This window comes from Candidatus Uabimicrobium amorphum, from assembly GCF_009002475.1.
Classification (GTDB): domain Bacteria; phylum Planctomycetota; class Uabimicrobiia; order Uabimicrobiales; family Uabimicrobiaceae; genus Uabimicrobium; species Uabimicrobium amorphum.
This window is the reverse complement of the sequence record NZ_AP019860.1, coordinates 6,894,968-6,952,638: the sequence shown is the minus strand read 5'-3', so window position 1 is coordinate 6,952,638 and position 57,671 is coordinate 6,894,968. Positions and strand designations below refer to the sequence as shown.

Genomic DNA, 57,671 nt, shown 5'->3' with positions numbered 1-57,671 from the left:
ATCTTCTTTTTGCTCAAAGATGAAGATAAAAATATTCGCGAATACACCGTTACAGCGTTGAAAAACAGAAAAGAAAAAGTTGACCTTATAGCATCGCATTTTACTCATTTACTAGAGGGTGAGGATAGTTGGTTGAAAAATTTTGCGGTAAAGGTGTTGGGAGAAATGGGAGAAAAAGCTCATTCTACTATTCCGCATCTCACTCTTCTTCTTAATGACGAAAACAAAAATGTTCGACAATCTGCGGTATATGCATTGGACAAGATGGGAAAAAAAACTTCCTACATATTACCACATCTCGTTTCTCTACTTAAAGATAAAGACAAAAGTGTAAGCGAATATGCGGTTTATGCATTAAGTATGAAAGAACAAACTCACTGTGTAATTCCACACATCACTCACCTACTTAAAGATAAAGAGGTGAGAAAATATGCTATTTATACATTGGGCAGTATAAAAGCACAAACTCAGTCTATATTGCCACATCTTCTTGCTCTTTTTAAAGATGACGATAGGTTGGTGAGAAATTCTGCAATAAACGCATTGGGTAGAAGAGGAGAAGAAGCAGTGTCTCATCTCATTCCTCTTCTGAATGATGACAATAAGCTAGTGAGGAGTTCTGCAGCAGATGCCTTGAAAATAATAGGAAAAAAAGCTTTCCCTGCAGCACCGCATCTAATTCCACTACTGATGGACACCGATAAAAATGTAAAAAATTCTGCAATAAATACCTTGGCAGAAATAGGAGAAAAAGCGACACCCCATCTCGTGTCTCATTTAAAACACCAAGATGCTCAAATGAGATACTATACCTCTTATGTGCTAGTTAAGATGGGGGAAAGAAAACATTGCAAAGTACAGCATCTCATAGCCCTTCTTCAAGATGAAGACATGTCAATAAGAATTCATGCGGTAAAAGCGTTAGGAGAAAAAAAAGCTCATTCTGCTGTGCCATACCTTATTCCTCTATTAAAACATGAAAACGCCGAATTGATACGTTCTGTAACAGAAGTACTTAGCGAGATCGGAGAAAAAGCGGTATCGCATCTAATCCCCTTATTGAAGAATAAAAACAAAAATATAATAAAACATACCGTTTATGCATTAGTGAAAATAGGAGAAAAAGCTGTACCACAACTTATACCTTTACTCAATGATAAAGATGTAAAAAAATACGTAGCTTATACATTGCGTGAAATAGGAGACAAAGCTCATTCTGCTGTGCCACACCTTATCCCTTTACTCAATGACAAAGACACGTATGCTAGATATTATGCTATTCATACAATAGCAAAGGTAGGAGAGAAAGCTCACTCTGCTGTACCATACCTTATCCCTTTACTCAATGATAAAGACAAAAAGATACAAAAATTAGCTGTTTATACTTTGGGAGAAATAGGAGAGAAAGCTCATTCTGCTGTGCCACACCTCATTCCTCTTCTTGAAGACAAAAACAAGGAGATAAGAGGACTCACCATTCAGACTTTGGGAGAAATAGGAGAGAAAGCTCATTCCGCTGTACCGCACCTTGTTCCTCTTTTGAGAGATTGGCAAGTAAAAATATATGTGGTAGCGGCTTTAAGAAAAATGCGAGAAAAAGCTTATCTTGCTATTCCTCATCTCATTCCTCTTCTCAAAGACACAGATGAATTTTTAAAAACATCTGCGGCAAGAGCATTAGCTGAGATCGTAGGAAAAACGTATACGCCGTATCTCCTTCCTCTATTGAGACATAAAAGTCCCGGGGTGCAACAATATGCAAAGTATCCCCTGTTTAATATGGGAGAAAAAGTCATGCCATATCTTATTTCTTTATTGAAAGATCAACATATGCAAGTAAAGGTATTTGCGATCGATGCATTGGGGCAAATAGGAGATAAAGCTCATTCTGCTGTGCCGCACCTTGTTCCTCTACTAAAACATGAAAATTCAGAGGTAAGACATTCTGCAACACTTGCATTGATTGAGATTATGGAGGAAGATGTTATGCCACACTTAATTTCTCTACTTGAAGAGAACGATAGGGTTGTAAGGAATTCTGCAATAACGGCATTGACTGAAATGAGAAAAGAAGATGTGTCGCACCTTGTTCCTCTATTAAAACATCAAAATCCCCAGGTGAAATATTACGCATCTTATATATTGGTTAAAAAGAGAGAAGGAGCTCACTGCAAAGTACATCATCTTACTCCTCTACTTCAAGATGAAGATTCTTCAATAAGAGCTGACGCTGTTTATGCTTTGGGAGAAACAGGAGAAACAGAGGTCTTGTCACAGCTTATTCATCTACTCAAAGATGACGATGGGCATGTAAGGGAGAGCACAATAAATGCATTGACGAAAATGGGAGAAAAACTAGTCCCGCATCTTATTGCTCTTATACAAGATAAAGACATGAGAAGATTTGCGGTAGAATCGTTGGGCCGTTTAGGGCAAGAAGCTTACTCTGCTGTGCCACATCTCATTTCTCTGCTTAATGACAAAAACGAAAGTGTGAGAAGTTCAACAAAAAATGCATTAGAAAAAATAGGAGACAAAGCGATACCATATATTGTTCCTCTATTAGAAAATGGAGAGGAAAATGTACAAAAAACTGCAGCAGACATATTGGAACGTATAGGGGAAAATCACCCGAAGTCTCTAGAAACTTGTATACTAACAATTCGAAATTTTTTAAAACAAAAAAGAAAAAAACACCTTGTAAATGAATATGAATGGAACGCCTACGCCATTGATAGCATCGCATTTAAATTAGGACTACAAGTGTTAAATGCATATATCTGGTCTGCTTATCTCTCCGAAAACAAAAATTTATTTACCCAGAAAGACATAGAGCTTTTATCAAAATCTCAAGAAGAACATATTCTCGATACTGTAGCGGCAATTTACGCTTGGCAAGGAAACCACAAAAAAGCCAACAAATATGCTTTGAAAATAGGTGGTGAAACGCTAAAAAGAGTAAAGCTACTTCTTGAGGGAGAACCTCCTAAACAAGTAGAGAAATTGGCCAAAGATTCAATATTGGACGAAATACAGGCGATACAAATAGAAAACTTAGAAAACAGCGCTGGTAATGGGTGGGATGATGACTGGGGTTGGTGACTTCCGTTTTTGAGAAATAACTCTAGTATTTTGTCATCCGAAAGAATTCAATACGTTTGGAATAATCTAATTTTGTTTTCTTTTCTTTTCCATTACTAGTTATATTCCCGCAAAAGACAAAAAAAACGCTTTTTCACATAAAAATTCGTAGCACAAAAACACTAAACACAATTCATCTCTTTTTCATGCGAAAAATCAAAAACATTTGCATCAAATGCCATCATGCGTTTATAATCATTTTAATTTTTATAGACTTTATATGACGAAATGTTCTGGATCATGTATTCACATGTCTCCATTCTAAATTTTTAAATGGCTATGTAAGGAATAACTATGTCGAAAAGACAAAAGTTAACGGTGTTTTGTTTATGCTTTTTATCTTTAACAATCAATGTTTTCGCAAAAGATTATTATGCTTTTGGTAAAAAAGTAAAGCTGACACCTTCAAAAAAAGGATGCATTGTAAAATTCGAAAAGATTTTCAAACTGGAGCCTATTTTAGAGTCTTCAGAGTCTGACGTTGCTATATCTCGGATTGACGATCGAACTATCTACGTTCGTAACCTTGATGACTCATCACAATTTATTGAAGATGTCAAAGACGATCAGTCGATAACATCAGTATACCCAATTTATACATTAGACGATGGTTTTGAGTTGGGGATGACGAATGAGATTCTGGTAAAATTCAAAAAAAACGTCTCTGAAAATGAGTTAAATGCGCTAAAAGAACGTCTAGAGCTAACTGCGATACAAAAGACATCTTTTTACGAAATTTTAACAACTCCGAAGAAAAACCATGTATTGGACATTGTAAACTCTTTGGAGGAAAGTGGCTTAGTCGATTATGCGCATGCGAATTTTTTAGTCGCAGTGCAACAACAAAACTTTATACCTAATGACGAGTACTTTGCACGACAATTTTCATTACACAACACTGGGCAAGTCATCAATGAGCATGCGGGAACTGCCGACGCGGATATAGACGCGCCTGAGGCTTGGGGATTAACAACAGGTAGTGAAGAAATCACGGTTGCGGTTATAGATGAAGGAGTGTCTCTAAACCACCCCGATTTACCGCGTCGACGTCTTGTGGTGATAGATGGCTGCAATTTTGCAGATGGTAATCCAAACGACCCTAGCCCAAAAAGAGACGGCAATCATGGAAATGCTTGTGCTGGTTTAGTCGCAGCAGAACAAAATAATGGCATTGGAATTTCAGGTGTCGCTCCCAATTGCAAAATTATGCCGATACGAATACCATTTGGCCGTAATATTCCATTGTCAAAATATGTGAATGCGATTGATTTTGCTTGGCAAAATGGTGCAGATGTCATCTCCAACAGTTGGGCTTTTCGCACAACCATCGAAATTCCCAGTATATCACGAGCCATTAATAGAGCAATAAACCGCGGTAGACAAGGAAAAGGTTGTGTTGTATTATTTTCCGCAGGAAACACCGCAAATCATGCGTCGAACAATCGAGGTCGCGTTTTAACTCCAGCAAATGTTCCAGGTGTGATCACAGTAGGTGCTTCAGATAGAAATGACTTCCAGGCAAACTACAGTCCCACAAGTAGATTGATTGATGTTGTGGCACCATCTCATCGAGCTTACGCAACGCAAATACGCAACGAAAGTTTTGAAGTTTGGTCCATAGATATACCAGGCGCCAGAGGAAAAAATCCAGGAAAAACCTCTCCACACCGAAATGAAATACGTCCTAACTCAGGATCGAACCCGCTTAGTTACACAGCAAGATTTGGCGGTACATCAGCATCTTGCCCTATCGTAGCAGGTGTTGCAGCATTAATCCTGTCTGTTGACGCGCAGCTTACCCAACGCCAAGTTTTCCAAATGATCACAAGTACCGCAGATAAAGTTAAGCCAAACGAAAACCGATATATCAATGGCCGAAGCAGCAAAGTTGGTTTTGGTAGAGTGAATGCCTTCGCGGCAGTTCAAAAAGCAATGAGAATAGACACAAATGTAGATGCAGTTCCTCAGGAAGCAGAAATCTCTGAAACAACGGTTGAAGTACAAGAGCCTTACATTTTTAGCGGTGAAAGACTTCTTAGTATATTAAACGTACTTTCTAGAGATGGGCGTTTTGGATATAGCATTGCGAGTGATTATAAGTTAAATCAAAAAATTTACGGAAAATATTACACCTCTCCTCTTGAAACAGCGGAATACCTTCTTTCCCAAGAAAAAGTTTCTTACCGATTAGAAAATGTAAAAGGTAGACCATACCTATTTATCTCCGCAGAACCTTCCACCATTGATGCTGTCGCAGCGAGTGATTCTCAGACGAGAGAAAATGTTGCAGTAGATGTCTATTATGGCACAAATCGCAATCGTCTAAATGGTGGCTATGGAAACCAGCTAAGTAGTTTGGATATGGGAGTATGTCGCGTAAGCATCCCCAAGGCTCATAAACTTGGTGTTATAGAAAGACCTAGTATTTTTAGATTCGAATTCCGAGAAAATATTGACAAACATTTTATTCTGAAAAGTGTACAACCGCTAAATGATGCAAGCTTTATTAACGGTATAAGAAGTCGTACGCGTGAGGCTTTAATTTACATTCATGGTTTTAATGTATCCTTCCAGGAAGGAGTTTTTACTACCGCGCAGGTCGGATGGGATTTAGGGTTTGATGGTACACTCATCATGTTTTCGTGGCCTTCGAATGGGAGAGTTCTAAATTATGATAGTGATGCCAAAGATGCGAAAGAAAGTATTGACGAATTCGTAACATTTTTGTCAAAAATCAAAAAAGAAGGTAATTTCACCGCAATAAATATCATCGCTCATAGTATGGGAAACAGAGTCATGACCAATGGCTTTGTGTCGCTACTAGAAAACGATCAAATATCTCAACCCATCACAAATAACATAATTCTAGCCGCACCTGATATGAACGTTGATACATTTAAAAATGAGGTACTCCCCAAATTTCAAGGAGCTTCCAAAAGAGTAACATTGTACGCTTCTTCCAACGATAAAGCTTTGCGAATTTCGCGATCTCCTATTTACAACAATACTTCGCGATTGGGTCTTGGCGGAGCAAGTATATTTGTGGCTAGAGGCATTGACACAATAGATGCGAGTAATGTAAGTACAACATTTTCCGGTCACAGCTATTTTTCCAATAGCAAAAATGTCATTATTGACATGAGAATGATATTGCGAGATAAATCACCACAACAAAGACGTGTTTTGCATCAAAATTATTTAAGGAAATCTAAACAAGGTGTAATATATTGGGCCTTTAAAAATTAAAAGAAGGCAAGTCCCATTAAATTTTGAAGTATTTGCAAAACTCATTTTGTGATAAACCGCATTGATAGACTTAAAGTTTTAAGTCTATCAATGCAAAATTTTGCGTTATTGTATTTTAGTTAGAGTCAACACATAGCTTTTGCAATTCGTATAAAAGGAATATCTTTACTTTTGGTTTAAAACACACAAAATTAAATAAGACATGTTCTCATCCTATTTTGAATAATAGTTTCTACATCCATTATTGTAGTAAAAAAGCATAGGAGTAATCGATGAATAGACTCATGATAGTTGTACTTTTGATAAGTATAGGCATAGCAGAAGCTCCAGAGTCGTTTCAATTCAAAAAGGGAATACATCTCAAACCTTCTTTTGGGAAAATTATTGTTTGTCCAACCCCGAAATTAACGCAAAAACCTTCTCTGGCGATAGACCTTAATGTACCCGGTATAGTGGAAGTTTTAAAGAAAGATGAATTAACCTATATTTTGGGTGTAGATGATAAACACCAATCTTACGAAAACATCAATAAAATGATAGATACGCTTTACCAAGAAAAGTTAATTGTGGGCATTACATTTCTCTATACAAATAACAACAATGAAGAATATTATTTTCTGCCTATTGTCGTTATAAAGGGAATAGATAAAAAACAAATATGTAAAATAAAAAATAATAAATACCCTGGTCTTCGCTACTGGCAAGGGTTACATTCAGACCCGAGTAGTCTTCACTGTTTTATGGATGAAAGGTATTTTCCCATAAGAAAAAAAAACAAAAAACAATTTTTTCAAAACAAGTTACAAGCCGAATATATTGGTTCTTATAGTTTACTTTCGGTTACAGAGTCCAGTATGGAGCAAGTCGCATCAGCAATTTCGATTCCTAAATTCCCTAAAGGAATGGATTTTATAAAAAAACTGGTAACTCCTGAGAAAAAAGAAAAGAGAAACCCATGAAAAAATTTAAGCGTTTGATTATCGCGATTTGTGTTGGAATCACCATACTTTTTGCAAGATGTTTTATGCCAAAAGCCAATGGAATTACAGTCATATGGGAAAATGGTATAAAAAATACGAAAAAATATTCCGAGGGAAAAGATATCCTAAATAAACATAACTTTTTCATTTCGACATCTTCCTCTCGAGATGACAGTGATATATTTATTTTTAAAGGAAAAGACTATTACCAAAGCTACAGTGATGCTCTTATAAAATTAAAAGAAAAAAATTTGATTTTGTGGGCAATTCCCAAAGAATTATCGAATATTACGCCTAAAAAAAATAAGATTATTGCCTCATATCACAAGACCTCTCGTATTGATAAAGCATGGGAAGAATACGAAGTCACAGGAAAAGGAATTAATATTGCGATTATGAGCGACGGTGTAGATGTTGGTCATCCCGATCTTGCAAGTCATATCTTCACAAACACCGAAGAAAAATTTGATAACAAAGATAGTGATAAAAACGGAGTGGCGGATGATGTGTTTGGATACAATTTTATTGACGACAACCCACATACAACTCCCAAAAAAGTAGGAAATAGCCCGTTAATAAAAAAATTAGGCTTATACGATAATCAAGGAACGATGTCCGCAGGTATCATTAGTGCTATTGCGTCCAATAGTAAAATTGTGCCTATCAAAATCTTTTCTGGCAAAAAAGGACAATCATTTTCAGAAAACATAGTTATCAAGGCTGTGAACTATGCTTCGAAACTTAAAAATGTCAAAATTATTGTCATGCCATGGGGTATGTCTTCGGAAAATGTCCGATTAAAAGACCTTATCCAAACCATCCAGAAAAAATACAACACCATTTTTATTTGTCCAGCAGGAAATACCAAAAATAAAGTTTTGTTTCCTGCCAATATGAAAGAAACAATTGCTGTTGGAATGGTAGAATCCAACATTAAACCTGGTGATCAACACGTTGACATTTACGCTCCAGGAAAAAATATACCAACTACCAATCCCAGATATTCTTCGTCCAACAATGATGAGGAATCGCTTCTTTACACTAATTATTCAGGCTCGTGTGCCGCTAGTTGTATTGTAGGCGGTATTGTGGCTTTGATGTGTGAGAAAAACCCCCATCTGGATGTTCACATGGTTCAAGAAATATTGAAATCAACTTCTTCAAATGGCATTGTTGATGCAAAAGCGGCGATTGCAAAGGTTGTAAAGGACTTACGAAAGTCAAATAAATAAAGGGACAGCGATGAATATTTTTAAATTTTTATGCATGATTTTTTTGCCGCTATGTATTTGCGCACAGGAAAAATTTAAAGTAAATGGAATCGAAACCGATTTAGTCATTGATGATGATTATGTTTATATTGAATCCCAAGATGAGAGTTTTAGAGGCTTTCACCAAAAGCAAATATTAGAAAGCAGCGACATTGACCAACAATTTGTTAATGCTGCTAGTGGGGAGTTTAGCACTTACATACTAAAAGACGATCAAAATCGTTACTACATACCAACCAATAAAATATATATATCGTTTACAGAAGAAGCTTTTACAGCTAATGGAAACATCGATCCGCAAATTTTGGCAAAACTAGATGAACAATGCTTTTTAAAAGTAGATAGTGAAACGGTACAGAGATATAAGTCTATTCTAGGAAAAACAATCTACATTTTTGTTATTCGTAGTGAGCAGGTCAACGAGCAACAGCGACAAAATATTCACGAGGTATTGTTAAACAAAAAAAGTGATTTTAAAATTGAGTGGAGTTTTCCCTATTTTCTCTATACAGTTGAATCTAGTTCTACCAGTGCAAGTGCAAATACTACAGAACGTTTTCAAAACACTAGTATGATAACACATCTAGCGGTATGCTTAAAAACAAGTCATCATTACACACTACCCCACATTCTGCAAAGTCATCTTAAAAATATACCTACAAGTATTAAAAAGCGAGATGTGTACGAATTTAGCGCGGCAAAAACATTTAAAGAATTTTTTCATATATATAAAGAGATAAAAAGTGACATAGAATGGCTGTATCCATCATTTTTGATAGGAAATACACGTACACAGTTGGCGGGGGGGCACCCTGAGTATATAACAAAACAAAAAATTGATGATGCTTGGCCAAATTATAGCGGCAAAAACGTAAACATAGCTGTTATAGATGATGGCGTTGATATAGGACATCCGTACTTACTAAATAGGTTGTATTTAAACAGCAAGGAACAAAAGAATCAACAAAACATCCTATTAAGCATGGACAATGTAACAAATGATCAAAATTTATTACCAGATGATATTTGTGGTTATGACTTTTTTTCGGGGTATATAAATACAACTGCATCTCCTCAAAAAACCTTTATGCCTTTTGAAAGTTTACCATTTCCTAAACGAGTAGGAACATCAAAGTTTTTAGCGGGTCTTAGTCGTTATGATGACCATGGCACTTGTGTGGCCGGAATAGCTTCTATAGTTGCATATGGCGCAAAAATTCTGCCTATTAAAATTTTTCATGGCTCGACAGGCAAAGACTTTACCAGCAACGTCAAAGTAGTGAATGAATTGAGAATAACAGAAGCATTTCGTTACGTAGGAAGCTTCAAAGATATTAACATTATCAATGTGAGTTGGGGTATACCTGTAAACCTAATAACAGAAGATGGTCCTTTGGCAAAGGAAATAAAAAGCTTAGCACAAAAAAATATTATTGTATGTGCTGCCGCGGGCAACCACAAAACACCGAATCTTGTAGAATTCCCTGCTTCAATGAATGAGACGATCGCTGTGGGAGCTATTGATTACCAGGGAAATAAGTTGTATAAATATACAGATGAAAGCAAGATAGACGTGTACAGTTATGGTAAAGATGTTTTGACTACAGATGTTAGAGGAGAATGGGGTTATAATAAATTCAATACTCATTTATTCAGTGGAACATCGGCAGCAACTCCCATTACATCAGGGATTGTAGCGCTTTTACAAAACAAAAAGAAAGAGGTAACACCTACAGAAATGTTGACTTTAAGCACAATTAGGCAAATACTTAAAGATAGTGTCGTTAATGGTTTGATAGATGTTAATATCGCGCTAAGCAAAGTTGAGTAGCCATGTTCACTTACAAAAATCTAATTTTGTTTTTACTTGTTTCTTGTATTCTAGCTGCAAATGAAAATCTTATTGAATACAAAATTTCATGTTCACAAAAGATTTCATTCAAAAGAAGTTCCGAATACTATATTCTTCCTTCTGGAAAACAAGAAAATTATATGTTTAACGAATATTCTTTTTTGTTAAATAGCTCTATTCCCTATTCCAATGTATACAAAATCAAAAAAAATATGGAAGTTTCGCTAGAAGACATAACGCAAGAAATATTCCCGAATTTTCAAAAGATATACCCTATAGTCATCGATGATTTAGGATATCGCTATATTGTACAAGATAAGCTATTTGTTTCTTTCTTAAAAGGAAACGAACAAAAAGTAGTTCAGCAGTTGAAAAAGTACAATGTATCTCCACATTCGGAGTATAAAAGTTTTGAAAAAATCAACGTGTATATTTTCAAAGTTCAAGAAAAGAATATTGAAGATATATATTTAACCAAAAAAATAAACTCAATACGACAATCAGTACAAGAAATTATTTGGACTTATCCAGTATTATCACTAGAGTTAAACGGTATTCATTCATTACCAAATAATAAAAATGATTCCGGTTGGCATTTAGATAAAATCAAGGCTCCGAATTCGTGGAACAACGGTTTTACAGGAAAAAATGTAAACATAAGCATTTTTTCGGATGGGATAGATCTGGTAGATAACACGGCGCTAAAAAACAATATATATATAAACCAATCAGAGAGCTTTTTAGACGCTGGTCATGACGATGACAATAATGGCTTCATTGATGATGTGATTGGTTGGGACTTTGTAAGAAACGAAAATATTCCATTTCCCAAAAAATTCAGTCATCGTTTTTTTGATAAAAACAATCCTACTTTAAATGATATTTCTGGAACCTGTATTGCGGGAATTATTGCCGCATCTCCTTTTGAAAATCGTCCTACAGGTATCGCATATAATAGTAAAATTTTTTCCATTAAGGTGATAGAAAGTGGGCGATTTACTTCAGAAGTAGAACTAGCAAAAGCAATTAATTATGTTGCAAATTTTGAAGATATACACATACAACTTCATGGTTGGGGGTTAGGAGTGGAGTTACCTGTTACAAAAAAGGTGATAGAAAAAGCTTCCCAAAAACAAATAATCATCTCCCCTGTAGGAGATAGTGGCTCTTCTTCCCAAGTTTGCTTCCCTGCCACAATGGCTCAGGTAATAGCTGTTGCTGCTGTTGATCCACAAGGTCATGTTCGTTATTCCAACTATAACAAATGGAAAAATCAAGTCGATATAGCTGCGCCAGGCGAAGGCATAGCAACAACTGATGTTCATGGGCCTTACGGATATGGAGTATATCAGACACCACAATTTATAGATACAAATTATACAAATAACTATCGAGGAACAAATGCGGCCACTGCAATTGTAACGGCATGTATTGCCCTAATGTTAGAGAAAGACCCCTCACTCTCTGCAGAAGATATAAAAACGATCTTAAAATGCACAGCAAAGAAAACATTGAATCATTCCTCCTCAAAACTGGGTCCTGGTATTTTAAATATCGAAGCGGCCTTACAAAAAATAAAAAAGTAACCTTGGTCTAAAACCTCGTGGTCAAATGTTACCATCGCATATCATCTCTCAAAATAACGTTTTTTGCCACTCCCACAGAAAATCGTGTTGCTTGGGATTTAAATGTCTGAGAAAAACCACTACAATCGAACATCAAAATCGCTTAAAGACAAATTTAATGCTTAAAATATTCATTTTGCTTAAATACGTTTTTTTGTTATTATTTTCAATCACATAAAAACTGTTATCAAACACAAACTATCTAGTTGCAAAACAATTATATCAATAACCACCTGTGCATAAACAAAGGTTAATTCTTCCAAAAAGTTTGCTTTTGCACATAAAAATGGATACCAAGGAGCTTTAAAATTGAAAATAACGATACTAACAATGCTATCCTTACTCCTATTTGGATGCATGAATAAAGGGAGCATTGTCGTAGACAAACCAGAGGTTTTTACCCGAGAACGTTTAATCAACTCACGTAACCAAGAAAAAAAGTGGCTTTTAGAGCAATTGAATAATACAGACAACGCTAGCAGAATTCAAGGATACCGAGATGTTAGACAATTTGTCGCATTTCTTAATGATTTTTCCGCTACGTTTAATCCGTTAGGTAAGGTAACTGAGTTGAAGCAAGACCTTGAGGTCGCAGATTTAAAACGTCTAGGGGACAACATTGAAAAGCAGGACGAAATAGCGAATTTGCAATATGATTTACGTATAGAGAAACTACGTAAAGAATTGGAAGACCTAAAAAATGGAAAAGAAGGAGCAACTTCGGAGTTACCTTCTGCTTTAACAGCCCCGAGTGTTGGTGATCAAGTCGGTACAACTCCCACTTCTAAATCTCTGATACCGCAACAGCGTGAGGCACTTCCATCGCCTACGCCGCAAGCAACGCAAGCAAAATTGACCCTAATCGAGGAACTACGAGATAAACTAGCGTACCGCAATGCTGTACGTGCTGCAATTTACGAACAGGAACTTGACGACACTCATGATTTAAACGGACTAACACTTTATACCCTCAAATTCGACATATCGGTAAAACCGGAGAACCATCATGGTAAAATGGGAAAAGTGAAAATTAATTTTGTCAATAAAACGACACAAGATACTGACTTTTCAAAAACATACCCTGATGTGTACGAAGCTTGGGTAAGAGATTTAAGAAAAAAAATACAGAGTGAAATATTTAGCGTACAAAAAAGATTAGATTTGGGGGCGAAACTACCTGAAAGAGAAGCCTTTGAAATAAAAAAACTTTTAAAGGATTATATAAAAAAAATAACAACTCCGAATCTAGAATTAAACAATATCGCCGAAAAACTAAAGAAAAAAGCGGAAAATGCTGTTTTTAGAGACACAATTAATGAATTGCTGAACGATATAAAAAAGAATGTAGGTACAGCTGAATTACCTGAAAAATTAAAGGACCTAATCGAAAAATTAGAAAGTTTGAAAAAGAAAAACAATATCAGTTACGGTGAGGTGAAGGCAATATTTGCAGAATACAAAGCTATCAAACAAGAGATAGAACAAGGGAGTAGTGATAGTTCTCCGAACCAATTTATTGATATCGTTTCTAACTCTGTAGATTTCATTGAGTTCAAGGATAGTGCTATACAACAACAGGGACAGGTTTCCGATTCCTTAAAAAAAGCTGAAGAAGCCAAGAACTACATCCCAAATTTAAAAGACCGTATGAAAAAACAAAATCTTTCTTTTGATACGTTTGATTTTTTGAGTACTTTAAGTCGTGGAGAAAGTCTCGCAAACATAAAATTAGAGAAACAAAACCTCGCCAGACCCGTTACTTTAGCAATTATACAAAAGTATAGAGACTACTTAAATGAGTATGTTGATATATACGAAGAAACTTTTGAAAAAGCGTTTGCGTCCATTTCGATTGCTGACGAAAATAAAATAGCCACCATGATATATGAATTAATGGATAAAAAACTGCCTTCGCAAATTAAAAATAAGCTGGTGAATATTCGATTTGAGTTACCTAACCCTTATAACGTTGAAGCAAAAAGTGTAACAGAGTGGCATGTAAAGGATACGCAAAAGAAAAAATTCTTGTTCAAAATAGTCGCTCGGTTTGAGAAGGACAATACAACCAATAAAACAATACTTATTTTAGACCTCTTTCGAACAGAAAATTCTGAAACCTATGTTGATATCAGAGAAGAAAATGAGAATAGCTCCAGAAAAGAGGCGTTTTATGAGGCATTAAAAAATTTAGAAACAACACATAGGCCTTACATCTACACCGTAGAACCGAAAGAGTACGCACAAAACATTTCGGACGTCTCCGCAAGAGAAACATACTCCAACTTTATTACTTCGCTGGGGGCATTAATCCCAAATAGCGGCTTACAATTACAAAATAACAACCAATACATTCGTCGAACTCAAGAATTACTTAATGCGATCAATAGACAACCTCTAGTTGTTGGCTTCATCAACAATCAACAGGAGTTTGGCTGGATTTTAGGTCCTAAATTTAAAATCGGCTACAATTGGTGGGACAGACCATATGTTGACTATGAACATACACCTAAACAGTATTCCTTTACCGCATCGTTGATAGTTCCCGCGTGGTGGAAAAAATTAGAACTGCAAGGTAAATACAGTTGGTCCAATGGAGCAAATTGGCGTAATAGTGGTTCTCTCTTTAAACAGGACAATGATACCACAAATGTAGAAAACATTGTTGCAATAGATTTACCTGGTGATCTAACAGCAATTACAACCGCATTAATTGCGAAAAAGACATTTTCTGCACAAAGACCACGTATTCACTTAGAAGATGATATCTCCTTAAGAATAAATACCAAAGACGATAATGCAGAAAGAACTTTTATCATTCATGGACAAGACTTATGGCGTAATCCGCAAGTTTTTGTAGGAAATCAAAAAGCAAAAGATGTGACTTTACTTCCCAACATGGAAGCTCTTTTAGTCACCTTTGATAACTTACGTATGCCTGCGTTAGAAAACCCTAAAGAGAAAACAACCAAAGTAGACTTAACTGTGATCACCAGTGCAGGTTATGACATTGTGAAGGAAGCTATTAAGATCATAAATGTAATAGCACCTGCTAGCCAACCAACATCAACGAAACCTACAGCGAAATTGGTATTAGAAAAGCCTTACGTTAACAAAGGAAAACGACTCACAATACTATCACCTTATTCTTTAGACATAACAAAAAAAATGGGTTATATGACGGTCTATTTTACGGGTAAAGAAAGTAAAAAGACCTACACGACAGCAAGATACCCTCTTGTGGATGAAAAAATAGTCAAAAAAGAAAATGATAAAGAAGTAACGTACCGTAAACTAAGTTTCGCGATAGATAAGGGCATGCCGCAAGACGGCAACGATCATATAACGGAAATTATGGAAGGAGAATTACGAGTAAAACTATCGAATTATTCACCTGAAGAATCTGCCCCCAACAAATTTGACTTTGTTTATTTCCAAAATCCTGATCACTCTAAGATCTCTTTACATGAGGAATCTCTATTTAAAAGCAATCCAGATAGCACAAAACTACTGATAAAGTTGCGTGTTAGCAAAAATCAAAGAAAACATTTTCGTATCGCCTATCCAGGTTTTGAAGACTCTCTAACAGAGAGTCTAAAAGTAACTTTTAGAGGTAAAGATATTCACAATAAAGTTGTCGAAGATACCACCATCACTTTTTCAACTTCACAATTTCGCAAAGAATATATCAACGAAGATTTGTATATAACAATTCACACAACTACATTTTTTGTGAACGAAAAAAATAAGGAATCTCTCGATAAAATTAGTAAATTTGTAAAAAATTTGCGTAGTAGTAACGTAAAAGAACTTGAACTTTCCGTTCACTTTGGCAAAGATGGAAAAATTGCCGTTACAAAAACCCTTAAAAAAGAATTGTTTTAGTGGTAAATGACAAACGGTGCCACTTCAATCCCCCTCTGATATGCAATTCTTAACAAAACGATAACAGATGGACAAGGAAAACAACTTTTGGAAATATTTAAAATTTTAGATTTTGTTTAAAAAGTATTGTAAAATAGTAATAAATAATACAAAATCTGATATTTTCAAGACCACTATTTTTCTTTGTCCAAAATAATTTTGCCAAGACAGTAGTTTTGATAAATATCAAAAAAATCTATGAGGGAAAGTATTTTAAGATATGAAAAATAAAATTTACAGGGAGTATAAATATGAATATCTCATTTTCTATATCTGGTACATAAACAAAAAAAGCTGACAAATTTGTCAGCTTATCTTTTAACTACTTCAAATACATTTCTATATTATCATATGATTTTTCTGCCTGCAAAAATGCAGTCGTTCCTCCCAAAGTTAGAATATTTTTTACTTGTGCAGGTGTCATGTCTGACTTTTTCCTTAACAACCAAGAAACTACTGCCGTTATAATCGGTGTTGCGGAAGAACTTTGACTCATATAGGAAAAAAAGTTTTGGTCTTTAACTGCGACTTCAGGTGGTGCTGATCCTACATTTGTTTGAGGATCGGTTGTTATTATAAAAGTCCCTGGTGCACGAATTGTTATAGCATGTTCGATATTCTCCCACCAATATTTCTCTCCTACATTGGGAACTATGGTAGAATCTCGACGAATTATTTGCTTATTGACGTCCGTAGCTCCGACAATAATAATAGGGCACTTTTCTGCTAGTTTTTGAATGTCATTAGTTCTATTTGGTGCTTTTTCTGTTCGGTTACCTGCTGCACCAACAACGATTATACCTTCATCAAGGGCCTCTTTTATTATGGTTTCCTCAGAGGCGGTTAAAGATGGAATTGAAAAACTCATATTAATTATTTTAACACGCTTATCTATGGCTTTTTGAAAGCACCTTATAAGCCCTCTGGGATCTTGAACCTCTGAACGTTTTCCCTTTGTTTCGCTTTTACTTTGGCATTTTAGAGAAAATATTTTCACATAATCAGTTAATCCATATATTCCAAACCGAGAACGATCCGCACAAATAATACCTGCAACTTGGGTCCCATGAATTTCATTGGGAGCAGGATAACATTGTCGATCATTTTCAGGTTCATTGCTAAAAAAATTGTATCGATAGGCTACCTTAGGACGGCATTTCTTCAAATCAAAATGATCCCAGTCGATAGCCTTATCGATTATTGCAATTCGTAATGGTTCGTAGAACTGTAGTAATTTATCTTTAATAATAATATTATAATACTCATGGTTTTTGTCATCGTTAATACACCACCTAGTGTCAAACTCTTGCCCCACTGTTGTCGTGACGGAAAGAGAAGGTCTATTAGGAAACTTTTCCTTCAAAGCTTTATTTATTATTTCTAAAAGCCTTGGTTCGATAAGGTAGGTTCTTTCACCTCTTTCGTTTGTATTTTGATAACTTTGACTTAACAAGTATTTAACTTCAAAACTCTCAGGAATAGAAAACAATATTTTCGGAAAAAATGACTGAGTTTTTTGCATTAATTTATCAAGTCCAAAAAGATCTTCTCCAAGATACCACTGTAAACTGCTGTACGAATCAGAAACCTTAAGTTTTTCGTCTATTTTTGATTCTGGCATAGTAACAGAGTTATTAAAAACATTTACACCAGCCTCCTCAGCAAAAGTAATCAACGAACTTTCTGGTTCACAATGAGGAGGAAGAGTCAATGGTTTTAATGACTCTTTTAATTCTGGATAATTAGAAAAAGCTTCTTCTACATTTGTTGATTTATGCTGAATACAGTAAACTTTTTTCTGCTGAAACAAGGGATATTGGTATACTTCGTCTTCTGCTATTTGAAAATTATACTTGGCAATTGCGTCGATAATTTGTTGCTTTGTTGTTTTGTCATTCGCTTGTACTATGAAACGACCACTAAAGTAGAGATGATCCTTTTCGTTAATTTCAGAGTAGGGTAATTCCTCCGTATAGTCTGTACCAAGAATTGTTTCGCTAGCAAGAACGAGAGATTCATTCTCTGTTTCAATCGGATTTACAATAAGCAATTTGTTTTGATAACTTTTTAAAATTTGCTGAGAGCGTCCTTTTGTTTCTTTGTCAATATTTTCAATATCCGTTTTAGAAAGAGATTTTAGACGAGTAAATTTTAAATTTAAGGAATTACCCCATTTTAATTTTAAAATCTTGTCACCAACAACTAAAAGTTGTTGTTTGCTGGTTTCATCAAATTCTTTTTCTATAATCGCTTTGTTAAACCATATAATATCCGAACGGTTTTTGGCATTCTGTCGTTGTTCCAGTATTTCTTCAGGAATTCTTGAAAATCGTTCTTTTTTGTAAACATCTTTTCTGGTTATTATAGAATTCAAGTCGTCGATAAACCGCAAAAGTAAATTTTTCACCTGCTTATCTAAAAATTCAGGCGTTTCTTTTTTGTTGGAATTCAAATCCAGTAGAATTTTTTTCTTTTTGTTTTGATCAAAATTTGCAAATAAAATTAATTTATTAATTACCTCTTCATTATTAACCAAGCGTTTTGTTTTGTAGGATAAATGCTTAAAAATATACTCATTTAATTTGTTATTACGCGCCTTTACATTAACAATTAACTGCGGTAATTTTTCAAAATTTATTAATTCAAATTTAGTATCCGAAGATAAGATAATAAAATTTTTTTTGGGCACTCGATGAATAAATATATAACCGATTATCAAAATAACCGCTACAGTAATTAGAAAAGACCCACTTAGTAACATAAATATCTGATGATTAGATAATTTATCCTTGTTAGATATCTCTTGCAATTTATGTTTCTGACTCATAGTTCTCTCCTAATAGTACCTGGCTCAACAATGAAACTTTCATTTTCTTGTATTTTTTTTACTGTTTTTAGTAAAGGTTCTTGGTTTAAAGAGTACAATTCCCAAACATTAGGTGTAATATTTTGTAACATTTTTAATTTATAGCGCTCAGCAAATTGTTGAACAGATTTGTCATCTAAGCTTTTGGACGATACGATGATTGTACCAGTAAGCAAAATTTGAATAGACGAGTTAATTCTGTAGGTAGGGAAAATAGTTATAGTACCTTCTTCTTGGATAACAAAGTTTTTGATTTCGACAAGTTGTCTCTCTGTACGCGTGGTAACAAAAATAGTTTTAAATTTCATTTTCAAGTCTTTTGAAAATTTTATTTTTTCAACCTTTCCTCCAATAAGCTTAATTTTATTTTTGAGTTGTTTTATAGAAATATTTTCTTTTAGTAGAACTGTTATTGATTTTTTATCTCTCTTTAAAAATATTTCACTGTTTTCTTTTTTTAAAATCTCATATTTGGGTAACGCTTTCCAATTCAATAAGCGCGCGTCTATTTTCATATTTATAAAACTTGAAGTAATCCAAGTAGCTAGCCAAAAACTAACAAGCAATGGTGTTACAGCCAACCATAAAGCCAATGTTTCCGAAAATATCAAAACTTGATCGTTGTTATCATTTTTCAGAGGCGACATGTAGTTGTAAATTAACGCAGTCATTCTCTCTAGATATTTGTAAATAAAATTCTTATTTTGATTGGCTATTTCTGGGGTTTCAGCTTGAACACTTGTATTTTTGATCTGCGAAGTCGAACATAACGATTGTTGTATCGCATCTATTGTGTTTTCTAAAGCAACGGACTTCTCGTTCACAATGTAAGGAGAGATATAACCAAAATATTCTTCTTGATATATCACATTCTCTTCGTAATTCTCGTTTGTAGCAACGCAAACCAAATATTTATCGAGAGGTTTAGCTTGTTCAAATAAAGTTAAAAAATATTGACGCTGCAAAGCGTAATCTATAAGTATCCGGTAGGTATGGTTATTAAACAATGACGAAGAAAGGACCATCAGGCAAGATTTACAACCACTTTTATAAATATTTTTGAGTTCTTGTATAGAGTAATTCTCAATACTATCGCAAAAAATTCGCAAGTTACTTAGTTGTTTTTGCAACTGATTTTGTATATCAGCTGCAAATTTAGCGGAAGTAGGATCATTAAAATCTACCAGTACACACACATCGTATAAATACCAATCAAGTGCACTGCTGTTTATTTCCTTTGGTAGAAACGATGCCGGAACTAAGTTATACAAATTCGTCCGTTCTTTTTTGGTAAGCTTGGAGATAATACTTGTTTTTGTGTTAGAATATTTAGATGCATAATGTTTGGCGTAAAGATTTGCTTTTTGAACGCGCTGACTTAAACTTTTATCCCAAAGAAACGTCACCTTAATTAAAATAGCAAATACAGTAAAAGATATAGACACTTGCTGCGATATTCTAATCAAAATATCTTGAGATAACTGAAAAAAAGGTATATTTACATGGGGATTTGTCCCCACAAATAAGACAAATCCCCATGTAAAATATCCAAAAATAGCGATAAAGAAACAATATATATGTATGTTATATTTATGTGGTCGAAACATTTGATTGTCCTTTAAAAATAGAATATGTTCCGTATACAGAAATTAAAAAAAAGAAACATCCAAAGTAAGTCCACATAAAGCCAATGGTATTTAAAAGAGTCTTTAACTCAATGAAATATAATAACACAGCACCCATTATACCGAAAACAGCAGCTGTATATGCACTTGCTAGGGAACTTAATAAAGCTCTTTTCTTTTTATTTTTCGAAACAATCAAATTATTTCCTTCAGATATTAAAATTCCATAAAATGCTGCATAGGTAGAACGAAACATAAAAGCAGCGAAGAAGAATAGAGCGGCTTTAAACTCTCCATTTGCGTCAAATAAAGAAAATCCATAATACCTACAAATCGGAGCAATAAAAGTTAGGGGTAACATATACCAAGAGCTCAATATTAGCAATAGTTTGCGTTTTGAGATATATCTACCCATGGCAGATAACAGTAGACCATTGATACCACCAAGAATTGAAATAAGTATAAAAATGAAGATGTAAAACTTGTTAAATATAAAAAAACCAGGCTCTTGTAATTGCAATATAAATGGCCAACAAGTAAAACTCCACATGTATAAAAAACCGACTCCACCAATATGTGCAAGAACAAACCACTTGTAAGGTTTCGTAGTAGAATATTTCACTCCCTCTTTGATAAACGAAACCATTGAATCATTTATTTTGTAACTAATATGTTCATGGTACTCTTCTTGTACTTTTCTAGTAACCCGATAAACGGCTATACAACAAAAACTGATGATGATAAGTATACACGATAACGCGCCAGGGATTATTTGAGAAACATTGATTGATAAACCCCACATTTCAAAGATAGACCAACAGATTAGGGCAGAAAATGGGGCTACAATAAGACCAACTATATTTGAAATTTTGAATGTCTTTTCTTGAAAATCTCTAAGATCAAAACTTTGAAGATAGTAGTTACATCGATCAACAAACCATGCATCTCGAGCTCCTGAAACCAAAGCAGGGTAAAGTGACCATACTATTAAGCCAACCGTCCATAATAAATGATTATTTAGTAATATAGAAAGTCCAATTATTATCCAACCACATATACATGAAATAAATCCCGCAACTATAGAATACTTTCTTTTGAATTTATCAGCATACCAACCAGTGATAACTTCCCAAAAAGCATTCGAAAACATTACCAATGTTATGGAAAAGATAAAATTTCTGATGTTGTATTGAGTTTGCAGTGTGTCACTATTTAAAATCAAACTAACAATAGAAATTAAAAACCAAAAAAAACCTACTTCCAAATATTCAACAATTCTTATAAAAAAGTATAGGTTTCTTGTTTCTTTTAAAGGTTGAAAATTATCAGTGTTATTTTGCATTTTTTATCCTAAAAATACACAATTGAATAACTGAAATGTAAGATATATGTTAGACGGAGGATATGTATTAGTGTTGGCGATATATAAGTTATGTAATAGGCCAAATTTTAATTTGGCCTATTAACTTTATTCTTTTATTGATTTTTCTAAGCTACTTAAATTTTCATTCATCTTTTATTGATTTTTCTAGGCTACTTAAATCTTCATTCATCTTGATCAACAATGATTTCATTTCTGAAATTTTAGAATAGGTCTTCAAATTCTTTTCTAATGAGTTGTATTTAAGGTTTATCTGCTTCAGCTCAGCCTTTATAGTATTAATATCGTCTTTTAGACTCTCCAGATTTTTATAATTTTGGTATAAAGCACCTACACTTCGTTTTATTTCTTCGAGTTTTTGCTTTACTCGGTCAGTTTCCGACGCAAAACTCAATGGTTTATACTTGTCCTTGTCTTTTTGTTGTATCACTAAATTAGGATTTGCTTTAGCAATAGCTCTAATAGCGGCAATCGTACTGATACTCTGATTAATATTGTCTAATGCCATTTTAGCATCAACAAGAGTATATCTTTTGCCGGTATTCCGAACATTATCGTTTTCATCATCACCGTCAAAAATAGGCTTACAGTTGCGTAAAGCACTTTCAATAATATCGATACTCGGGTACTCACCTGTTTTATTTTTATAGTGCTGTTGCATTAATAATATGACGCCTGAAATAACTGGAGCAGCCTGACTTGTTCCTTGACTTGCAGATTGATCTCTATCATTCAGATGACCTGAAGAGGTAATTACTGCTCCAGGAGCAAAAATATCTGTTTGGAAAGTGCGACTTAATTCAGAAGGCAATCTTTGAGAAAATGCTGTTATTGAACCTTTTGCTATAGGAAAGAATGCTGCTCGCCCCCTTGAATAAACAAAACCTGAAATACTATCATGAGGATTGGGGTCATGAATGTGAGTCATATCAGAATCAAAAACAGCCCCAACACTTATACATTCTTTAAAAATTGCGGGGTATCCCATACCTTCGTTGCCAACGTATTCGTTTCCTGCAGCAATCACAACAGCAACTTTCATATCACGTAGCCTTTTAATTCGGTTGCGTATCATGTCGTTGGAAAAAGTACTATCATTTGTGTAGTTATCACTATCCGATATGGAAATATTAACTACACGGATTTGCTTTCCTTCGTTAACCCTATTAATAACCCAATCAAGAGCTCTACTTATAGATGAAAAAGAACCGCGTCCATTATTTTTTAAAACTTTAAGAGGGACAACCTTTGCTGCAGGGGCAATACCTACAGTTCTTCGATTACCCGCTATAATTCCTGCGACATGAGTTCCATGACCATCGCCGTCACTAACATCAGTGGGATTGCCACCATTATCAGAGGTAAAATTTTTACCTTCTTCAACACGACCAGCAAAATCTACGTGAGTAGTTCTTAAACCCGTATCCAAAACAGCAACGAGAAGATCTTCTCCACGAACATTGTATTTTAAACGTGCTTCATTTATACTAATCAATGTACCTGCTTCAACAGTAGAAGTACCTAACGAGTCTCCTAAAGAAAAAGGTTTTATTACTTGAATTTCCTTATCATTAATTGTTTCTTGAGCAAATACAATATTCAAAATAGAAAGTATTCCAACGAGTAAAAATATTTTTGTTTTCACGGTATCTCCTCTACATTACGAGCCTGTTTTAACAATAGTATTTACAATTGTTTCCTTCTGTTCTCCAAGAAACTCCGCTGCTTGTTCTAGACGCTTCTTGGCATTCGACGGGTCCCTTTCCGTAACTCGAACATTGATCCAGAACGTACCAAGTCCAGGGTCTCCTGTCATCTGGTTACTTGATCTTTGAATTGCATGAAACCAACCAAACTTGTTGCTACCATCGCCGGTTTTTTCTACAGGAAATGTAAGTTTATGTTTTTCCTTGGTAGAAAAAGTTCTTTTATCCATATGTGGTTTTTGGTTCTTATCTACCCAGATAGCATCAATGTCAACATCTATGTCAATTTCGATTTCATCCTCGTAGTTTAGCAATAGTGGATGCCACCAAAATATCGGAATTGCTGACCATAAACGAAGTCCTGAAACTTTCGCTTTAGTACTATTGAGCTCTGTTTTCAGAGGTGCAACCAAGAATACACTTCTATCTTTTGAAGGAGCTAGACCAAAAACTTTTCGATAAGAAACTTCATTAGCGGTTGTTTTTCTTACAATTTCAAAGGCATAATAATTTGGAAAGTATTTAATTTTTCTTGTAGCTGTTTCTTCTTCTTTTCTCCAAAATTCATCAACTGCTAATCTCTTTTCATACTGAGCTACATGAAGAGAAGCTTCTTCTTCTAACTTTTTTTTACCATAGTCTACAGCCAATCCGACTAACGCGGCAGCGGCAGCGGCACCTAATGCTTCAACAGCAGCTGCACCTGCTTCTTTTTCGTACTCATGGAAAGTCTTTACAAGTTCCTTCCACGATGACTCTCCAAATACAGTTTTGTATTCAGATTCATATGCGGTATTTCGGTTATCTCCATCGAACACTTTTATCATATTAATTTCAACCTGTTCACCATCGATATCATAAGTTCCTTCATAAGCAGGAAAAGTAACATTATGAAGAAAACTGCCTGTTTGACACCCAATAGTTAGGCAGAATGTCAGCATTGCAAAATAAACAACTGGATTCTTTTTCATGCGTAAACTCCAAAAAAAAAGCCTTAAATCATAAATTGTTTTTAAATCGAATTCTTTCCTTTAAAACATTAAATGTATAATATATTTATTTAGTTATATCAATGAAAAAATTTATAAAAATTTAAAAAGGACTCTTTATTAATAGATCTCCAGGTTTAAAAAATCTGGAATGTCAGCCCTCCTGTGTAAGTAACGATTGACTTTGTTTTTGACAAACTACAATAAATCGCAAAAGTGCAAATAAACAAAAATTCAACTTATAATCATTACAATTCTAGAAGGTTCAATGTTAAGAAGGATTGGCAAGAAAGCGATATACGCAAGTTAATTTCAACTATCGTTTCGTTAGCATTTTTTTGGGAAGTCGGTTGGAATGAAAGATATAATAGTTGCGAAAAATAGAACCAAAAAAGGAAGAAAATTGAGATATAATACAATGCTAAAAATAAGGAGTATAAAATGTGTATTTTCGGTAAGTAAAGTAGGTGAACTTCTATTTTTTAACTTCATTATCAGTTTGACGGGGAAGTTGCAAACAACTTACTGAGTGGATAGGCTAATTTTTTTGGAGTATGATATCATTTTAGTTGTCAACTTCTAATTTTTAGAAAAGTGTTTCAAGCAATTGGATTTCATCTAATTAGAAATTGACAACGTTTGCAATAATAGTTTGTTTATTAACAACGAGTAGTCTTGTCTCGAAGAAAACATAAGGATTTGAAGTTTGGTACCTCAACTAGTCTGTGTATTATGCATTTTTCGACACATCCTTTAAGAAGAATAGCTCATGCAGCTATTCTTCCATTTTCTTTTCAAATTGTAGTAACATCTTCTTCAATTCTTGCACCGAATCTGTAAATTTTTTGGCATCTTTCACATCTAATTTCTGAACTTTTTGCAATGCCCCATCTCCTATTACTGCTTCTTGTTTAGCAGATGCGCCGATATTCTCTTGTAACGAAATGGTTTGCTCCCACATCTTGCTGTCCAACGGAGATGGCTGTTTTGTTGCAGGAACGTCACAACCCTGCTCTTGCCCAGGAATAACATCACTATACTTCGTAATTTCAGACTCAGGAACGAAGTGGAAGGTATAGTTTGCTATTTGTATTTTTTCATGTCCAGAGAGTTTGATGTGTTGTTCGTAGTCTACATTAATTCCGTTCACCTCTATTTTGTTGACTTCACTAAGATTTTTGATCGTGACTTCATCGTTGTTGATCTCGATGAGTGCTTGCGTGCGGGATATTGTTATATCGGGAATGACCACTTGGTTACTGAACGTGCGTCCTATAAAGTTTTTTTGTTGCATTAGAGGAAAAACACATTTTTTTTCATCTATGGTCATTAGTAGATATGGATATTCGTTTACATCTGTTTGATTTCCGGTGTATTGTATCAAGTCGTTGTATATTTGTGATACCTCTTGGTATCTTTCGCGTGGATCGTTTTTTAGGCATCGCAAACATATATTTTTTAATGCCTCATCGATATGATCAATGGGAAGAAAAGTGACTTCATTGTGCAAAACGTGCTGGATGATTTCGGTATTTGCTTTTCCAGGGTGGGCTGGTCTTCCAGTTAGTATCTCAAAGAATACTGCGCCTAGGGCATAAATGTCGTGCATTTTTGGCGTGACTTTTCCTTCGAATTTTTCGGGGGGCATGTAGGCGTATGTTCCCGACATTTCGTCTGATGTTGAATTTGGGTTTTCAATGGCCAATCCAAAGTCCACTATTTTTGGGCAATTGTTGTTGAGAGAAACTAGTATATTTTTTGGCTTGATGTCTTGGTGGTATATTCCATTTTTGTGTAGGTAAGATATCGCATCTATTATAGACAGCATGTGTGAACAGATGATTTTTTGTAGATGCTTTGCGTCTTTTTGAGCTCTTTGTTCTTCGACATATTCACATATATCAGGACCGTTGACAAACTCCATGACAATGTATGGATTTTGGTGATCTCTGCCTACGTCATAGACTTGAACAATGTTTGGATGGTTGCATTGCGCCAGAGTTCGCGCTTCTTGTTCAAAAGATTCGATCAAATGTGTCAAATGTTTATCGAAGCGAATGGTTTTTAACGCAATTTCTCGATTGAGATTAGGGTCAAATCCTTTATAGACGGTTCCAAATCCACCACTACCGATTTCTTGAATGGCATGATAGCGTCCGATGATATAAATTTCTGATGTTTTTTGTGGTGTCGAAATTTCGTTGACGTTTGTTTCCATTGTTTGCGCAAAAGCATCGGGAACACTTTGTAATTGTTGTGGGGCTGGTACACTTTGCAATTGTTCTGGAGCTGGTGTATTGCAGTCTAGGGTTTTGTCGAAATCAATGGTGTTTTCTGTAGCGCCTTGGTCTATTCTGATTTCAATTCTTTGGTCCAGAGGTACATCTGCCTTGTCGTGAAATGTTATGTGTTCTTGTATTGTCTGATCAAAACAAACGTCAGGAGTAGCTGTATTTTCGGTTTTCTCCACTCCGGAAAAATTTGATTTAGAAACCGTTTCAGTACGACGAGACATCTTTCTGGTGTCAACTTCGGAATGGTTGATCTTATTTGCCTGCGTGTTATTTTGTGCATATGTCGATTGCCAGCTGTCGTTTGCTGATTTTGATTTGTCTTGTGGTTTTTCTTCTATCATTTTTGTCATCCTGAAAGTATCGGGATATGGAGATGGATTATTTTTTGCCATTGAAGAAAACTTGGTACGTGAATTTCGAGGCAACAATAATATTTTATAATGCTATGATCGCGGAGTCCATATAAATTTAGTTATAAGAATGGATGTGAAACATTCTGTATGGCAAAATAATAACCGAAGTAATTGGTGGAGCGGTTGTACGGCGTTGTTTTCGGAAAACATATTTGAGTTATTTCTAGCTTTCCATTCTTAGCGAAGCGACGGAAATTTACGAAAATCTTGAGACGTTTTGCACGCGCCATCAATCGTCGCCAAAAAGATATAGAGCCAAAATTTTTGCGTTATCAACGCAAACTTGTTGCGGAGGCGCAATTGTTTGCGAGATATTTTACCGAGTTTCAAAAGCATTATAGGGCTTACTGGGAAAAGCGCAATATTACGCAGTTTTGCATATTTAGTCCGTAAGGTAAAGGCGCATTGTGCTCAATCCATTCGTTTCCAAACATTGTTCCAGATCTCGACGGTTTCAGCGGTGATGGACTTTGGTAATTCTACGGTGCGATGTTCGGGAGTTGCGTCTAAAGGTGTAATGTACACGGGAAATCCAAGTGCAACTAGGTCTTTAACACGTGCATTCGATACTTTCGCATCTGAGGGGATTTCTCCTGCAAAAGCTGTCACACCGTGAAGTCCGATAACTTCAAGAGCTTCTTGGCTACTTTCTTGTAAGACCTCTAATTTTTCTTGATGAATACCCCAACGCCAAATAGTTTCGTTTATGGGAGCTTTTTCATACTGCATTTAATTGTCTCCTTTTGTTTCCGATCGTTGAAAATCGAGTGATAAAAAATTGTACTCGAATATAGAAAAACAACGAAATCGTTACGTAGATGTAGATAGTAATAAAACGTTTTATAAAACTTCGCGTGGTAATTGCTATTTAATTGAGTTTAAAGTATCGCTCAAGTATAGATAATTGCTAGTATGCGATTCCCTCTCCAGCGGCTAATCGAGTTTAAGTCTTGGAATATAGTCCTTCGCGTTTGATAATATCTTGAACAGCTGAAGGTACCATATCATCGATAGATTGTCCTTCTGCTACTGCTTGGCGTATCTGAGTCGAGGACAAGTCTCCGCAAACGATATCGTCTTTATAAATAATGCGCTCGTTAAACTGTTGTAGTTTACTATGGCGTGCAATCATCTCCGCAAAAGACAACTCAAATCCCTTGCGAGGTACGGCGATTACCACCATATTGGCAAGTTGAAAGCATTGGCGGTGAACGCGATGCAGTGCGTCTAGTCCTCGAAACAGTGCAAGTTGCGAATGGGGATTTTCTTGGTGTAGTTCTCTCATGGTAATGGGCGTACGCATGGCAACAGAGTCGTTTACCTCTACGTCAGAAACTTCCATTTGCGACATATCTGCAATGGCGGCTTGTACCATTTCGAAACGTATCTTTGCCGGAGTTGCCGAGAGTGATTTTTTGCGATAGTTGTCACCGTTGGGAATAAAAATAATGCGGTCAAATTTCCACTTATCGCGTGCTGTTAGGGCAAGTTTGATATGATCGTTGTGAATGGGATTGAAAGAACCACCAAACACAAATATTCTTGATTGCCATTTACTCATTATTTTTCCATTCACTAAAATACGCGTTTACGTCCTAATCAAATCGCTACGATCACTTCTCTTGTAAATTTCCAATGCTGCAATTTTTCCATAAAACAAAAGCTACACTATAATCTTAGTGACAATTTGTCTATTTTGCCATTTTTTTTGTGCACTATGGTTGTGTTGCTGTCTACATATCAAAAAAAATAGCCAAAGTGCCTTTTTTTGTGTTATGGTAAATGTACATTCAAGATACTGCTACTGCTGCTTTGAAAACCACCTTTTTTACCTTTTTTTAAAGGTTTGCTCTATTTATGGACCAAATACCACATAATCAAACCAAACAAAGCCGCATGGTTTTTAAAGATGTTTCCCAAAACAAGGCTCTTAAGCCAAACGAATATTTTGGGCGTTATTTGATTGACAGTGAGTTAGGGCGTGGAGGAATGGGAATTGTCTATAAGGCGTACGATACTCATTTGAAAAGATTTGTCGCTCTAAAAGTACTTTCGCAAAGTGCAAAAAGTCTGGGGAGATTTATGCGTGAATCTTCGGCTTTGGCGCAGTTAAAGCACCCGAATATTATCCGTTTATTTGATTTTGGCGAACTGCCACAGCCTTATTTTACGATGGAGTATGTCGAAGGTGTGCCCCTTTCTGATCTCATCAAAGAGAAAAAAATCTCTGCGAAGTTTTTGCTTGAGATTATGATTAAAGTTTGTGATGCTATGGGGCATGCGCATAAATACAATATTTTGCATCGTGATTTAAAGCCGTCGAATATTATGATCTCTTCGGAACAGGAACCGATCATTCTCGATTTTGGTTTGGCAAAAATGACGGATACGAAGGAGAGAAGTCTGTCGTTGAAGGGGGAAGTGTTGGGAACACTTCTGTATATGTCCCCAGAGCAGTTTGATGGTAAGTCTACAACGAAGAGTGACATCTATTCTGTGGGGGCGACGATTTATGAGGCTCTGACTTTTCGGACGGTGTATCAGGGAAGTTCGTATCATAAAATCTTGTATCAAACACTGCATGGCCGTCCTATTGCGCCTCGTGAACTCAATCCAGAGATTTGCCCTTATTTTGAAGCGGTTTGCCTGAAGTGCTTGGAGAAAAAGCAAACGGCGCGATATAAAGACTTTCGGCAGTTAACCAAAGAGTTGCAGAACCTCAAGGCCAATAGGCCCATTATTGCGAAAAAATATAGCCGCTGGAATGTTGCCAGGAAGTTTATCCGGCAAAATAAGGTGGTTTTTTATGGTGCGATGTTGGCGATGGCTTTTTTATTTGTGATGTTCATTGTGACGAGTTTATGGTGGCGTGATGCCGAAGGTCGGTTACATAATGCGCAGCAAAAATTTCTTACAACAAGCGAGCGACAAACTGTGATCATACACAAGTTGAGTCTGGCACTAAAGCATAGTTTACAAAACAACAATGCCAACGATGATGAGCTCGACGTGTTATTGTCAGATATAGACAAAGCGATCAAGGTGGGTGATGCATCGCAGTGGGATTTTGTCAAAGAGGCGATCACTGTACCTCGAAAAAAACCAGTTGTGCAAAATGTCGGAATGTATTTTGCAAAGGGCTTGAATTTTCTGCACACGGGAAATTATCTTGCGGCGATTGAAAATTTTACGTTGTCGATACAGCACAATCCGCAACACTCGCAGTCATATGCACAGCGCGGGACGGCGTATCACCAAATGAAAAAGTACGATGAGGCACTGCATGACTATGCCCAGGCAATTAAATACGACGCGAACAATGTCAACGCCTATGCGAACCGGGCTTTTTTATATGATGATTTACAAAAAGATCACTTGGCGATTGCGGATTATGATAAAGCGATTTTATTGAAACCACAATCAGCGGATTTATACAACAATCGTGGTTATTTTTACTTTACGCGCAATCAGTACGGTTTGGCGTTAGATGACTACAACAAGGCGCTTCAGTTGAACCAGCAACATCCTATTGTACACGCAAATATTGGCAATTTATATTACCAAAGGCAAAAATATTCAGAAGCCATTGCTAGTTACAAAAAGGCGCTAATCCACCATCAAAATCCACAGAGCATATATCGTAATTTGTATGACTGTTATCGACAATTGAATGATAAAAGAAACATGAAGTTTTACGCGCAAAAGATGCGCAAGTAGATCTATTTTTAGTATGGACCGCGGAGAAATTTATAAAAGGTGGCCAGGGAAATATGCTATACTTTGTTGCATTATCGGGAGGAAAATAGCCTCTCTTATTTGGGTATGACGTTTTGATGATTTAAAATTTAGAAGGAGCCAGGGAATACGCAATGATATCCCTGGGAAAAAAATGAAAAATACTATCGCTACTGTTCTCATTGTCATATGCTTTGCTGTTTATGGATATATTGAATCTACACGTTTTGGGAAACTTCTCACGTTTAACGAAGGTGAGCTGTACTATACGAAATCTGTCACAAAAAATGAGGCCGACACATTAGGGAAATATTGTGTTGCCAGTGGTTTTTTTGATGGACAGCGTAAAACGATTCAATTAGACAAGAAAGACAACACCTATTTATTTCGTATGGTGTGTTTAAAGGAATATAGAAATAAAGCGTCTTACAAAATTCTTTGTGGGTTGATGGCGACAGAAATATCTGAAGAGGTATTTGGCGGTCAACCTACTCAAGTTCATCTTTGCGATGATCGTTTGGAAACAGTTACAGTAATTGATTTTTGGCGGTCTTTAAAAGAGAAGAATACCATATTTTACACGAAAAATATTGATAGTGGTTTGGCATCTAAGTTAAACTCTTATTTGCTGAGTATTAACTTTGATAATGGCGTTTTTCAACTAGATAAAAAGGGAAACTCGTATCAACTACGCATCATTTATCAAAAAAAATTCATCAACAATGCTGAAATTTTACAAGCGTGGCAAGATATGGAAATACGCACCAACGTTTTTGATGGCGCCGCGGTTCAACTTATGCTGTGTGATGAGTATTTCGCACTCATGAAAACAATTGAGTTGGAAAAATAAATAGCGTTTTATTGTTGGAAGTATCGTATTTCTAATGATGTGCGGTGCCCTCCTGCCGGCGATTCGCTAGAGAAAAACGATATTGGTGTGCGATGCCCACAGGGCTGTCAGGGCAAGCCCATTGACTTAAGCGTAAGTATATAGTATAAAATAATTTAAAACAGTAAAAGAAGAGATTATAAAAAAAAGAGTAATAGATAAAAGTAAAGAACTATTAGAGTCAGAGCGTTTCAAAAAAATGCATCGTAAAAACGAAAAAGACTTTACAAGAGAAAGAAAACTACCTTTTTCAAGATTAATGGTATTCATGATACGTAAAAGCATAAAATCAATACAAAATAGGCTAAACGAATTCGTAAAAGACTTGCTTACAAATTTTACAACGGTAACCTCAGGAGCATATACAAAAGCAAGGAAAAAGCTGAATTATACAGCCTTTATAGAGTTAAATAAGCAAGCAGTAGTTGAAACATTGTATGAAGATGAAGACTACAGAAAATACAAAGGTTTTCGTCTATGTGCAATAGACGGATCAAAAGTAAGACTTCCAAATGAAAAAGAGATAGAAGAACATTTTGGCACAATAAGATATAAAAATAAAAACATAAGTGTAGAAGGATCACACGCATTTGCAACAGTGTCAGTACTTTATGATCTACTAAACGAAATCGCAATTGATAGCGAAATAGGACACTGTAAAAAAGATGAAGAGCTATTTGCTTACAAACACTTTCAACATGCAAATGAAAATGATCTCATTCTCTTCGACAGAGGTTATTGTTCATATACCCTGTTAGCACATTTATGTAAAAAAGGTATCAATTTTGTAGTTAGATGTCCTGTTAATTCTTTCTATCAAGCAAACAAAATGTTTAAGCAGAAAATTGAGAGCTGTATTACAACTATTGAACCTCCTGACGATAAAAAGAAATTAGTTAATGACCAGTCTCTACCATCGAAAATTTCTGTACGTTTTGTTCGTGTTATGCTTGATACAGGTGATGTTGAAGTCCTTGTTTCTTCCTTAGTGGATGAACAATTGTACCCCACTGATGATTTTAAAGAGCTTTATTGGTTTAGATGGGGTATAGAAACTTTCTTTGATCGCATTAAAAACCGTCTTGACCTTGAGAATTTCACTGGCAAAACTACTCTATCTGTTCAACAAGATTTCTATGCTACTATTTACATTAGTGGTCTTGAATCTATTCTTATTGAAGATGCTCAAGATATTCTTGATCAGAAAACTTCTAGCAATAAGTATCCTCAGCAGGTCAATAAATCCGTTTCTTTTAATACCATTAAAAACTACGCTCTTGATTTACTTTTTGAAAATGACTCTGATTTACTTTTTGAAAAACTTACTCAACTTTTTCTTTCTTCTCCTTTCTTCTCCTACTTGCATTCGAAAAGATCGCCCTCGACCCCGAGTTAAATCTCCTCGAAAACAAGTTAATTACTATAAAAGAAAACGAAAACCTACTTACTAGATTTTCTTAAGTCAATGGGCTTGGGCTGTCAGGGGTAGGTTCTGGCTAAATACATATATAGAAAAGAGATAGAAACTTTTTTACTAACGAATCCCAGGTTGTCATCCCTGGCTTGACCAGGGATCTAGGCGTTTACAAGTCGACTTTATATTGTGGATTCCTGCTTTCGCAGGAATGACACCCTGGGGAAACTTTAGGTTGAAATAATATCTACTTTTAGCCATAAGTACCTTGCATCATAAGCTTTACATAAAACCTACCCTTGTCAGCTCTCACAGGGGAGCCAAATACATCTTACATGTACAGAAAAGACGACACGTTGGTAAGCAATCTATACCATGTACAAGTGACCGAACTAACGTTACGTTTTTTCAACACTTTTTGGGCTACGTAAACTTTCATTTCAAAAATTACGATCCTTTTTTCTATTTTGGTGTTCTATATACTAAGGGATTTGGCAAAAAATAAGCAAATCTCATAGTAAATAGAAGAATACCTTCTGCAATAATACAAAGGATCACTCATGTTAAAAGAAATCAAAAAACAGCAATATGATCGCGCGATTGCCTATTTGGAATCGCAGTATGATCCCGTCACGCTGTTATACTCACAACACAAAAACCACCTCATGCAAGAGATCAAGTCTGTCGCTCCCGATGTAAATATTTTGGAGAGTTGGTTGGATTATATGCTGGATTGCTTTATCCATCGTTCTCCACATCTCAATAAAAAAGAGCGAACCGTAGAGGGGTGGCAAAAAATTTTTCCGCGATATCCCGTAGATCGCGAGGGTTTTGCGGTGTCTTTTGCGATAGAGGATAGTGACACATACTGCCGTATGTTAGACGATTATGGAGTGGTGGTTGTGCGTGTGTTTGACAAACAGGAATGCGAGCGTTCTATTGCCGCGATGTTTGAAGAGATCAACAACACTCCTGCGCCATATCGCAAGATGAACGTGAGCCCGGATAATCCGATTTCTTGGGAGAAATGCAATTGGCCATCGCGTTCCAAGTTTTTATTAAGTCGACCGGCTTTTCACTTTCAAGCGTTCAAAAATAGAACCAGTGAGACTGTTTATCGCGTTTTTTGCCACATCTGGAAAGAAGAACGTCTACGCGTCACCATTGACAATTGGGGAATTATGCGCGGTACAAAAGATTTGCTGATGAAAAATGGCGTGGAGGATCGACCGCAATGGCGTAAAAATGTCAAGCCACATTGGGATTACAATCCGTGGTTGTTCCATAGCGAAATGCAAAAAGGGCGTCAGCCGGGATATCAAGCGATCATTGCTTTTTCGGACCAAACATCGCAAACCGGTTGTCATCTGACGTTACCTGGCTGTACGCAATTTTTGGAGCTATGGTGTCGCGAAAATGAAATTCCCAAGGATCTGTTAACGAAACGTCGTAGCCATCGCCCTGTTGCTAATGATCCAGTGCGAGATTATATGCAGGAAATACCGATTCGTCAGGGAGATATGATCATTTGGTCGTGGGGACAATTGCATGGCAACACCATGAATTTTGCATCGCAAATGCGTCTGTTGCAATATATTCGTATGTTTCCGGCAAGTGAAGTCGACACAAGCTATGAGGAATATGATCGCTATGCTTGTCGCAGAATCTTGCGCCAATATCAGAGTGAATATGCGTTTGATTTTAGTCGGTTTTCTCTACAGGAAAAGCGTTTGTTGGGTGTGGAGGATTACTAAACTAAGGTAAACACTTGTTGCACTGAACGAGCGCACGATTGTAATTAAACGCGAGTTTCGAGATTTTTCGTGTTAGAAATGAGAATCAAACTGGACATCAGCTAGTTATTTTCTTATCCTTGTCCCTAATAGCATATAACTACAAACGAGTATTTCGTGGCTACTTTTATTCATCATAAGTATCAAATTCATCTTTCTTGTATAAAGCGTTGTTAGGATGACATATGAAGATCATAGCTGAAAGATATCAATTGTGTAAAGTTCTCGGTCAAGGCGGCATGGGGAGAGTATTTCTTGCGCAAGACATAAAAACAAAACAGTACGTCGCGATAAAAGAATGCACAATAAAGAACGAGCAATCTGCAAAAAGAGTGGAGCGCGAGTACTACTTTATGTTGAAAATTAATCATGAGAATATTGTCAGAGGTTTTGATCTTATAAAAAACGATAACCATTATTTTATAGTTATGGAGTATATCGAGGGAATTTCACTTCAAGATTTCATTCGCCGTTATCCGAAAAGTATCGACTTCAACAAACAATGGGACATTATAAAGCAGATATGCGAAGCGGTGATTGTTCTGCACGAAAATGACATTATTCATCGCGATTTGAAGCCTTCCAATATTATGCTGGTAGGTGACGAACTACAACCTAAATTACTAGATTTTGGCATAGCAAAATCCGAACAATTGACAAACATGACCAAAACAGGTGTTATGGTAGGATCTCCTGGCTACATGAGCCCCGAACAAATTGATGAAAATAAAAACTTGCGTAGCAATACAGATGTATTTTCACTAGGGGTTATATGCTACCAATTTTTAAGGTGGTTAGAACATTCCCCCTTTTACGGAGGTAATGTTATTTCAACGATGGATCGCACTTACAGCACAAATTTACCTTTGGTTTTCTCTGGTTCGCAATACAGTCATGAAGAGATACGTTTATCAGAAATCATAGACTTTGCTTTAAAAAAAGATCAAGACACACGATTACAAAAAGTAGAAGACTTTTTAGTATGGATGGCAAATCCGCAAGCGCAGATATACACCGAAATAAATATAGGAAACCAGCAAACGTTACCGAAAAAACACGTAGCCAAAAATTATGAAAGTCGTTTGCAAAAATACCGCTCTGAAAAACAAACGAAGAAAAAAAATATTCTCTTTGTGCCGCTTCTGTTACTATTGCTAACACCCGCTGTATACTTTTTGATCTCTGGTAAGGGTAAAGATAGCCATACAAATACAAACCATACGATGCACAAAAAACAAACAAACCGAGACACCATCGTACACGACCTCATTGTTTTGGCGAAAAAACGTGCGTATGCGAAAGCTTTACAACATTTTGAGTATATTTGTGATTCTGAAGAAAAATATACCACAAAAATGGAAAACCCGTTTTATAAACTCGTGATGCATCTATGCAACAAGGATTACGAAAAAGCTCTTTCTATGACAAAAAAAGTTTTACAAAAGGATTATCACGGGTTTGGTTTATATCTATGTATTCATACCTTTGCCCTCAACGGTGAGATTCTGCTGGGGACTTGGTACAGTAGCACTTTTGTAGAAAAATATAAAGATTTTTATGCCGTGCTGAAGAGCCCCGTAATCGATATGTCTTTATACCAAGAAGAAGCATATAACAAATGGAAAGAATGGAAAACCAGACAAGAAGAAAAGCAGTTGTGTCGGCAATATATGATTGCGCAAATTCTGCGAAAACAACCTTCGAGAATTAATTGGAATAGTGTACGTAAAAACATGACAAACAATGTTTACCTAGAAATATGTGAGGTGTTGTACTATTCACAAATGAACATAAGTTATAAAGAACGCTATCAACAACTGCAAAAAATAGCCAATAAAAATATTATGCGCAACAAGCACTTTCCATGGTATATGCTATTAATGATTAGTAAAAATACAGTGCTGCAACGACAAATATTAAAGCGGATGCCGCAGTATCACAATTTTTATCCTGTGGAAATTTTAACGTCTTCAAGTGTGGAAAATTCAGATGAGATCGTACGTCGATACACGAACGTTAAAAACTCTGAAATGATCAAAAGAGCTTTATATTGTTCGGTTGTCAACAAACGCCACTATGACAAAATAGACTCCTTAATTGAGTTTTTTCCTGCGTGGCCTGAGGGATATATACTAAAGAGTAATACTTCACCATCTTTAAAAACACTGAGTGGATTTGTTAGCATCAATTTGGGAAAGTTATCCGATCAATCGCAACAAATATATACGCGTTGTGTAGGAAAGTTAAGTCATAAAGAGGCCATTGTCTTTTATTGGAATTTACGACGTATTAAAACGGTTCATAAGCGGATGTCTGAAGTATTAAATAGCCGGCTGTCCGTTATTATGAGTCAGATAGATGAATTGATCTCCATCTTGGAAAATGTACAGCCTAAATTGAGAAAGCAACGAAGTCCTTATTTTTATATTGAAGAAAGTAAGTGGAGCAAAGCGGCTCGATTTATACGTCGAGAAGATTCGCAAAATCGTCTTTTTTATCAAGCCGTTTACGAAACCGAACGCTTATACAAATCGTTGCCAATGGATCAGGACTTGAAAAATTTGCAACGCGCAAAAGAATTGTTTGATAAAACACAAACAGCACAAAGTAAATGGCGAGATCATGGTTTGTTTTTAGTTGAGTACATAAATTTGATGATGGCATATCATATAAAAAATTATATGGTACAATTTAAGCGTCCGCAATACGAGATATTGGGCAACATATGGTTTGAGTATATTTATACACGTCTCATGAATGAAATGGCAACGCAGCAAAAAGATAATCAAAAATTTTACTTACAAAAAGAACGAGGATTGACACTCGCTTATATACAGAGAGCCAATCAGTTTAAAAAAACATTACAATTTGACAAGATGCGTCGCGATTTGAATATTGCCGCATTCTTATATCCGCTTTTCAGTTACAAGCATCCTATTGATAGACAGAACATCGAGCAATTTTTGAAAAACAGACAAAAGTGAAGCTAAAATTTATCCACCAGCAAACATGGCCCTTACTTCACGATTGCGTGCGGTTTCTCATGATTTGTTTTCTTTGCATTACTTACTCTTGCCGTTGTCATGCAATAAGTATTTGAGCATGAGATAGTTGTGGCCGCCAATTTGTTGTGTATACTCCGAAAAGCGGTATTTTCTCAGGGCTTCAAATTTGCGAATGGTGTTGTTGATAAAGAATTTACGCTTAAAAAATATTTCTTCGTAATGTGGCGTGTGGCAGTGACTGCACGTTTTTTCCGGCGACACTGTCGAGCGTTTTATCTCATCTTCGTGGCACCCTTTGCAGCTTATTTTTTTATAATGACGATCTGGGGGAAAAGTTTTGCCGCCCCATTTTCCAGCAACGATATTTGCATAATCGCTGTGGCAACTTTCACAGCTGATGGTGTTTTTTGAGAAAACGTTTTTTTGCTGGTGGCACTTATTGCAGGACACACCTTGGTGATCTTTGTTTAGGGGAAATCTGGTGGTATTGTGATTAAAATTTAAGTGCTTGCCGTGCCAACCTTTCTCGTTGTGACAACTACTGCAACTTTGTTTTATTCCGCGGTGAACGTCTTCGTGGCAGTCATTGCATCTCCGGTACTTCATTTTTGTGTACTGCACTCTTCCATACCTATTTTTTTTATGACACTCACCACAACTTAGATGCTTGTGCATTCCCTTTAGTGGAAATGATGTTTTTTGGTGGTTAAATTTTATAAACGGTACGTGCCAGCCATTTGCGTTTGGGTTATGACATTTTGTGCACGAGGCGGAAAATTGTCTACCATGAGGCGTTTTGTGGCAGTTATTGCATTTTCCAAAAGAAATTCCAATGTACGTAGGGGATTTTTTGTTTTTTTGTCGATGGCATTCTTCACATTTTACCTTCTTGTGCGCTCCGGAGAGAGAAAACAATGCTTGTTGGTGGTTGAACTCTTTTTGCTTTAGGGGACGCAGTTCGAAGTCATGTCCTTTGTGATCGTTGTGACAGGTGGTGCATTTGTCTTTAAATTGCCCATGATATCCTTTGCTTGTCTTGATGCGTTTTGATATTTTTTTGTGGCATTTTAAGCATTTTTGATTGGAAATAGTGCCGAGTAAATTATGACAAGCATAGCAATTTTTGCTTCTTCGCGCATGTCCAGCGAGAAGTTCGCCGGGCATCACAATTTCTTCGTTGATGTATTTCCAGTTGGCGAAATTCTTTTCCACGGATCTGTGGAAGAGTAACGGATAAATGGAATTGATGCCATAAATAAGGAGCGCAATAATAACAACTAATTTCCACCAGCCGTGTGACGAAATCAGCGATTCCTTTATGGACAATTTGTGATTGCGTTCGATGTAATTGGCAGGTACTTTTCCGGTGATCATTCCCGAAAGTGCTGGGTAATTCACCAAGCATAAGAGCAAATGCCCTGAAAGGGCAATGACGGAGAGAATGAACAGAGAAATGTGTAGATACCAAGCCCCAAGAATTCCTTTGTAAAACCACATCGTCAAACCCGTTGTGATAAAGGCAACGTAGTAAAACAAGCTTAGTAAGAGATGAATTTTTTGTCCGGGGTTAAATTTTCCCGATTGTGCATTCTTCAACCACACGCTTTTTTTTAGTAGCCACAAAAAATCATGTTTTTTCCAGTTGACGGACTGCAATAGATTCGTTAAATGAATGCGCCAATCGCCGGCTAATGCTATTAGTACGGGAAGTGCGATAAAAGCCATCGCGGTGTATTTATGAAAGGCGATGAGTTGATGCTTGGCAAACCACGTTAACGAAAAAACTTTTTGCGTTAGCATCAAACCACCGCTAATGGCGAGTGGTAAAAAAGTCAATGCAAAGATCCAGTGGTATGATATTTCGGTTAGTGTAAATCGTTTGTATTTTTTCATTTGGTTTACCTTTTTTCTTTGCATGTTTTTCCTTATGCGATGCCCTCCCGCCGGCTAGGCGCCGGCTGCCCTCCCACAGGGCAACGTCATTTAGTTAAGATAAATGTAGTATTTTCAATATTTAGAGAAGCAAAGTAATGATATATCCCTTGCAAATGCTACATTTATAGTTTGTAATACATAAATAAACGCAAGATAGGATCAAAATATGAGGTCAACATGAAAAACTTACTAGTAGTATCAACAATGAAAAGTGTAAGATCAGAACTAAGTAAAAAAGAAATAGTAGAACGATACAAAACTAAAAAAAACACTTTACACGTTGCCGGAAAATAACATTTGCAGGATTAGCAACAATGATACTGCTAGGAGCTAAAATGAGCCTCAGCAACAAAATAAGAACATTTTTCAAGAAAATCAAAGCGCTTGATAAAATAATTAGTCCAGGAGGACTACACCAAGCAAGGAACAAGCTAGATCCGAAGCTATATAAGCATCTCCAAAATACAATATTAAAAACTTTTTATGAAGAAGCGAAAGATGAAAATAAAAAATGGAAAAATAATCAGATCTATGCTGTAGATGTAAGTACAATCAATTTACCAAAATCAGAGGAAACTTTAGCATTTTTTAGTGTCCAAAGTAATCAAAGCCCAACTGAGAGAGTCCAAGGCTATGGAAGTTTTTTATATGATGTTTTAAACGAACTTCCTATTAACCAAGAACTTGAAGCAAAACAATCTGAGATAAAGTTTGTCTTTGATTCTCACTGCCAGTAATGCGTTAGTAGCTTTACATAAATCTTTAAGTGTTCCTTGCGTTATAAGATGTTCAACTTCCAGTTCTTTCTCAATTGTTAGCGAATTTCTAAAAAGTGACTCTTTCGACTCTGTTTACAAACTAGTCATTCCTAAAGAAAAACGACTTGAGTGGAAAAAATATAATTTACCATCATCTGTAAATGTTAGGTTAATAAAAGTTATTCTTCCGACAGGAGAGGTTGAAGTTCTTCTTACTACTTTACTTGATCAAGAACTTTATCCTCTTGATGACTTTGCTTGGCTATACCACCAACGTTGGAAAATAGAAACCTATTTTGATCGTCTCAAAAATCAGTTAGATGTTGAGCGTTTTTCTTCTGGTTTTTTATTACATATTGAACAAGACTTTTATGCTCGTGTTTTTATGAGTGCTCTTGAATCCATCGTTATTAAAAGTGAACAACAAATTCTTGACCAAGAATGCGATAAAAAAAATACTAAATATCGATATCGTATCAATAAGTCTATTTCGTATGCCGAACTTCACGATGAAGTTATTGCTCTTCTTTATGATGAAAGTATTCCTATTGAAGAAGCATATGCTGAAATAAGAGTTCTCTTTCGTTTGTCTCCTTCTCCAATAAGGCCTGATAACAATGCGCCTCGTGTTAAGAAGTCTGCTAGCTATCAGCTTTGGCATCAGAAATATAGGAAAAAAACAGGACACTGAAAGTGCCTGTTTATCAAGGCTACATCTCTATATCTTAGATCTAGCCTTGATAAATACTCGTTTTTTCTTAACTAAATGACGTTGCCCTGTGGGGGAGTAATCGGCGAAGCCGATTGTGGGGGCATCGCATACCAGCATCCATCTCATACCAGCATCCATCGCATACCAGCATCCATCAATACCTCAATTTTTATTCACACAATTTTGTTGCGATGTCAATCTCGGAATGTAGAGTTCTGTGTACAGGGCATTTGTCTGCGATTTTCAAACAGCGTTGGCGCTCTTCCTCTTGCAAATCACCGATGAGTTCAATTTCGCGATAGATGCGGTCTACTTTTCCCTCTTTGGTTTCGCAGTGTTCACAATCACTCGCATGAATCTTTTTATGGGCCAGTTTTACCCGCACTTTTTCTAATGGCCATTTTTTACGATCAACATACATACGAATGGTCATCGCAGTACATGTCCCCAGGGCGCTGAGTAGGTAGTCGTAAGGTGTTGGTCCGGTATTGCCTCCGCCAACGGCAATGGGTTCATCCGCCCCCATACTGTGTTTTCCCACTTTGACTTCACAACGAAAACCGGAATCGTTACTGACCACGACTCTGGGGTCTGCATCTTCTTTACTGTCTTGCATCGAAGCATCTAAATAACGCGAAGCCCAACTCGCAATGGTATCGCCCACATACATTGCGTCTTTACTTTGTGAAACAAGATGGTCCACTGCGTCTAGAGAAACAAAACTTTTTGGATGTAAGGCCGCTTGAAATATTTGTGTGGCGTTACTAATGTCCACGATCTCGTCAGACGGTGAGTGGAAAATGAGCAAGGCCTTTTGCAAATTGCGTATGGTATCTTTCATTTTGTGTTGGTCTAGGTCATCGAGAAATTGTTTTTTTATGCGAAATTTGCGACCGGCAAGCATGACTTGTGCTTCTCCGTCACGGTTGATTTCTTCCTCCTTGTTTTGCAGCAGTCTTTTCACATACGATGGTTCGTAGGGTGCACCAATGGTGGCTATCGCTTTTACAGAACTTATTTGTGCCGCGGCTTGCAATACCGCTGCGCCACCTAGGGAGTGGCCGATCAGTAACTGTGGTGCTTGTAAATTTTTTTCCATAAATTTGCTGGCTTCGATCAAATCGTCGACATTGGAGGAAAAATTGGTGTCGGAAAAATCACCTTCACTTTGTCCCAAGCCGGTGAAGTCAAATCGCAGTGTCGCGATACCGCGTTGTTTGAGAGCTTCTGTTATATTGTGTACGGCATTGAGATTTTTCGAGCACGTGAAGCAATGGGCAAACAACGCGTACGCCGTTGGATTTTCTGGGGCGTCGAGAGTGGCGGAAAGTGTCTCGTCGTCGCAGTTTTGAAAAGAATACTTTTGATTCATCGCTTTATCTTTCTGTTGTGCAGGTAGTTGTGTAAGTCGTCCAATTTACAAAAAGAGTTGATGGAAATTCTAACCGGTCTCCACTAGTGTGTCAACTCTCTTCACCGGAGGGTTGACAAACACAATAGTTACTCAGTGAATAAATCGATGACTAAATCACCATATTACCGATGACAAAACCAAACATAACCGCAAAAACAATGGTCACGAAGCCTGGTATCATGAAAGGATGATCGAACACATATTTTCCTATTCTGGTGGAACCTGTTTCATCCATTTCCACCGCCGCGAGTAGAGTCGGGTATGTTGGGAGAACAAAAAGAGCACTTACTGCTGCAAAAGCGGCAATCGCTGCCACAGGAGAGACACCGAGAGAAATAGCGGTTGGCATCAACGCTTTTGTTGTTGCGGCCTGGGAATAAAGCAACATACTGGCAAAGAACAACACCACTGCAAGAAGCCACGAATAGGAACGCAGAAGTTCGCCGCTAAAGTTTTTGATTTCATCAATATGATTGGAGACAAATGTATCACCTAGCCACGCGACTCCTAGAACACAAATACACGCGCTCATTCCCTATTTGAAAGTCGACATCGACGAAATTTCTGCAAGGTCTACTTTACAGATGAGTGAAATGAGTGCTGCGGCGAGTAGCATAATGGCGACAATGGCGTCGTTTCTGGATATGGTAGGGTTTTCGATAATCGCTATCTTTTTTGAAATGAAAGTTGCGTACGTCACAACACAGAGAATGGCGGTTAGAAATATCGCTACGGAAATTTTAGATTCTTTTGTGGGAGAGTAGTCGGTTTCGCCTTTTATTTTTATTAAGCCTTCTTTGAGTTTGTTCTGATATACCGTATCTTTTTCTAACGGCTGTCCTAAAAAATTTGCCGCGATTGCTCCCACTACGCAGGCGAGTGCTGTAGATGGTATGGCAATCGCTAGGAGAGTAATATAGGAAACTCCCAAAGGTTCTAGTAATCCGGCAAAGATCACTACCGCTGCGGAAATGGGAGAGGCGGTGATGGCAATTTGCGAAGCAACAACCGCGATACTCAGAGGACGGGAGGGACGTATGCCTTGTTCCTTTGACACTTCGGCAATTACGGGCAGTGTGGAATAAGCGGTATGTCCCGTACCGGCAAGTAGAGTCATGGTGTACGTTACCATTGGTGCCATAAAAGTGATGTGTTGTGGATTTGAGCGCAAAGCTTTTTCCGAGAGGTGGACAAGGTAGTCCATTCCTCCGGCTTTTTGCATGGCAGCAATCGCCGCAATAACTGCCATGATAATCATAATCACATCTACGGGAACAGAGCCTGCCTTCAAACCCAAAAACATGGTAAGGACAATAACGCCGGCCCCTCCCGCATAGCCAATTCCTATGTTTCCCATTTTGGAACCAAGAAATATGAAAAATAAAACTATTGAGAACTCAAGCCAAAGCATCACGATCTCCTAAAAGTGCCTAAAGAGAAATGGAAACAACCTGCTGGCTGTTTTGCCGTGCCGATTGCATTTAGACACTCTGCGGAGCTTTGTTTTACTTACGGTGAATCGCATCATCCGCGTTGTAACACACAATACTTTTTTGTGGATATGAAAACATTCTTAACACAGTTAAGTTTTTTGAAGATATGAAAAAAGTATCTTGTGGTGGTGCATCGTGAGTTTTTTATTCCTTGCCAAGTAGTTTTAGTGACCATTTCTGTCCGTCGGTGTGGTTTGGTCGGTCATGACACACTGGCCCACCGTCGACGTCGTTCCCGGCAAAGATTCCCAGACTATTTCCGCTATTTTTACAATACAAACGGAAGTAACCTTTTTCATCTGGCACAGGAACGATTAGCCATTTTTGACTGTTCATTTTATTGGGCCTTTCTTGAGAAACAGGACCACCGTTTATTTTGTTTCCACGAAATGGATCTAAGCGCAAACCACTCACTTTAGACTTTAGATGAAAATAACCAGGCTCTCCTTCTACGGGTGAAATTAGCCACTGCTGTGCGGCTCTTTTTGTCGGTTTTGCCTGACAAATTGGTCCTCCAGGTGTTTTGTTACTATAAAAAACATCGAGGGCTTTGCCGGTCTTTTTGGAGATCACTTGATAGCAACCTTTGGCAACCTCTATTTGTTCCACTAGTTGTAAACGCCATTTTTGGCTTTCGCCTTCATTTGCTTTCGCTTGCGCCACGGGGCCACCGTTGACATCGTTGCCGTGGAAAGGATCTAGATGCAGGCCACTTGATTTCGACTTTATATAAAAGTGACCGGGTTCATCTGCGATGGCGACGAGTAACCACTTTTGTGTATCGCGAGAGCTTAGGTGTGCTTGGCAAACAGGACCACCGTGAATTTTGTTGTCGTAAAGAACATCGAGAGCATGGCCACTGCTTTTTGCCATGAAACGAAAGTGGCCGGGTTCGTCTACAATAGGAACCACCAACCATTTTTGCGTATCGCGTCCCGAGAATTTGGTTTGGCAAACAGGACCGCCATCTACTTTGTTGTTGTAAAAAACATCTAAAACATGACCTGTTCCTTTGTTGGTTACGGTATAATAGCCTAAATCGACTTGTGGTATTTGATCGGCCAATAACAATGTTGTTGTTGTCAGTAATAAAATAAGTTTTTTCACTCTGAAGCCTCCTTTAAAAATTTTCGTTGTGTACGCCTTAACAGACGGAAGTAAAAAAAGAATGGTTTAGTGGAAATTTTAAAATTTATTTATACTTGTGTTGGGGACTTACGTTTATGAGTAAGGACATTATCATTTGTTGGGATTTTGATGAAACGTTGGGGTATTTTCGTCCCATGGAGTTTCTTTATTTGAAGCAACCTGTTCCTCAGGAAATGCCAAAGCCTTTTTTAAAACCAGGTATTGCAGAAGGCTTACAATCTCTCGCGCATTTTACAAATATTGTCACCACCGCGGCGATCGGAGAATACGCGCGTTTTGCTTTAAAAGAATTTGGATTGCTCGATTACTTTTCGGATGTGATTGGCCGCGAAGATGGAATATATACGGCTTGTGGCAAGGACTATTCGATTGTTGCTGAACGCTTTGACTTTAATGAAAACGATGTGGCGCAGAGGTTAATTATTGTGGGTAATGATAGTCGCGTAGATCCTGACTGTTACTTCCGTGGGGTGGTGATGATATATGACAAGGATATGGTCGAGTATCCGGCGGAGATTATCGTGGAAACTATCCAGGCATTGGTAGAAAAGGGAGACAACAATCCCGAAGCGGGTTTCAAACGTTTTATTGCCGAAGCGCAGCAAGGCACTCCTTGGGAACATGGTGTGGTTTCGTTGGAAAAAATTCGTTTCTCCATCGATTATTTTGGCAACTTTATTCGCGAAACGGTACATCCCATGATTATTTCACCGCGATTTATTGATTCAAAATAAAAATACGTGGCATACTCCATTAAAAAAATTCGCAATTCGCGGTTTTGCGCTGTAGAATTTAATTTCGAAATGCGTCATCCAACCATATCTTTTTTATCTTTAGAAGAGTGTTATGAAAGTTGTTTTAGCTGAAAAACCCTCGGTGGCCAGAGATCTCGCGCAGTATCTTGGTGCGCGTACAAGGCGTGATGGTTACTTGGAGGGAAATGGGTATTGTGTTACTTGGGCTTTTGGGCATTTGGTCACCTTGAAAGAGCCGAAAGACTATGATGCAAATTTGAAGCGTTGGTCTTTGGCGACTTTGCCATTTATTCCAAAACAATTTGGGTTGAATGTGATTGCCAAGAGCCACACACGTAAGCAATTCCGTATTGTTTGTCAATTATTTCGCGCTGCGGAGGAGTTGATTTGTGCTACGGATGCCGGACGCGAAGGGGAGCTGATTTTCCGTTATATTCAAACGATGAGTGGGTGTGGTGCTAAACCATTTTTTCGTTTATGGTTAAGTTCTTTGACCAACGAAGCGATCGCTGCGGGATTTAAAAAATTGCGACCGGGGTGTGACTTTGACAATTTGTATATGGCAGCTCGTTGCCGTAGTGAGGCGGATTGGGTGGTGGGAATTAATGCCACGCGTTACTATACGCTATCTTTTGGGCAAGGAATCTTGTGGAGCATTGGTCGTGTACAAACGCCGGTACTTGCGATGATTGTCAAGCGTGAGGAGGAGATCGAGAACTTTGTATCGAAACCGTTTTGGGAGCTGCATACCAAATACCGCAACGTGAGTTTTAAGTTTTCGGGCAAGCGATTTGAGAAGTACGAAGACGCGCAGCACATGTTGCAAAAATGTAAAGATGCGGATTTTTCTGTGGAGAAAATCGAAAAGAAAAAAGAAAAAGAGAATCCACCACTTCTTTATGATTTAACGTCTTTACAGCGCGAAATGAACAAACAAAAATCTCTTTCGGCGGACAACACTCTAAAGATATTGCAAAACCTCTACGAGAAAAAGTTGATCACCTACCCGCGGACAGATTCACGTCATCTCAGTAGCGACATGAAACCTGGAATCCCCAATGTTTTACGCAAATTATCGCAAGTGGCTGGCCAAAAGCTATCTCGTTTGGACTTACAGAAATTACCTTTTTCCAAACGTATCATCAACAATGCCAAAGTTAGCGACCACCACGCCATTATCCCCACAGGAAAAATAGCGCATTTGTCGGGGATTGAGGCCTTTGTTTTTGAGGAGATTGTCAATCGCTTTATCGCGGTTTTTTATCCCGCTTGTATAAAGGATGCCACATATGTGGAAGGGGTAAGCAATCAAGTTCCTTTTAAGGTAAAAGGTGTTACGATTGTGGAGCCTGGCTGGACAGTTTTGTATCCGAAAAAGCCTTCGAAAAACAAAGACAAAAAAGAGGAGGTGGTCTTACCCGAATTTCAGTTGCATGAAAAAGGCCCGCATCAGCCATACACCGAAGAGAAAAAAACACAACCGCCAAAATCTTACACAGAAAATACACTACTCGCGGCGATGGAAAATGCGGGGAAAGTGGTGGAAGATCAGCAGTTGAAAGATGCCCTCAAGGAACGTGGTTTAGGTACTCCGGCGACACGGGCATCTATTATCGAAACTTTACTGCAACGAGGTTATATTGTACGCGAAAAGAAAGCCGTACGTGCAACGAATAATGGTCGTTATCTGGTTTCTATTGTCCATAACAATCATTTAAAATCCGCTGAATTTACCGGTGAGTGGGAGTATCAGCTCAAGGAAGTCGAGCGTGGTAATCTTTCCAGTGAAGCATTTATGGGTAAAATTGCTTCTTTTGTTGCGGAATTATTCCAAACGCGTGACCTATACGTAAACAACTCTGTATGGGGAAGTTGTCCTTTGTGTAAGCATCCGGTGATTAGAGGAAAAAAAGGTTACGGTTGTTCGCAGTGGAAGGCGGGCTGCAAATTTGTTTTGTGGCCACAAGTGAACGGACATCTTCTCACCCCACAACAAGTTCGCGAATTATTGCAATTTGGAAAATTAGGCAGGCTTCTTTCATTGCAAAAAGAAGGCAACACAAATCACTACTTTGTGCAATTGACCGCTTTGGGCCATATCAAAGCGTGGTTGATTACCCACAAAAAATCAAAGTTCCAGAAGTTCTCTAAGGCAAAAGCCAAAACGTCTTCTTCTACACAGACGAGTAAACCGAAACCGAATACGCAAAGTGGTAAAAGCTTAGGAAGTTGCCCGCTGTGTGAGAGTGCGGTTATGAAAAATAAAAATGGTTATCAATGTTCGCAAACACCTTGTCGCTTTTTGATTCCCTTTGAGATTGCGGGAAAAAAAATTCAAAGTCGCACGGTCAGTACGTTGTTAAAGAACGGCAAAACTTCCAAGCTGTCGGGATTTCAAAACAACGGCAATGAGTTTAGCGGCCGTCTACATTTAGAAGACGGTAGCGTAGTTGTCAAATAAATCGCGCAATGGTTTTTCGCGATATTTATTTACGATATCACTTGTTTGCGATACAATATTCCTTCTTGAAGTAACTAAAATTATACTCTTGTGGATGGGATGAACAAAATGCGCACCTACTTGTTTGTTATTGCTGTGCTCACAGTTCTGTGTAGCTCTTCTGTATATTGCCAAAATTTAAAGTCGACTCAGATACAAATTCGCACACTGCTAAATGACCCCGCGATTGCTTCGGCCCATGTCGGAGTACACATCGAAAATTTGGAAACAGGGGAAATTGTCTACAGCCAAAATCCGTACAAGCTATTTCTTCCGGCGAGCAATTTAAAGGTTGTCACCACCGCGTGTGCGTTGTCACTGCTCGGACCTGATTATCAATATGAGACAAAATTGTATACCGACGGAAAAATTGACAACGGCATTTTACAGGGAAACCTCTACATTCGCGGCTGTGGTGATCCGACAATCAATGAGCATCATTATGAAGAGAAGTCACACGTTTTTCGTTCTTGGGCAAACACACTTAAGCAAATGGGAATTCGCAAAGTTCAAGGTCAAGTAATCGGAGATGTGACCGTTTTTGGCAATGCAGAAATCGGCTATGGTTGGGAAAAAGACGATCTTATTTATTACTACGGCGCAAAAACAAGTTCGTTGACGTTCAATGACAACTGCATCGATTTGGTGATTTCTCCTGCGTCAGAAGTAGGGAAATTGGCAATCGTTACGCAAAAACCACTGCCCGACTACTTAAAAACTCATAATCATGTCACTACCTCAGTCAAAGATTCTTCTCGTTCTTTAAAATACATGAGAGATTCTGCCTTTGCTGGATTGAAGGTGAGTGGACAAATGCCGGTAGGAGCAGACGCTAAGATTTTTTCCACCGCGGTTCCCAATCCCGCAGATTTTTTTCTAGCGAATGTGTTGCAAACGTTTAATAAACAAGGTATTCACTGTGAGAAGTATACCATTTCGCAAGCGGTCGACTATACAAATAAGAAGCCACTCTTTACACATAAGTCTCCGCCGTTAAGAGACATCATCAAAATCATCAACAAGCAGAGTAATAATTTATATGCCGAAACCGTGTGGAAAACGATGGGTTTGGAAATAGGTGGATCGCGTAACAACGTGGTAGAGGTCGAAAAAAAGTTTTTAGAAAAGCTCGGTATTGCCGCGGAAGATATTTTTATTGTGGATGGATCTGGTCTATCGCGTCACAACATGATTGCTCCACAGCAAATGATCCAAATTCTCAAATATATGCACCGCAGCCCTCATGCGCAAGTCTTTCGCGACTCTTTGGCAATCGGCGGCAAAGACGGGACTCTTAGAAATAGATGGCGAAATAACGAGGCGGCGGGTTCTATTTTTGGCAAAAGCGGTTATCTAACCCGTGTCATTACCCTTTGTGGATATGTTTATAGTAAAGCGGGCGGTAAGTATGCTTTTTCAATTATGGTGAATAACTACAAAACAAGGAATGTCGCTATTCGCAATATACAGGACCAAATAACTACAATTCTGTATCATAGTAATTGAGATTCAAGAGTATAAGTATGCTAGTATTTGGTGCCCCCACAATCGGCTTCGCTCTCCCACTGGGCTGTCATGGGTAGGTTTTTTATAAAACATTTACCAAAAGGTACTTGTGTCTAAAAACAGATATTGTTTCAAACTAAATTTTCCAGAGGTGTCATTCCCGCGGAAGCGCATACCTGTCAAGTTAAGATGTAAAATATTTCTAAATAAAGACTTACAAAACCGTGTCATTCCTGGCTTGACCAGGAATCCACAAAACAAAGTTAAATTGTATGCGCCTGGATCCCTGATCAAGTCAGGGATGACACTGGTAAGGTAGTTTTTTAGTTTTAGAGAAAAAATGTAATTCTTTTATTTGTAGTACTTTATGTCTTAGCTTGACAGCCATGCGCGGAAGCGGGAAACCAGCAATATAGATTCGACTTGAAAGCGCCTGGGTCCCTGGTCAAGCCAGGGATGACAACCTAGAGATTTGTAGTTTAAGAGTTTTTATCTCTTTTCTTTGTATGCACTTAACAAAAAACCTACCTTATCAGCCGCCAGTGAGGGAGTTGACGTGTCAAAAAGTGTTGAAAAAACGCAACTTTGGTTCGAAAGAACCTGAAAAGGATTATCGATGACAAGAATATTTCTCTTAACTTTTATGTTGGTGTTGTATGCTCAAGCACGACAAGATTCATTGCAGACGATTGGAACCGATTATTTTACGCTACAAGTTTCGTCGAAGTGGAAAATACAGAAAACTGCTATCGGTGTCGTGGCTATTTCCAGTAAGGGAAGGATAAAAATAGCCGCTGTTCCTGGTATTGATTTTTCAGATGTAAACTCGCTTGCTTTTTTGATGTTGGTGAATGAAAACGCTCGTGAAGATATGGATATGCTCGCTTTGGATAAAAAAACACAATTTGCCGGTCTCAAAGCGAGAGAAATAATTCTTGGAAATTCTAAAAATCAAAGATTACAATTGATTGGCTTCAAAAAAGACGGAGTAATGTTTATCGTCGTTATTCATGGTTCTCTGGTTTTTGTAGAAAAATCTAAAAACGTAACCCGAACATTCCGATTTAAAAAATTTTCTCAGCATACCTCAAAAAGCCTAAAGATGAGTAAAAAACTGCAAAAAATAAACCATCCACTTTTTTCACTAAATATTCCAGATTCATGGAAATATGAAGATTCTTCCAAATATGAAGATTCCTCGAATATGTTGTCCGCATATAGTGAAGTTGCTATCAGAGGGCAAAGGGCAACGGTGATCATCATAACGCATAAAACAAGAGAGGTACAAGGTCAATACCTCCTTCCGCTATTTCTTTATCAAGAAATTACCAAAGATAAGACGATGAAAGTGGTAAAAGGAAAAGACATTTACTTGGAAAATTCGCGGGCGTGGCTAAGAATCAAGAAATTTGAAGGCGGTCAAAATCTGAGACAGAAGATCTGGACAGTTTTTTGTTACGATAGATCTGTACATTATACGCTCATTATCAAAGCACCGATTGCCATTTGGAGCAAAAACCCTACATTTGCCATGTCGATGGTTAAAAGTTTCCGCCCCAAATAATCGCGGGGGAGTGTACTCTATTTTTTGGGTGCAACAATCATAGTAAACTGCATTTTCTCAAAACACAGTTTACTATTTTTGAAATCTGACCTAACAACTCAAACGCAAATTTTAGTGATCGTCAAAGAAATCTCCACCGTCATCGTCTTTGTTTTTATTTGCGTCGTCGCTAAAAAAGTCATCACCTGAAACTTCTCCGTTGTCCACACCGCTACCAAAAGCATCCCATTCGCATAAGCCTAAGCGATAGAGTGTCAATGTTGCGTTCATGCGCTGCGCTTGTTCGTATGTGAAAACATTTTGTACGTTGTCGTCACAGTAGTCCATGTAGTTTTCGAACATATCCTCTGAGCCGCAACTGTGGGGGCGTTGACGTGGATGACCTCTGTTTGGTCGACCGGCTAACGGAGTATCGCTTACTCCATCGTCTTTGTCACAACCGCCGTCTCCCCAAATGTGTCGTAAACCTAACCAATGTCCCACTTCATGTGTGGCGGTTCGTCCTAGATCAAAAGGTTTTTTTGCACTTCCGCCGCGTCCAAAAAAGCGTGTTCCAATGACAACACCGTCTGTCGTATTGGTTTTTTCTTGCCCTAGAGAGCGCGATCCGTTGGGAAATTGTGCGTATCCGAGTAGACCGCCACGTACGCGGCACACCCAAATGTTGAGAAAACGCGTGGTGTCCCATGCATCTTTACCACCTAGCTCGGAGAATTTCATTTGTTCTAGTTGAAATACACTTACTTTTGTGCGTGTACGTGTGATTCCTGTTGTTTTACGCCAGTGAGCATCTACTTTCGCCAAGCGAAATTCAATCATTGTATCTGTGGCGAGTGGATGCCTGGTGTACCCTTTGGTGCCACGTTTTTTGCGGTAATCCTCGTTTAAAACTTGGATTTGAGAATGGACTTGTCTATCGGAAATGTTATCGCGTTTGTCTTTCCAGATTATGTGGACCACCACAGGTATGACACGCACTTTTCTAGGGATAGCATTTTCTTGTCTTTTGAAAACATACTTTTTTAACTTAGTTTCTGTATCCCTTATCTCTTCGTAAACCTGCGGGTTATCTTTGCTTAACAGTTTTAGGTACGGTATGTAGCCGCATTCTCGTTGGGCATAACATATTGTTGTTAGGTAACATAACGTCAAAACAATACAACTTCGCCAATTCGACATAATATAGGCTCCTTAAATCATTCATATACTCTTTACTTGAAGACACTTCAAAATCTTTTTATACATTTACTGTGCAAAATTCGCGCCGACTAAAAAAGGTAAAGCGCATAGGTATTTATTTTAAAACAGTAGGCTTTACAACCGGTTGTCCATTTTTGTCAAAAAAGGGAGAGGGGCGATGCATACCTTTTATTTTCCAAATAAACATTTTGAGAAAAATTTTTGCAAGAAGACCAAGGGGAAAACTCGAAGGTTTTTTCTCGCCGGGAATTGGTTTTATTGCAAATTTGGAATGCACGTTTCCACGACGTGGTCCAAGATTTTGATCTCGTACACTATCATCGTCCATGATATTGTGAATAGTACCAATGAATGCCATCCCTGCGGATATCGTATTTCCAATGGGAGTTTTACAACATTCCGTGTACCAACGAAATAGTCCTTTTTCCTTTAAACGCACGCAACGAAGTTGTTCAGAACCTTGTGTAAATTTGATTTGCGAAGGCGTTATTTGAAAGATATCGGTTCCTCCGTACTCATCGAGAATATCTGATCTACCGAGATATTGGGCAAATTTTTGGCAATCGTCACAATAACATGTCAGTCGCACACCGGATTTGGCGGATACATTAGAGGCCATTCCTTGTACGCTACCGCAACTACACCTCAACGGGACATCAACCATATGTTTACTCCTAAAAACTATTTACGGCTCTTACATATTATGAAGTCGGTCTATATTATAATAGGAAATATAAAAAATATGTAGTTGAAGTTCTGTTATAATTGCTTATATTTGTATAAATTCTATAACCCGAGCCCGCTTCCGATCCCGAGCCCGCTCCCGAAAATTTTTCCAAAAAAATTACGATAATCATTTCGACGATGCATCAAAGTTTACAGTGTAAATGATTCAACAGGTGTTTCGGGCTGGGAAGTGTTGGCGGGCTCGGGCTGGGGAGTGGGCTCGGGCTCGGGAGTGGGCTCGGGCTGGGGAGCGGGCTCGGAAGTGGTCATTATTTTTTTTTACAAAGGAAGACAAAAATGTATCGGATATGGTTTTTCATTATTCTTTTTGCAAGTGTCCTATTCGCTAACGACAAAATACATTGTCATGTGACAAAGCATTCTGACCAAAACTCTATTCGTTCGCAAGGAAATGGCGACTCTGTGGCAAATGCTTTTGAAGCGATACAAATTTTTATGTCTGTTCAGACGCAGCACCCCGTTGCCGATTGTCGCATTGAAGTGATGGTTCCACAAAACGTGTTTGTTATTTCCAAAAGTTTTGCAAAGCACTGCCTGTTGTCCGCGAATCAAACCCTGTGGTTTACCATATTGTGTAATGAGAACTTTGCGCTTCCTCAAGTTGAAGTACAAATACAGTTCTTTGAAAAAAATGTTGCGGTAGGTAAAGCGGTATACTCTATACCATTTGCACAAAAAATTGACTGGCAGCAGAGATATCAAAGGATCACAAAAACACCCATCGAAAATATTTATCAAAATTTATCGCGTTTACAGCAACTCATTTATGAGCTACAGCAAATTCTGATGGCCGCTTCGCGGCAAGGTGACATTGCGTTGCAATATGCGGTAAAAAAAGAGCTTGATTTGTTGGTGCTGATCGAAACGGTGCAAAAAAAATGTAAAGTGGTTGCGCAACAGTTGCAAAAAGTAAAAAACAACCATTGGCGTCACGAAACCAATACACCGATATTACAATCAGCAAAGAGCACTTTAGTGTTTCTACAAAAAAAAGACCTCAGTGAGATTCCCGATGAATTGCGACAAAAAGTATCGCAACTCGAAATTAGACAAAGAGAACTCGCAGAAAGAATTGCCCAAAAAAAATCGCAAAGGTATTTGAGTACCATACAAGAACAGCAAAGGTGGGCGAAAGGTATTCGCATCTATAGCTGGACAAGAGTGCATACATCGAGAAAGCACTTGCAAAAAAAAATCGAGATAAGCGAAAAGGCGTACCAAAGTATCCTGTCGGAAACAATACGTCACCAAGCGCGGAAAATGATCGAGGAAATGTACGAAAAAGACAAAGAATTAGTACAAAAGCAACTTGATCAATACCAAAAATGGGCGTTAAACACTATTTTAAAAGCTTTCCAAGGGTACTCGGGAGAGTGGGCTATTTCGGAGAAAGACGCCAAGAAAATTTTAAAATATTCGGATATCAAAAAAATAGATTTTCGTTATCTTTCCCCGGCAACAGCGCGCGCGGTAAATAACGTACTGCAAAAGTTGTTTGCCACAATGGGAACCAAAAGCGCGTTTATGATCGAGAAAACCATGAGTGAAACGCCAAAGACTACTCCGGATAAGTTTTAGTTGAACTTCGTAATAGAAAAAACGACTTTGGTATGCGATGCCCCCACATCGCACACTAGCAAATACCAACACTTCTATGGATAGAGGCCATCATGAAATCCATTCGCGGAAAAGCACTCTCCGAAATTGAGGACAACATCGAATACTATGGGTGTACATTTCATTTTCAGAATAATCCCCTATGGTTAGATAAAGTCAAAATCACCAACTGCCTCTTTGATAATTGTAGCTTTCGCGATGGGGGGATTGCCATTTCTCATGCCGCAAATTGCCGTTTTACTCATTGTAGTTTTACAGATCTTGTTATCGATAAACAACAAGATAGCGTTTGGCAAAATTGTCATGCGCATCACATTCGTTTGGAAAACATCACAGACCCACTCTCCTTTTTGCAAGATATACAGGTATCGTGGCTGTCTTTGAGTAATTGCTATTTAAAAAAAATCCCTACTTTTCAGGTAAAGGGTGTGGAAACTTTGTCTATTTTGAGGTGTCGCATTGACGATGTGACAAATATTTCCTCCTATCGTAATCTCAAAAAACTTTGCTTACGCAACAGCCAAATCAAAAATTTTGTGACAAAAGATAAGTGCGAAGTCACTTTTTTAGACCTAGCGCACAACCAATTGTCTACGTTTCCCCAAATGGAGTACTTTCCGAATCTTCGAGAACTTAACCTTAGTGATAATAGAATAGAAAATCTTTCTACTGTAAAAACAAATAGTTGCCTAGAGGTTTTAAACCTAACAAAAAATAAATTACGCGAATTACCCGCGGAGATAAAGTACTTTCCTCATCTCAGAGAGCTAAATCTCTATAAAAACCAAATAGAGAGCTTCAACGAACTCACCGCGAATAGTTCATTGGAGTCTTTAAATCTATCTCGAAACAAATTGCGTGAGTTGCCAATGGAAATACAGCACTTTCCACAACTAAAAACCTTAAGACTCAATTGCAATTATCCATTGCAAAAATTAGCTCCGCAGATAAGTCGTTTACACGATTTAGAGCAGTTAGAATTAACAGACACAAAATTGGCCCATCTTCCTGGTGAAATGAGTAAACTCGAAAATTTACGATCTCTTGATTTGTGTGGGTCATGTGTCGAAAATCTTGCGACCATTTGCCAAATAACAAATTTAGAGAACTTATATTTGGGAAATTCGCAAATCCGCAATATTGAAGGTATTTCCCAGCTACAACAACTCAAATTAATCGATCTAATCTTTAGTCATTTTTCAGAATTTCCCAAGGAAATATGTGCGTTAAAAAATTTAGAGTACTTGTATATAACTTCGGGTCATATAAGCGAAATTCCGCGTGAAATTTGCCAATTATCCAAATTGAAGCATTTAGAAATCTCCGATCACCAACTAAAATCGTTACCAGCGGAAATGCATGAAATGGCAAATTTAGAGTATGTAGATTTGGAAGGCAACGATGTGAAATCTTTGGAAGAAGATATTCGACGACTCGGTTGTTCGGTGAAAACATATACCGAACCAGATATTCCTTTGCGTTATTTAAATGATGATACAGATGTGGATAGCGATGTCTTTTTCATTGTGGACGACGATTCTCCTCAAGAGATATTAGATGTGGATGATCTAGAGGAGTAATTGTGGCCTCTAATTTTTGTATATACATCGCCCTTGTGGTTGAATGGTTTGCGAAAAGCGCATGTTAGAAGAAATACAGGCGCTATTTTTGAGCTGATAAGAATATTTAAAAGCACCGCCAAGCCATCCAATCCCATGGATATTTTTTCCTGTTTCGGCAATTTCTACGCGTTGTATTTTTTGTTTGTGAAAAACCACCGCAACATAGTTATCCTTCTTCAGCCAGTAGAGAATCGCTGCGTCCACCTCGCGCTTTCCGCTTTTGTCGCTCATCCACCACGTGTTATCGTGTTTGAAAACATTCCATGCGTGGCCGTCGATGAAAACTTTCAGACGATGACAACCAAGACGACGATGATGGTAAACCACCACTTTGTGTTCGTCACAAAAAGACTGTACGATTTGTTCGCCAATGACTTTTTGCTCTTTCATCAAAGAAAATGTGGGTAGAATCTCCTGGGATATTTTCAAATTTGCCAGTTGTTTGCCTTCCTCCATCATTTCCCATGCATCGGAAACGGTACGCGAGTCTTTGCTGTAGAGATTTTCCAGAATGGACTTGTGATAATATTTTCGTGCTTTCATGGCCATGTAT

General features: G+C 37.5%; 35 protein-coding genes and 1 pseudogene (2 of these 36 running past the window's edge). 21 read left to right on the top strand and 15 right to left on the bottom strand.

What is annotated here, in order from left to right; translation table 11 throughout:
- The 7 genes from UABAM_RS24485 to UABAM_RS24455 form a co-directional block, all read left to right on the top strand.
- A protein-coding gene (locus tag UABAM_RS24485) for a HEAT repeat domain-containing protein (protein WP_151970626.1) crosses the window boundary here: on the top strand, positions 1-3,102 show its end. It extends 5,235 nt beyond the left edge of the window; only the last 3,102 of its 8,337 coding nucleotides appear in the window; its start codon lies beyond the left edge, outside the window; the stop codon is at positions 3,100-3,102.
- A gap of 333 nt (positions 3,103-3,435) precedes the next feature.
- The gene (locus UABAM_RS24480; RefSeq protein ID WP_151970625.1) at positions 3,436-6,387 is read left to right on the top strand and encodes a S8 family serine peptidase; all 2,952 of its coding nucleotides are present in this window, start codon (positions 3,436-3,438) and stop codon (positions 6,385-6,387) included.
- 272 nt (positions 6,388-6,659) lie between these two features.
- On the top strand, positions 6,660-7,346 hold the full coding sequence (locus UABAM_RS24475) for a hypothetical protein (RefSeq protein ID WP_151970624.1): 687 nt from the start codon (positions 6,660-6,662) through the stop codon (positions 7,344-7,346).
- The gene (locus UABAM_RS24470) at positions 7,343-8,599 is read left to right on the top strand and encodes a S8 family peptidase (protein ID WP_151970623.1); all 1,257 of its coding nucleotides are present in this window, start codon (positions 7,343-7,345) and stop codon (positions 8,597-8,599) included. Before UABAM_RS24475 ends, UABAM_RS24470 begins: the two co-directional genes overlap by 4 nt.
- Before the next feature lie 10 nt (positions 8,600-8,609).
- Complete coding sequence (locus UABAM_RS24465; RefSeq protein WP_151970622.1) at positions 8,610-10,469, top strand: S8 family peptidase; 1,860 nt, start codon at positions 8,610-8,612, stop codon at positions 10,467-10,469.
- Positions 10,470-10,630: 161 nt separating this feature from the next.
- A complete protein-coding gene (locus UABAM_RS24460; protein ID WP_173013554.1) occupies positions 10,631-12,076 on the top strand; it encodes a S8 family peptidase in 1,446 nt (481 codons plus the stop codon).
- Between the two features lie 348 nt (positions 12,077-12,424).
- A complete protein-coding gene (locus tag UABAM_RS24455) occupies positions 12,425-15,997 on the top strand; it encodes a hypothetical protein (RefSeq protein ID WP_151970620.1) in 3,573 nt (1,190 codons plus the stop codon).
- Between the two features lie 361 nt (positions 15,998-16,358).
- On the opposite strand, the gene UABAM_RS24450 is transcribed toward UABAM_RS24455, so the two are convergent.
- The 6 genes from UABAM_RS24450 to UABAM_RS24425 form a co-directional block, all read right to left on the bottom strand.
- On the bottom strand, positions 16,359-18,863 hold the full coding sequence (locus UABAM_RS24450) for a S8 family peptidase (RefSeq protein ID WP_151970619.1): 2,505 nt from the start codon (positions 18,861-18,863) through the stop codon (positions 16,359-16,361).
- A complete protein-coding gene (locus tag UABAM_RS24445; RefSeq protein ID WP_151970618.1) occupies positions 18,860-20,509 on the bottom strand; it encodes a hypothetical protein in 1,650 nt (549 codons plus the stop codon). The genes UABAM_RS24450 and UABAM_RS24445 overlap by 4 nt, the downstream gene beginning before the upstream one ends.
- Entirely contained in the window at positions 20,493-21,869 is a 1,377-nt protein-coding gene (locus UABAM_RS24440) for a hypothetical protein (RefSeq protein ID WP_151970617.1), read from the bottom strand. Before UABAM_RS24440 ends, UABAM_RS24445 begins: the two co-directional genes overlap by 17 nt.
- A 163-nt stretch (positions 21,870-22,032) precedes the next feature.
- Positions 22,033-23,553 carry a S8 family peptidase gene (locus UABAM_RS24435; RefSeq protein ID WP_151970616.1) on the bottom strand — a complete coding sequence of 507 codons (1,521 nt, stop codon included), beginning with the start codon at positions 23,551-23,553 and terminating at the stop codon, positions 22,033-22,035.
- 15 nt (positions 23,554-23,568) lie between these two features.
- On the bottom strand, positions 23,569-24,585 hold the full coding sequence (locus tag UABAM_RS24430) for a hypothetical protein (protein WP_151970615.1): 1,017 nt from the start codon (positions 24,583-24,585) through the stop codon (positions 23,569-23,571).
- Between the two features lie 793 nt (positions 24,586-25,378).
- A complete protein-coding gene (locus UABAM_RS24425) occupies positions 25,379-27,238 on the bottom strand; it encodes an FHA domain-containing serine/threonine-protein kinase (protein WP_173013553.1) in 1,860 nt (619 codons plus the stop codon).
- 279 nt (positions 27,239-27,517) lie between these two features.
- On the opposite strand from UABAM_RS24425, the gene UABAM_RS24420 reads away from it, so the two are divergent.
- On the top strand, positions 27,518-27,703 hold the full coding sequence (locus UABAM_RS24420; protein WP_151970613.1) for a hypothetical protein: 186 nt from the start codon (positions 27,518-27,520) through the stop codon (positions 27,701-27,703).
- 18 nt (positions 27,704-27,721) lie between these two features.
- Here the strand turns inward: UABAM_RS24420 and UABAM_RS24415 are convergent, their stop codons facing one another.
- A complete protein-coding gene (locus UABAM_RS24415) occupies positions 27,722-28,039 on the bottom strand; it encodes a hypothetical protein (RefSeq protein WP_151970612.1) in 318 nt (105 codons plus the stop codon).
- 214 nt (positions 28,040-28,253) lie between these two features.
- Positions 28,254-28,871, bottom strand: a complete 618-nt coding sequence (gene nadD, locus UABAM_RS24410) for a nicotinate (nicotinamide) nucleotide adenylyltransferase (protein WP_151970611.1) — start codon at positions 28,869-28,871, stop codon at positions 28,254-28,256.
- Positions 28,872-29,167: 296 nt separating this feature from the next.
- Here nadD and UABAM_RS24405 point away from each other — a divergent pair, with 296 nt between their 5' ends.
- The 5 genes from UABAM_RS24405 to UABAM_RS24385 all read left to right on the top strand — a co-directional run bounded on the left by UABAM_RS24405 (position 29,168) and on the right by UABAM_RS24385 (position 38,125).
- The gene (locus UABAM_RS24405; protein ID WP_151970610.1) at positions 29,168-31,027 is read left to right on the top strand and encodes a protein kinase domain-containing protein; all 1,860 of its coding nucleotides are present in this window, start codon (positions 29,168-29,170) and stop codon (positions 31,025-31,027) included.
- Between the two features lie 172 nt (positions 31,028-31,199).
- Positions 31,200-31,895 carry a hypothetical protein gene (locus UABAM_RS24400; protein ID WP_151970609.1) on the top strand — a complete coding sequence of 232 codons (696 nt, stop codon included), beginning with the start codon at positions 31,200-31,202 and terminating at the stop codon, positions 31,893-31,895.
- A 175-nt stretch (positions 31,896-32,070) separates the two neighbouring features.
- The gene (locus UABAM_RS24395; RefSeq protein WP_315854381.1) at positions 32,071-33,330 is read left to right on the top strand and encodes an IS4 family transposase; all 1,260 of its coding nucleotides are present in this window, start codon (positions 32,071-32,073) and stop codon (positions 33,328-33,330) included.
- Positions 33,331-33,908: 578 nt separating this feature from the next.
- A complete protein-coding gene (locus UABAM_RS24390) occupies positions 33,909-35,102 on the top strand; it encodes a hypothetical protein (RefSeq protein ID WP_151970607.1) in 1,194 nt (397 codons plus the stop codon).
- A gap of 224 nt (positions 35,103-35,326) precedes the next feature.
- Positions 35,327-38,125 (top strand): serine/threonine-protein kinase, encoded by a 2,799-nt coding sequence (locus tag UABAM_RS24385; RefSeq protein ID WP_151970606.1) that lies wholly within the window; start codon positions 35,327-35,329, stop codon positions 38,123-38,125.
- Positions 38,126-38,203: 78 nt separating this feature from the next.
- On the opposite strand, the gene UABAM_RS24380 is transcribed toward UABAM_RS24385, so the two are convergent.
- On the bottom strand, positions 38,204-40,039 hold the full coding sequence (locus UABAM_RS24380; RefSeq protein WP_173013552.1) for a cytochrome b/b6 domain-containing protein: 1,836 nt from the start codon (positions 40,037-40,039) through the stop codon (positions 38,204-38,206).
- Positions 40,040-40,395: 356 nt separating this feature from the next.
- On the opposite strand from UABAM_RS24380, the gene UABAM_RS24375 reads away from it, so the two are divergent.
- Positions 40,396-40,818 (top strand): hypothetical protein, encoded by a 423-nt coding sequence (locus UABAM_RS24375; protein WP_151970604.1) that lies wholly within the window; start codon positions 40,396-40,398, stop codon positions 40,816-40,818.
- Positions 40,793-41,530 (top strand): transposase, encoded by a 738-nt coding sequence (locus UABAM_RS24370; RefSeq protein ID WP_151970603.1) that lies wholly within the window; start codon positions 40,793-40,795, stop codon positions 41,528-41,530. The genes UABAM_RS24375 and UABAM_RS24370 overlap by 26 nt, the downstream gene beginning before the upstream one ends.
- 190 nt (positions 41,531-41,720) lie before the next feature.
- On the opposite strand, the gene UABAM_RS24365 is transcribed toward UABAM_RS24370, so the two are convergent.
- The 3 genes and pseudogenes from UABAM_RS24365 to UABAM_RS24355 form a co-directional block, all read right to left on the bottom strand.
- Positions 41,721-42,923, bottom strand: a complete 1,203-nt coding sequence (locus UABAM_RS24365; RefSeq protein WP_151970602.1) for a bifunctional alpha/beta hydrolase/OsmC family protein — start codon at positions 42,921-42,923, stop codon at positions 41,721-41,723.
- 151 nt (positions 42,924-43,074) lie between these two features.
- Positions 43,075-44,376 (bottom strand): annotated as a pseudogene (locus UABAM_RS24360) (anaerobic C4-dicarboxylate transporter).
- A gap of 226 nt (positions 44,377-44,602) precedes the next feature.
- Positions 44,603-45,565, bottom strand: coding sequence for an RICIN domain-containing protein (locus UABAM_RS24355; protein WP_173013550.1), 963 nt, complete (start codon positions 45,563-45,565; stop codon positions 44,603-44,605).
- Positions 45,566-45,681: 116 nt separating this feature from the next.
- On the opposite strand from UABAM_RS24355, the gene UABAM_RS24350 reads away from it, so the two are divergent.
- The 4 genes from UABAM_RS24350 (at position 45,682) to UABAM_RS24335 (ending at position 51,932) form a co-directional block, all read left to right on the top strand.
- On the top strand, positions 45,682-46,341 hold the full coding sequence (locus UABAM_RS24350) for an HAD family hydrolase (RefSeq protein ID WP_151970600.1): 660 nt from the start codon (positions 45,682-45,684) through the stop codon (positions 46,339-46,341).
- Between the two features lie 112 nt (positions 46,342-46,453).
- Positions 46,454-48,823, top strand: a complete 2,370-nt coding sequence (locus UABAM_RS24345; protein ID WP_151970599.1) for a DNA topoisomerase 3 — start codon at positions 46,454-46,456, stop codon at positions 48,821-48,823.
- A gap of 108 nt (positions 48,824-48,931) precedes the next feature.
- Complete coding sequence (dacB, locus tag UABAM_RS24340) at positions 48,932-50,368, top strand: D-alanyl-D-alanine carboxypeptidase/D-alanyl-D-alanine endopeptidase (protein ID WP_173013549.1); 1,437 nt, start codon at positions 48,932-48,934, stop codon at positions 50,366-50,368.
- A 616-nt stretch (positions 50,369-50,984) separates the two neighbouring features.
- Complete coding sequence (locus tag UABAM_RS24335) at positions 50,985-51,932, top strand: hypothetical protein (RefSeq protein ID WP_151970597.1); 948 nt, start codon at positions 50,985-50,987, stop codon at positions 51,930-51,932.
- 111 nt (positions 51,933-52,043) lie between these two features.
- Here the strand turns inward: UABAM_RS24335 and UABAM_RS24330 are convergent, their stop codons facing one another.
- Positions 52,044-53,111, bottom strand: coding sequence for a zinc metalloprotease (locus tag UABAM_RS24330; RefSeq protein ID WP_151970596.1), 1,068 nt, complete (start codon positions 53,109-53,111; stop codon positions 52,044-52,046).
- A gap of 115 nt (positions 53,112-53,226) precedes the next feature.
- Positions 53,227-53,796, bottom strand: coding sequence for a DUF6151 family protein (locus UABAM_RS24325; RefSeq protein WP_151970595.1), 570 nt, complete (start codon positions 53,794-53,796; stop codon positions 53,227-53,229).
- Positions 53,797-54,155: 359 nt separating this feature from the next.
- Here UABAM_RS24325 and UABAM_RS24320 point away from each other — a divergent pair, with 359 nt between their 5' ends.
- Positions 54,156-55,457 (top strand): hypothetical protein, encoded by a 1,302-nt coding sequence (locus tag UABAM_RS24320; RefSeq protein WP_151970594.1) that lies wholly within the window; start codon positions 54,156-54,158, stop codon positions 55,455-55,457.
- Between the two features lie 92 nt (positions 55,458-55,549).
- Positions 55,550-57,076, top strand: coding sequence for a leucine-rich repeat domain-containing protein (locus UABAM_RS24315; RefSeq protein ID WP_151970593.1), 1,527 nt, complete (start codon positions 55,550-55,552; stop codon positions 57,074-57,076).
- A gap of 9 nt (positions 57,077-57,085) precedes the next feature.
- On the opposite strand, the gene UABAM_RS24310 is transcribed toward UABAM_RS24315, so the two are convergent.
- A protein-coding gene (locus UABAM_RS24310) for an MFS transporter (protein WP_151970592.1) crosses the window boundary here: on the bottom strand, positions 57,086-57,671 show its 3' end. Its footprint extends 1,205 nt past the window's final position; only the last 586 of its 1,791 coding nucleotides appear in the window; its start codon lies beyond the right edge, outside the window; the stop codon is at positions 57,086-57,088.

Excerpts from the sequence above, each read along its gene's own strand:
- UABAM_RS24315 (WP_151970593.1), top strand. The coding sequence starts at position 55,550 with ATGAAATCCATTCGCGGAAAAGCACTCTCCGAAATTGAGGACAACATC.
- nadD (WP_151970611.1), bottom strand. The coding sequence starts at position 28,871 with ATGAGTAAATGGCAATCAAGAATATTTGTGTTTGGTGGTTCTTTCAAT.
- UABAM_RS24470 (WP_151970623.1), top strand. The coding sequence starts at position 7,343 with ATGAAAAAATTTAAGCGTTTGATTATCGCGATTTGTGTTGGAATCACC.
- UABAM_RS24450 (WP_151970619.1), bottom strand. The coding sequence starts at position 18,863 with ATGAGTCAGAAACATAAATTGCAAGAGATATCTAACAAGGATAAATTA.
- UABAM_RS24405 (WP_151970610.1), top strand. The coding sequence starts at position 29,168 with ATGGACCAAATACCACATAATCAAACCAAACAAAGCCGCATGGTTTTT.
- UABAM_RS24365 (WP_151970602.1), bottom strand. The coding sequence starts at position 42,923 with ATGAATCAAAAGTATTCTTTTCAAAACTGCGACGACGAGACACTTTCC.
- UABAM_RS24345 (WP_151970599.1), top strand. The coding sequence starts at position 46,454 with ATGAAAGTTGTTTTAGCTGAAAAACCCTCGGTGGCCAGAGATCTCGCG.
- UABAM_RS24400 (WP_151970609.1), top strand. The coding sequence starts at position 31,200 with ATGAAAAATACTATCGCTACTGTTCTCATTGTCATATGCTTTGCTGTT.
- dacB (WP_173013549.1), top strand. The coding sequence starts at position 48,932 with ATGCGCACCTACTTGTTTGTTATTGCTGTGCTCACAGTTCTGTGTAGC.
- UABAM_RS24390 (WP_151970607.1), top strand. The coding sequence starts at position 33,909 with ATGTTAAAAGAAATCAAAAAACAGCAATATGATCGCGCGATTGCCTAT.
- UABAM_RS24465 (WP_151970622.1), top strand. The coding sequence starts at position 8,610 with ATGAATATTTTTAAATTTTTATGCATGATTTTTTTGCCGCTATGTATT.
- UABAM_RS24325 (WP_151970595.1), bottom strand. The coding sequence starts at position 53,796 with ATGGTTGATGTCCCGTTGAGGTGTAGTTGCGGTAGCGTACAAGGAATG.
- UABAM_RS24430 (WP_151970615.1), bottom strand. The coding sequence starts at position 24,585 with ATGAAAAAGAATCCAGTTGTTTATTTTGCAATGCTGACATTCTGCCTA.
- UABAM_RS24320 (WP_151970594.1), top strand. The coding sequence starts at position 54,156 with ATGTATCGGATATGGTTTTTCATTATTCTTTTTGCAAGTGTCCTATTC.
- UABAM_RS24375 (WP_151970604.1), top strand. The coding sequence starts at position 40,396 with ATGATACTGCTAGGAGCTAAAATGAGCCTCAGCAACAAAATAAGAACA.
- UABAM_RS24475 (WP_151970624.1), top strand. The coding sequence starts at position 6,660 with ATGAATAGACTCATGATAGTTGTACTTTTGATAAGTATAGGCATAGCA.
- UABAM_RS24330 (WP_151970596.1), bottom strand. The coding sequence starts at position 53,111 with ATGTCGAATTGGCGAAGTTGTATTGTTTTGACGTTATGTTACCTAACA.
- UABAM_RS24415 (WP_151970612.1), bottom strand. The coding sequence starts at position 28,039 with ATGCAGTATGAAAAAGCTCCCATAAACGAAACTATTTGGCGTTGGGGT.
- UABAM_RS24460 (WP_173013554.1), top strand. The coding sequence starts at position 10,631 with ATGTTTAACGAATATTCTTTTTTGTTAAATAGCTCTATTCCCTATTCC.
- UABAM_RS24425 (WP_173013553.1), bottom strand. The coding sequence starts at position 27,238 with ATGATAGAAGAAAAACCACAAGACAAATCAAAATCAGCAAACGACAGC.
- UABAM_RS24480 (WP_151970625.1), top strand. The coding sequence starts at position 3,436 with ATGTCGAAAAGACAAAAGTTAACGGTGTTTTGTTTATGCTTTTTATCT.
- UABAM_RS24445 (WP_151970618.1), bottom strand. The coding sequence starts at position 20,509 with ATGTTTCGACCACATAAATATAACATACATATATATTGTTTCTTTATC.
- UABAM_RS24385 (WP_151970606.1), top strand. The coding sequence starts at position 35,327 with ATGAAGATCATAGCTGAAAGATATCAATTGTGTAAAGTTCTCGGTCAA.
- UABAM_RS24380 (WP_173013552.1), bottom strand. The coding sequence starts at position 40,039 with ATGAAAAAATACAAACGATTTACACTAACCGAAATATCATACCACTGG.
- UABAM_RS24440 (WP_151970617.1), bottom strand. The coding sequence starts at position 21,869 with ATGCAAAATAACACTGATAATTTTCAACCTTTAAAAGAAACAAGAAAC.
- UABAM_RS24335 (WP_151970597.1), top strand. The coding sequence starts at position 50,985 with ATGACAAGAATATTTCTCTTAACTTTTATGTTGGTGTTGTATGCTCAA.
- UABAM_RS24350 (WP_151970600.1), top strand. The coding sequence starts at position 45,682 with ATGAGTAAGGACATTATCATTTGTTGGGATTTTGATGAAACGTTGGGG.